The 57,671-nt window shown below is 45.9% G+C and carries 57 protein-coding genes and 1 riboswitch (1 of these 58 running past the window's edge); of the genes, 33 read left to right on the top strand and 24 right to left on the bottom strand.

Annotated features, from left to right (window positions below; genetic code table 11):
• Nucleotides 1-410 carry the 5' portion of an AAA family ATPase gene (locus tag AB6E30_RS15940; RefSeq protein WP_372104359.1) on the bottom strand. 121 nt of this gene lie to the left of the window's left edge, so the window shows 410 of its 531 coding nt (coding positions 1-410); it begins with the start codon at nt 408-410; its stop codon lies beyond the left edge, outside the window.
• A 31-nt stretch (nt 411-441) separates the two neighbouring features.
• On the bottom strand, nt 442-1,083 hold the full coding sequence (locus tag AB6E30_RS15935) for a DUF2959 domain-containing protein (RefSeq protein ID WP_372104356.1): 642 nt from the start codon (nt 1,081-1,083) through the stop codon (nt 442-444).
• A gap of 205 nt (nt 1,084-1,288) precedes the next feature.
• Between AB6E30_RS15935 and AB6E30_RS15930 the strand changes: the two genes are divergently transcribed.
• Genes AB6E30_RS15930 through AB6E30_RS15920 form a run of 3 tightly spaced genes read left to right on the top strand, consistent with a single transcriptional unit; the run spans nt 1,289 to nt 3,588 of the window.
• Entirely contained in the window at nt 1,289-2,230 is a 942-nt protein-coding gene (locus AB6E30_RS15930; protein ID WP_019826491.1) for a virulence factor BrkB family protein, read from the top strand.
• Nucleotides 2,202-2,636 carry a D-aminoacyl-tRNA deacylase gene (gene dtd, locus AB6E30_RS15925; RefSeq protein WP_372104353.1) on the top strand — a complete coding sequence of 145 codons (435 nt, stop codon included), beginning with the start codon at nt 2,202-2,204 and terminating at the stop codon, nt 2,634-2,636. Before AB6E30_RS15930 ends, dtd begins: the two co-directional genes overlap by 29 nt.
• A 16-nt stretch (nt 2,637-2,652) precedes the next feature.
• On the top strand, nt 2,653-3,588 hold the full coding sequence (locus AB6E30_RS15920) for a bifunctional GNAT family N-acetyltransferase/hotdog fold thioesterase (RefSeq protein WP_017065806.1): 936 nt from the start codon (nt 2,653-2,655) through the stop codon (nt 3,586-3,588).
• 40 nt (nt 3,589-3,628) lie between these two features.
• On the opposite strand, the gene AB6E30_RS15915 is transcribed toward AB6E30_RS15920, so the two are convergent.
• The 4 genes from AB6E30_RS15915 to hslR all read right to left on the bottom strand — a co-directional run bounded on the left by AB6E30_RS15915 (nt 3,629) and on the right by hslR (nt 9,015).
• Nucleotides 3,629-5,599 carry an AsmA family protein gene (locus tag AB6E30_RS15915; RefSeq protein ID WP_372104350.1) on the bottom strand — a complete coding sequence of 657 codons (1,971 nt, stop codon included), beginning with the start codon at nt 5,597-5,599 and terminating at the stop codon, nt 3,629-3,631.
• Nucleotides 5,600-5,753: 154 nt separating this feature from the next.
• The gene (gene pckA, locus AB6E30_RS15910) at nt 5,754-7,379 is read right to left on the bottom strand and encodes a phosphoenolpyruvate carboxykinase (ATP) (RefSeq protein WP_136977385.1); all 1,626 of its coding nucleotides are present in this window, start codon (nt 7,377-7,379) and stop codon (nt 5,754-5,756) included.
• A gap of 337 nt (nt 7,380-7,716) precedes the next feature.
• Entirely contained in the window at nt 7,717-8,610 is an 894-nt protein-coding gene (hslO, locus tag AB6E30_RS15905; protein ID WP_017063067.1) for an Hsp33 family molecular chaperone HslO, read from the bottom strand.
• An 18-nt stretch (nt 8,611-8,628) separates the two neighbouring features.
• Nucleotides 8,629-9,015 (bottom strand): ribosome-associated heat shock protein Hsp15, encoded by a 387-nt coding sequence (hslR, locus tag AB6E30_RS15900; RefSeq protein WP_017062490.1) that lies wholly within the window; start codon nt 9,013-9,015, stop codon nt 8,629-8,631.
• A gap of 331 nt (nt 9,016-9,346) precedes the next feature.
• On the opposite strand from hslR, the gene gspC reads away from it, so the two are divergent.
• The 12 genes from gspC (at nt 9,347) to AB6E30_RS15840 (ending at nt 20,879) form a co-directional block, all read left to right on the top strand.
• Nucleotides 9,347-10,228, top strand: coding sequence for a type II secretion system protein GspC (gene gspC, locus AB6E30_RS15895; RefSeq protein ID WP_372104347.1), 882 nt, complete (start codon nt 9,347-9,349; stop codon nt 10,226-10,228).
• Between the two features lie 41 nt (nt 10,229-10,269).
• Nucleotides 10,270-12,294 carry a type II secretion system secretin GspD gene (gspD, locus tag AB6E30_RS15890; protein ID WP_372104344.1) on the top strand — a complete coding sequence of 675 codons (2,025 nt, stop codon included), beginning with the start codon at nt 10,270-10,272 and terminating at the stop codon, nt 12,292-12,294.
• A complete protein-coding gene (gspE, locus tag AB6E30_RS15885; protein WP_102394588.1) occupies nt 12,294-13,796 on the top strand; it encodes a type II secretion system ATPase GspE in 1,503 nt (500 codons plus the stop codon). Before gspD ends, gspE begins: the two co-directional genes overlap by 1 nt.
• Before the next feature lies 1 nt (nt 13,797).
• Nucleotides 13,798-15,018: a type II secretion system inner membrane protein GspF gene (gene gspF / locus AB6E30_RS15880; RefSeq protein WP_102320993.1), complete on the top strand. Its 1,221-nt coding sequence runs from the start codon at nt 13,798-13,800 to the stop codon at nt 15,016-15,018.
• A gap of 88 nt (nt 15,019-15,106) precedes the next feature.
• Nucleotides 15,107-15,550, top strand: a complete 444-nt coding sequence (gene gspG, locus AB6E30_RS15875) for a type II secretion system major pseudopilin GspG (RefSeq protein ID WP_017062485.1) — start codon at nt 15,107-15,109, stop codon at nt 15,548-15,550.
• A 78-nt stretch (nt 15,551-15,628) separates the two neighbouring features.
• Nucleotides 15,629-16,222: a type II secretion system minor pseudopilin GspH gene (gene gspH / locus AB6E30_RS15870; RefSeq protein WP_017062484.1), complete on the top strand. Its 594-nt coding sequence runs from the start codon at nt 15,629-15,631 to the stop codon at nt 16,220-16,222.
• Entirely contained in the window at nt 16,209-16,604 is a 396-nt protein-coding gene (gene gspI, locus AB6E30_RS15865; RefSeq protein ID WP_372104341.1) for a type II secretion system minor pseudopilin GspI, read from the top strand. Before gspH ends, gspI begins: the two co-directional genes overlap by 14 nt.
• Nucleotides 16,591-17,358 (top strand): type II secretion system minor pseudopilin GspJ, encoded by a 768-nt coding sequence (gspJ, locus tag AB6E30_RS15860; RefSeq protein ID WP_372074880.1) that lies wholly within the window; start codon nt 16,591-16,593, stop codon nt 17,356-17,358. The genes gspI and gspJ overlap by 14 nt, the downstream gene beginning before the upstream one ends.
• Nucleotides 17,342-18,391, top strand: coding sequence for a type II secretion system minor pseudopilin GspK (gene gspK, locus AB6E30_RS15855; RefSeq protein ID WP_372074879.1), 1,050 nt, complete (start codon nt 17,342-17,344; stop codon nt 18,389-18,391). Before gspJ ends, gspK begins: the two co-directional genes overlap by 17 nt.
• Nucleotides 18,360-19,589 (top strand): type II secretion system protein GspL, encoded by a 1,230-nt coding sequence (gspL, locus tag AB6E30_RS15850; protein WP_372104337.1) that lies wholly within the window; start codon nt 18,360-18,362, stop codon nt 19,587-19,589. Before gspK ends, gspL begins: the two co-directional genes overlap by 32 nt.
• Before the next feature lie 20 nt (nt 19,590-19,609).
• A complete protein-coding gene (locus AB6E30_RS15845; RefSeq protein WP_017070117.1) occupies nt 19,610-20,098 on the top strand; it encodes a type II secretion system protein M in 489 nt (162 codons plus the stop codon).
• A 1-nt stretch (nt 20,099) separates the two neighbouring features.
• On the top strand, nt 20,100-20,879 hold the full coding sequence (locus tag AB6E30_RS15840) for a type II secretion system protein N (protein WP_017070118.1): 780 nt from the start codon (nt 20,100-20,102) through the stop codon (nt 20,877-20,879).
• A 119-nt stretch (nt 20,880-20,998) separates the two neighbouring features.
• Here the strand turns inward: AB6E30_RS15840 and cysQ are convergent, their stop codons facing one another.
• The 4 genes from cysQ to AB6E30_RS15820 all read right to left on the bottom strand — a co-directional run bounded on the left by cysQ (nt 20,999) and on the right by AB6E30_RS15820 (nt 24,120).
• Complete coding sequence (gene cysQ / locus AB6E30_RS15835) at nt 20,999-21,826, bottom strand: 3'(2'),5'-bisphosphate nucleotidase CysQ (RefSeq protein WP_017062477.1); 828 nt, start codon at nt 21,824-21,826, stop codon at nt 20,999-21,001.
• A 36-nt stretch (nt 21,827-21,862) separates the two neighbouring features.
• Nucleotides 21,863-22,414: an ADP compounds hydrolase NudE gene (gene nudE / locus AB6E30_RS15830; protein ID WP_372104334.1), complete on the bottom strand. Its 552-nt coding sequence runs from the start codon at nt 22,412-22,414 to the stop codon at nt 21,863-21,865.
• 298 nt (nt 22,415-22,712) lie between these two features.
• A complete protein-coding gene (nfuA, locus tag AB6E30_RS15825) occupies nt 22,713-23,297 on the bottom strand; it encodes a Fe-S biogenesis protein NfuA (RefSeq protein WP_102332663.1) in 585 nt (194 codons plus the stop codon).
• 109 nt (nt 23,298-23,406) lie between these two features.
• Nucleotides 23,407-24,120, bottom strand: coding sequence for a ComF family protein (locus AB6E30_RS15820; protein ID WP_170962812.1), 714 nt, complete (start codon nt 24,118-24,120; stop codon nt 23,407-23,409).
• Between the two features lie 93 nt (nt 24,121-24,213).
• Between AB6E30_RS15820 and bioH the strand changes: the two genes are divergently transcribed.
• Nucleotides 24,214-24,990 carry a pimeloyl-ACP methyl ester esterase BioH gene (bioH, locus tag AB6E30_RS15815; RefSeq protein WP_017063077.1) on the top strand — a complete coding sequence of 259 codons (777 nt, stop codon included), beginning with the start codon at nt 24,214-24,216 and terminating at the stop codon, nt 24,988-24,990.
• Between the two features lie 353 nt (nt 24,991-25,343).
• Nucleotides 25,344-25,817, top strand: a complete 474-nt coding sequence (locus tag AB6E30_RS15810; protein ID WP_017066129.1) for a hypothetical protein — start codon at nt 25,344-25,346, stop codon at nt 25,815-25,817.
• Nucleotides 25,818-26,069: 252 nt separating this feature from the next.
• Here the strand turns inward: AB6E30_RS15810 and AB6E30_RS15805 are convergent, their stop codons facing one another.
• On the bottom strand, nt 26,070-28,400 hold the full coding sequence (locus AB6E30_RS15805; RefSeq protein ID WP_372104331.1) for a Tex family protein: 2,331 nt from the start codon (nt 28,398-28,400) through the stop codon (nt 26,070-26,072).
• Nucleotides 28,401-29,063: 663 nt separating this feature from the next.
• Nucleotides 29,064-29,546, bottom strand: a complete 483-nt coding sequence (gene greB / locus AB6E30_RS15800) for a transcription elongation factor GreB (protein ID WP_017062470.1) — start codon at nt 29,544-29,546, stop codon at nt 29,064-29,066.
• A 178-nt stretch (nt 29,547-29,724) separates the two neighbouring features.
• Between greB and ompR the strand changes: the two genes are divergently transcribed.
• Nucleotides 29,725-30,444: a two-component system response regulator OmpR gene (ompR, locus tag AB6E30_RS15795; protein ID WP_004735642.1), complete on the top strand. Its 720-nt coding sequence runs from the start codon at nt 29,725-29,727 to the stop codon at nt 30,442-30,444.
• Nucleotides 30,445-30,589: 145 nt separating this feature from the next.
• Nucleotides 30,590-31,885, top strand: coding sequence for a two-component system sensor histidine kinase EnvZ (gene envZ, locus AB6E30_RS15790; protein WP_372104328.1), 1,296 nt, complete (start codon nt 30,590-30,592; stop codon nt 31,883-31,885).
• 215 nt (nt 31,886-32,100) lie between these two features.
• Here the strand turns inward: envZ and recG are convergent, their stop codons facing one another.
• The 4 genes from recG to gmk form a co-directional block, all read right to left on the bottom strand.
• Nucleotides 32,101-34,179, bottom strand: a complete 2,079-nt coding sequence (recG, locus tag AB6E30_RS15785; protein ID WP_372104325.1) for an ATP-dependent DNA helicase RecG — start codon at nt 34,177-34,179, stop codon at nt 32,101-32,103.
• A gap of 177 nt (nt 34,180-34,356) precedes the next feature.
• Nucleotides 34,357-36,483, bottom strand: coding sequence for a bifunctional GTP diphosphokinase/guanosine-3',5'-bis pyrophosphate 3'-pyrophosphohydrolase (gene spoT, locus AB6E30_RS15780; protein ID WP_372104323.1), 2,127 nt, complete (start codon nt 36,481-36,483; stop codon nt 34,357-34,359).
• A gap of 39 nt (nt 36,484-36,522) precedes the next feature.
• Complete coding sequence (rpoZ, locus tag AB6E30_RS15775) at nt 36,523-36,795, bottom strand: DNA-directed RNA polymerase subunit omega (protein ID WP_009848003.1); 273 nt, start codon at nt 36,793-36,795, stop codon at nt 36,523-36,525.
• A 119-nt stretch (nt 36,796-36,914) separates the two neighbouring features.
• Nucleotides 36,915-37,538, bottom strand: coding sequence for a guanylate kinase (gene gmk / locus AB6E30_RS15770; RefSeq protein ID WP_017062466.1), 624 nt, complete (start codon nt 37,536-37,538; stop codon nt 36,915-36,917).
• A gap of 348 nt (nt 37,539-37,886) precedes the next feature.
• Nucleotides 37,887-37,986, top strand: a riboswitch (purine riboswitch).
• Nucleotides 37,987-38,044: 58 nt separating this feature from the next.
• Here gmk and AB6E30_RS15765 point away from each other — a divergent pair.
• From AB6E30_RS15765 to AB6E30_RS15755, 3 genes are all read left to right on the top strand, one after another.
• The gene (locus tag AB6E30_RS15765; protein ID WP_017062465.1) at nt 38,045-39,415 is read left to right on the top strand and encodes an NCS2 family permease; all 1,371 of its coding nucleotides are present in this window, start codon (nt 38,045-38,047) and stop codon (nt 39,413-39,415) included.
• A 221-nt stretch (nt 39,416-39,636) separates the two neighbouring features.
• On the top strand, nt 39,637-40,062 hold the full coding sequence (locus AB6E30_RS15760; RefSeq protein WP_017062464.1) for a phosphate-starvation-inducible protein PsiE: 426 nt from the start codon (nt 39,637-39,639) through the stop codon (nt 40,060-40,062).
• A gap of 310 nt (nt 40,063-40,372) precedes the next feature.
• A complete protein-coding gene (locus AB6E30_RS15755) occupies nt 40,373-40,585 on the top strand; it encodes a cold-shock protein (RefSeq protein ID WP_017071067.1) in 213 nt (70 codons plus the stop codon).
• A gap of 332 nt (nt 40,586-40,917) precedes the next feature.
• On the opposite strand, the gene AB6E30_RS15750 is transcribed toward AB6E30_RS15755, so the two are convergent.
• A complete protein-coding gene (locus tag AB6E30_RS15750; protein WP_017059268.1) occupies nt 40,918-41,784 on the bottom strand; it encodes a YicC/YloC family endoribonuclease in 867 nt (288 codons plus the stop codon).
• Nucleotides 41,785-42,032: 248 nt separating this feature from the next.
• Between AB6E30_RS15750 and rph the strand changes: the two genes are divergently transcribed.
• Nucleotides 42,033-42,749, top strand: a complete 717-nt coding sequence (gene rph, locus AB6E30_RS15745) for a ribonuclease PH (RefSeq protein WP_009847983.1) — start codon at nt 42,033-42,035, stop codon at nt 42,747-42,749.
• Nucleotides 42,750-42,855: 106 nt separating this feature from the next.
• A complete protein-coding gene (gene pyrE / locus AB6E30_RS15740; protein ID WP_017059267.1) occupies nt 42,856-43,497 on the top strand; it encodes an orotate phosphoribosyltransferase in 642 nt (213 codons plus the stop codon).
• Nucleotides 43,498-43,574: 77 nt separating this feature from the next.
• On the opposite strand, the gene lpxL is transcribed toward pyrE, so the two are convergent.
• From lpxL to coaBC, 3 genes are all read right to left on the bottom strand, one after another.
• Nucleotides 43,575-44,555, bottom strand: coding sequence for an LpxL/LpxP family Kdo(2)-lipid IV(A) lauroyl/palmitoleoyl acyltransferase (gene lpxL / locus AB6E30_RS15735; RefSeq protein WP_017063085.1), 981 nt, complete (start codon nt 44,553-44,555; stop codon nt 43,575-43,577).
• Nucleotides 44,556-44,594: 39 nt separating this feature from the next.
• Nucleotides 44,595-45,185 (bottom strand): nucleoid occlusion factor SlmA, encoded by a 591-nt coding sequence (slmA, locus tag AB6E30_RS15730; protein ID WP_004741428.1) that lies wholly within the window; start codon nt 45,183-45,185, stop codon nt 44,595-44,597.
• Nucleotides 45,186-45,324: 139 nt separating this feature from the next.
• Entirely contained in the window at nt 45,325-46,566 is a 1,242-nt protein-coding gene (gene coaBC / locus AB6E30_RS15725; protein ID WP_136979983.1) for a bifunctional phosphopantothenoylcysteine decarboxylase/phosphopantothenate--cysteine ligase CoaBC, read from the bottom strand.
• 223 nt (nt 46,567-46,789) lie between these two features.
• Here coaBC and radC point away from each other — a divergent pair, with 223 nt between their 5' ends.
• From radC to AB6E30_RS15695, 6 genes are all read left to right on the top strand, one after another.
• Nucleotides 46,790-47,464 carry a DNA repair protein RadC gene (gene radC, locus AB6E30_RS15720; protein WP_017071069.1) on the top strand — a complete coding sequence of 225 codons (675 nt, stop codon included), beginning with the start codon at nt 46,790-46,792 and terminating at the stop codon, nt 47,462-47,464.
• A 291-nt stretch (nt 47,465-47,755) separates the two neighbouring features.
• A complete protein-coding gene (rpmB, locus tag AB6E30_RS15715; protein ID WP_004728407.1) occupies nt 47,756-47,992 on the top strand; it encodes a 50S ribosomal protein L28 in 237 nt (78 codons plus the stop codon).
• A gap of 13 nt (nt 47,993-48,005) precedes the next feature.
• Nucleotides 48,006-48,173: a 50S ribosomal protein L33 gene (rpmG, locus tag AB6E30_RS15710; RefSeq protein ID WP_002535344.1), complete on the top strand. Its 168-nt coding sequence runs from the start codon at nt 48,006-48,008 to the stop codon at nt 48,171-48,173.
• Between the two features lie 203 nt (nt 48,174-48,376).
• On the top strand, nt 48,377-48,937 hold the full coding sequence (locus AB6E30_RS15705) for a hypothetical protein (protein ID WP_372104320.1): 561 nt from the start codon (nt 48,377-48,379) through the stop codon (nt 48,935-48,937).
• A gap of 2 nt (nt 48,938-48,939) precedes the next feature.
• Entirely contained in the window at nt 48,940-49,749 is an 810-nt protein-coding gene (gene mutM, locus AB6E30_RS15700; protein WP_372104317.1) for a bifunctional DNA-formamidopyrimidine glycosylase/DNA-(apurinic or apyrimidinic site) lyase, read from the top strand.
• A 91-nt stretch (nt 49,750-49,840) separates the two neighbouring features.
• Nucleotides 49,841-50,845, top strand: coding sequence for an NAD-dependent epimerase (locus tag AB6E30_RS15695; RefSeq protein WP_372104314.1), 1,005 nt, complete (start codon nt 49,841-49,843; stop codon nt 50,843-50,845).
• Nucleotides 50,846-50,976: 131 nt separating this feature from the next.
• Here the strand turns inward: AB6E30_RS15695 and AB6E30_RS15690 are convergent, their stop codons facing one another.
• From AB6E30_RS15690 to AB6E30_RS15680, 3 genes are all read right to left on the bottom strand, one after another.
• Nucleotides 50,977-51,729: a glycosyltransferase family 25 protein gene (locus tag AB6E30_RS15690; protein WP_016792613.1), complete on the bottom strand. Its 753-nt coding sequence runs from the start codon at nt 51,727-51,729 to the stop codon at nt 50,977-50,979.
• A 250-nt stretch (nt 51,730-51,979) separates the two neighbouring features.
• Entirely contained in the window at nt 51,980-52,462 is a 483-nt protein-coding gene (gene coaD / locus AB6E30_RS15685) for a pantetheine-phosphate adenylyltransferase (RefSeq protein ID WP_017063092.1), read from the bottom strand.
• Between the two features lies 1 nt (nt 52,463).
• The gene (locus tag AB6E30_RS15680; RefSeq protein WP_017063093.1) at nt 52,464-53,546 is read right to left on the bottom strand and encodes a glycosyltransferase family 9 protein; all 1,083 of its coding nucleotides are present in this window, start codon (nt 53,544-53,546) and stop codon (nt 52,464-52,466) included.
• Nucleotides 53,547-53,642: 96 nt separating this feature from the next.
• Between AB6E30_RS15680 and AB6E30_RS15675 the strand changes: the two genes are divergently transcribed.
• On the top strand, nt 53,643-54,356 hold the full coding sequence (locus AB6E30_RS15675; RefSeq protein WP_372104312.1) for a 3-deoxy-D-manno-octulosonic acid kinase: 714 nt from the start codon (nt 53,643-53,645) through the stop codon (nt 54,354-54,356).
• Between the two features lie 40 nt (nt 54,357-54,396).
• Here the strand turns inward: AB6E30_RS15675 and waaA are convergent, their stop codons facing one another.
• Nucleotides 54,397-55,659 (bottom strand): lipid IV(A) 3-deoxy-D-manno-octulosonic acid transferase, encoded by a 1,263-nt coding sequence (gene waaA / locus AB6E30_RS15670; protein ID WP_372104309.1) that lies wholly within the window; start codon nt 55,657-55,659, stop codon nt 54,397-54,399.
• A 132-nt stretch (nt 55,660-55,791) separates the two neighbouring features.
• On the opposite strand from waaA, the gene AB6E30_RS15665 reads away from it, so the two are divergent.
• Entirely contained in the window at nt 55,792-56,823 is a 1,032-nt protein-coding gene (locus AB6E30_RS15665) for a CDP-glycerol--glycerophosphate glycerophosphotransferase (protein ID WP_017069245.1), read from the top strand.
• A 9-nt stretch (nt 56,824-56,832) separates the two neighbouring features.
• Complete coding sequence (locus tag AB6E30_RS15660) at nt 56,833-57,600, top strand: glycosyltransferase family 2 protein (protein ID WP_017063097.1); 768 nt, start codon at nt 56,833-56,835, stop codon at nt 57,598-57,600.
• The last annotated feature ends 71 nt before the right edge of the window (nt 57,601-57,671 follow it).

Genomic DNA, 57,671 nt, shown 5'->3' with positions numbered 1-57,671 from the left:
TCTAGCGCTTCCTCAAACGGATAAGGTCTCACATCATCTTGTACATAAATTGAAGCCTCAGGGCGACAGAACAAGGCTTGTGAGTGGTAGCCTTTGCTTGCTTCTCGGTAGGCCGCATCTATCTCTAGGTTAGCCTGAGCCAAATAGCCACAAATGTCTGGAATAGCGCGATCGAGAAAGGCAACTTGATGCTGACGGGCTTGGTCTTTTTGTTCGCTCATGACGGTTAAACATAGGCGAGCAAAGCCCGGAAGGTCTAACCAAGGCAAGATACCGTTCTCAAGTTGGCTCTGCTGTTCGATTAACTGGCGAGAGGACTCAGCGAAGGTGGGGTAACCCGCATCACCCAAAGCATTGATCAATGTGGTTTTTCCGGCGCCAGGGCCGCCAGTAATAATGATTGGGTTCATACGGGCTTATCTTTATTTGTGCCTACGGGCGTTATTTCTGGTTTAGTTGAGCAAGGAACTTATCCGATTCGGCGATCGCAGCATTCATCTGTTCTATTGCGTAGGCGATGTCTTTTTCTAAGCTCATAAACTCACCTTGCAGCGAGCCGACAGCGCTCGCATTGAGGTTGTGCTTCAAGTAAAGCGTGTTGTCGCGAAGGGTATTGAGCACTGGGTCCATTTTCTTCTCGGCGCGCTTCATTGCTGACAGCATCGTTTGGTAAGACAATTTAGTTTCACGAAGCTTTTGCTCGCTCGAGCGGCGCAGTGAATCACTGGTGTAGAGATCTAACTCACTCTGCCACTCTTCAAACAGCGCATCCGACACATCTTCAATCGCAGCAATGCGGTCACTGACATTTTGCGCGGCTTTCTCGCTGTCTTGGTATTTATCGTTGATTTGGTTGTACATGTCTTCAAGGTCGCCGCCACTGAGATTAGTCAGGCTACTCAAGGCTTCAAGTGCGCTGGTAAACTCTTCCTGAGCATCCTGCTGCGACTCTTTAGCATCTTCCACTCTATCGACCATAATGTCACGCTTGTGGTAACCCACTTGCTCCATGGCGGAGTAATAAGCTGACTGGCATCCAGTAAGAGTAAAAATAGAGAGGACTATAACTATTAAATAAGGCATCCTAGTTTCCTATAGTTAAATAATATCAATCGTAGTAAATAACCGCTCAACCTAGCTTGTTAAAATGCTCGATAACGGCGTTAGAATTTTTGATTGTAGAATAACTACTTATCAAAAAACTCTGCCTTGTTCTCAAGCCTTTTTCCTACGCTATTTTTGAACACTTATTCACTGTTATTGATATATCGGAATAATAATTAGGACTATGAACGAGTTACAAGGGAGTTACAAGTTGAAGATAAAAAAGGTCGCCACACTCAGTATTCAGTTTTCTCGCTATCTTTTGGCGCGAATGACGCATGATAGAGTCAACGTGAATGCGGGCTACTTGGCGTACATTACTTTGCTCTCGATCGTACCGATGTTGACGGTTCTGCTCTCTATCTTGTCGTCATTCTCCATCTTTGCTGATGTTGGTATCGTGATTCAAAACTTCGTTATTACCAACTTTGTTCCCGCGTCTGGGGATGCCGTACACGGTGCCTTGTTAGAGTTCGTTGCCAATACCGGAAAAATGACGGCGGTCGGTAGTGTGTTCTTATTCATTGCAGCGCTGATGCTGATCTCGAATATTGATAAGAACTTAAACTACATCTGGCGTGTCGATGAGAAGCGACGAGCGGTGCTGTCTTTCTCTATGTACTGGATGGTGCTCACGCTTGGACCTATTTTAGTTGGGGCGAGCATTGCAGCCACTTCTTATGTGACATCATTGAGCTTGTTGCAAAACGAAGTGGTGTCTGGCGCCTTTAACACCGTGATTCGCAAACTTCCTTTGATTCTCTCTTTCTTTGCGTTTTTCGGTCTGTACCTGTTGGTTCCCAACAAAAAGATACACTTTTCTCATGCGGCTGCAGGTTCTCTAGTGGCGGCTCTGTTGTTCGAACTCAGTAAGAAAGGCTTCGCGGCCTACATTACTCAATTCCCTTCTTACCAGTTGATTTATGGCGCATTGGCGGCAATACCAATTCTTTTTGTCTGGGTTTATTTGTGCTGGTTGATTGTGCTGGTGGGTGCTGAGGTGACCGCTGCATTGGGTGAGCAGGAACAGTGGAGTGACTCGAAAGAAATGGTACACTCGTCGGATAAAGACAAAATCACAGAGCAAGGAAACAACAGTGATAGCACTGATCCAGAGAGTAAGTGAAGCTGCCGTCCGTGTTGATGGCGAAGTAGTTGGTGAGATTGAGCAAGGCTTATTGGTTCTGTTAGGCGTAGAAAAAGGTGATGATGAAGCCAAAGCTAAACGTTTGATGGAACGAGTGACCACTTATCGTGTCTTTGGAGATGAAGACGATAAAATGAACCTCAACGTGAAGCAGGTAGAAGGTAAGGTATTAGTGGTGTCTCAATTCACTCTGCCGGCCGATACCAAGAAAGGGACTCGAGCAGGGTTCTCTCGTGGTGCTCACCCAGAAGATGCTGAGCGTCTTTACAACTATTTCTCTGACCAGTGTGAATTAGTGTTGCCAACGGAACGTGGCCGATTCGCAGCCGACATGAAAGTGTCTTTGGTTAATGATGGCCCAGTGACATTCTGGCTGCAGGTTTAGGCTTAAAGGAATAAGCATGTTTAAACTCATAACACCAACCACCGAAAATCAGCTAAACAAGTATTACCATTTTCGTTGGCAGATGCTCCGTGAACCTTGGCGAATGCCGGTAGGTTCTGAGCGCGATGAATATGACCCAATGAGTCACCATCGCATGATTGTTGATGGTCGTGGTCGCCCGATGGCGATTGGTCGTCTGTATATCACCCCAGATCTGGAAGGTCAGATCCGCTATATGGCGGTGAAGAAATCTCGCCAAAGTAAAGGCATGGGTTCGTTGATTCTAGTCGCACTTGAGTCATTGGCTCGCCAAGAGGGTGCTAAGCGCTTGGTGTGTAATGCACGTGAAGATGCGATCTCATTCTATGAGAAGAATGAATTTGAACGTCGCGGTGAGATTAACGATCAACGTGGCCCTGTGCGTCACCAACAGATGGTTAAGCATCTTGACCCAATGGCAGACGTTCTACGCAAGCCTGAGTGGTGTAATGAGCTTCAGCAGCGCTGGGAACATCAGATCCCGATCAGTGACAAGATGGGCATCAAGATCAACCAATACACGGGTTACCAATTTGAGTGTAGTGCTCAGCTGAATCCTAACTTGAACCCGCATAACACCATGTTTGCAGGATCTGCCTTTACCTTAGCGACCTTAACTGGTTGGGGTATGACTTGGCTATTGATGAAAGAGCGTGGGTTGACCGGTGATATCGTGCTGGCAGACAGTAATATTCGTTATCGTCACCCGGTTGAGCAAAACCCTGTTGCCTCTACTTCATTGGATGGGATCAGTGGCGACTTGGACCGCCTCGCGTCAGGAAGAAAGGCACGTATCATCATTCACGTGACCATTCATAGCGGCGATGTGGAAGCGGTAGAGTTTACGGGAACCTATATGCTGATCCCTGACTACAAAAAGCGATTATCAACAGACTCCAACGTAAACGTATAGCTGACACTGGCTAACAGATACAGATTAAAGATACAAGGCGCTACTCCTGTGGAGTGGCGCTTTTTTGTTGGCAGTCGTTAATCTCCGAATACTCAGCTTGGGTGAGCTTTCCTGAGATTTGATGGCATGGGTCCGATAGGGTAATCGAGAGGGTGTGTTGCTCAGCTTTAAGCAAGTCGAGTTCTCCAGAAGCCTCGCCATTGAGCGTTTGAACCCTTTGTTCGCCTTGCTCTGCTGATGATGCACCAATAATATGCATCGGTTCGAGAGTGAAGCGCCCACGGTCAAAATGCGCATTAAGCTCTGGAATTTCAAACACGTTATCAGTCGATGTTTCAGAAAGCTTGTCATTAAAGGTCATCACACCCTGGCGAACGCTGCCAGTGAGTTGCCCTGTGGTTGAGTAACCGAGCATCAGTGAGTCGCCATATAAACCTGCGGCTTGAAGTTCAAACTCGCCATAGCCGGTTGCATCGAGTGGTAATTCAAGTCGCTGCAGCATAGGCGCAATGGGTAACCCATCGGCAGAAATATCTAAGCTCCATGGCTTGCTGATTTGGTTAAAATCGAGCGTTGCATTGGCTTCAATGTAGCCATTCCTGAGTGGTGCAAACAGACGAGTCAGCGTCCATTTTCCTTGTTCGCTATTCATCTCAACCACAGGCTGTGCGCTGAGAATATTTTGGTAGCTGGCATCATTGGCGCTCGCCATCAGCTTCCCTTGCCACAAGCCCAGTTTTCTATCTTGCAGCAGTTGAACTTGATGCCCCTCGACATGTAATCCAGAGACCTGCCAGTAAGGCGTTTGTGCTAGTTGGATAAGTTGGCTGCGTTCTATATTAAGTCGGTTAATCTCGACGTTCTGGAGCTGTGTGAGCCAAGGCAATAGGCGAGCGGCCGGTAGAGGGCTATCTTGGTTTTCGGTAATCCACTTGATGCCTTGCAGGTCGAGCTGCGCCAATTGAATGCTGCTAGGGGCGACTTCGCCATTGAGCTGAACAGTGCCCTGCAGGAATTGAGTATAGAAATCCTCAATCAGAATCCGGTTTGCTTCTAGGTTGAGCTTGAGGCTTGGCTCGATGAACATGTCATCATCAATGGTCACTCCTTCTGCCTGTAGAGAAAAAATGGCTTTCTGTTGTTTCCAGATTTCAAAAGGCAGTTGGATATTTTCTAATGAGGCATCAAAGGCAGCGAGGTGGCCATCTTGCCACTCTACGTCGCTACGCAGAATATCTAAGCTATTGATGTGATTAATCTTAATGCCTGCAACATCCCACTCTTTGCTTAGTAGGTTTTGGGTCTGTTCCTGATTGAGTCGTAAGCCATCGACGGTCACGTTCACCAACGACCAATCTTGTTGATACTGCTCTGCTTGACCGGAAATCTTGGCGCCACGCCAGTCAAATGAAGCACCATAAAGCGTGCTATCGCTAGGTTTTAAGTCTAGGTCAATCAACAGATTATCGAATGCTTCACCTTGCCAATACAGTTGTGAGGCAGAGAGTTGGGTTTTTCCATAAGGGAGAAGTGAGTTGTCGTTGTTCCATTTTGGGGCGGAGATCTGCAGGTCGATGCCTCGCGCATTAAACTCTGGCGTCGAAAAGTCGAGATTGTTGATGGCCAGCTGGTGGAGCTTGATGTTTGGTTGGGTAAATAAAGAAGTCAGTGTTTTTAGATCGTCTGCCTCTAATTGTAGGCCGCTGATCAAAACAGATTCAAAGACCAGTTTGGCCTCTGTCATCGAGCTGGGGCTGAACCAAAGATCGATCTTGTCGATATACAGAGGTGTTTGCTTTTCTGGTTGGCTTTGGGTAATGCCCATTAAGGTGATGTGATAAGGCGCCTGATACTCAACATCTTCAATGAATACAGGTTGTTCAATCGTATGTTTGATAAAAAAGTTGGCAACATCCGCACGGTATTGGGTCTGCAGGCTTAATAGCAGCGCTGCGATAGTTGCAACGGCGATAGCCAACACAATGCCGAACACCATGAATACCTTTTTCATTCCCTGAAAGCCTTAAATTTCAATAGTCTTAAAACAGAGTGGAACAAAAAGGGTCAAGCATCAACAAAAAAGCCCCTCAAAAGAGGGGCTTGCTACAAAAATATCATTTTAAATTGGGCGTTTGCTTTTGGCTAAGCCCGAGCAGATGGTTGGATTAGTCCAGTTGAGGACCAGCTGCAACCAGTGACTTACCTTCAGCGTTGTCTGTGTACTTATCAAAGTTGTTGATGAAGCGCTCGGCTAGATCTTTCGCTTTGCTTTCCCATTGTAGAGGGTCAGTGTACGTATCGCGTGGGTCAAGGATCGCTGGGTCAACATCGTGCAGCGCTAGTGGCACTTCTAGGTTAAACATAGGGATAACCTTAGTTTCAGCGTTGTCGATTGAGCCATCTAGGATAGCGTCGATGATGCCTCGCGTATCTTGGATAGAGATACGTTTACCAGTACCGTTCCAACCTGTGTTCACTAGGTAAGCTTCAGCGCCAGCTGCTTCCATACGCTTCACAAGCACTTCAGCGTACTGAGTTGGGTGGAGAGTTAAGAATGCCGCACCAAATGCAGCAGAGAACGTTGGCGTTGGCTCAGTAATACCACGCTCAGTGCCCGCTAGTTTTGCAGTGAAGCCAGAAAGGAAGTGGTACTTCGTTTGCTCTGGAGTCAGTTTAGAAACGGGTGGCAGTACACCGAATGCATCAGCAGTCAGGAAGATAACCTTTTGAGCGTGACCGGCTTTTGATACTGGTTTAACGATGTTATCGATGTGGTGAATTGGGTAAGAAACACGAGTGTTCTCAGTTTTTGAACCGTCATCAAAATCGATAGAACCATCACCACGAACTGTTACGTTTTCTAGTAGTGCATCACGACGGATTGCATTGTAGATTTCAGGTTCTGCTTCTTTAGATAGACGAATCGTCTTCGCGTAACAACCACCTTCGAAGTTGAAGATACCATCGTCATCCCAACCGTGCTCATCATCACCGATTAGCTCACGCTTAGGATCGGTTGAAAGCGTAGTTTTACCTGTACCAGATAGACCGAAGAAGATGGCTACATCGCCTTTCTCGCCGACGTTTGCACTACAGTGCATTGAAGCAATGCCTTGCAGAGGAAGCAGGTAGTTCATCATTGCGAACATGCCTTTCTTCATCTCACCGCCGTACCAAGTACCACCGATGATTTGAACGCGCTCTGTTAGGTTGAAAGCAACGAAGTTTTCAGAGTTTAGACCCTGCTTTTCCCAGTTAGGGTTAGTTGTTTTAGCACCGTTCATTACCACGAAATCAGGTTCGAACGTTGCTAGCTCTTCGTCAGTTGGACGAATGAACATGTTCTTAACGAAGTGCGCTTGCCACGCTACTTCAGTGATAATACGCACGCTTAAGCGCGTATCAGGGTTAGCACCACAATAACCGTCGATGACAAACAGACGCTTGCCAGATAGCTGAGTTGTTACAAGCTCTTTCAGCTCGTCCCATACTTCAGTGGTAATCGGTTTGTTGTCATTTTTGCCTTGATCTGACCACCACATGGTATCGCGTGTTGTGTCATCTTTAACAATGTACTTATCTTTTGGTGAGCGGCCAGTAAAGATACCAGTATCAACCGCAACGGAGCCTAGTTCCGTTACTACGCCTTTTTCGTAGCCTTCTAGACCCGGCAGTGTTTCTTCAACGAATAACTGCTCGTAGCTAGGATTACGAAGAACTTCGGTAACGCCAGTCAGTCCGTGCTTAGTTAGATCAATTTGTGCAGCCTTAGTATGTTCCATAACGGTCATAGGTGCTCCTTGTAGGATATTTTGTAGGGATTTTGTAATAATTTTTTATTGTTATCTGCTCACCATGCTAGCAACGAGGCTCGGGGGAAACAGGGATACAGCTCAAAAAATATCCATATTAACCTTGGGGTTTTAAGCGCCTCGTCACATATTGGCCCAACTAGTCTATCCTGTACGCAAACCTTTGCGCTAGGGGCGAGAACATTATTAATTGATTAAAATTAAGCGGTGATTTTATTACGAGATGTTACGGAGTTTGCGCTATTTTGATCACAAAAAAGGCCAGCTGAGTGCTGACCTTTTTGGGGTAAATTACGTGTTTTTGGTACGCCGTAAATTAATGAACCGTATTGCTGCCTTTATCTGCTGCTTCTGCGTACAGTGCATCAACATCATTCTTGTCGAACGAGTAGTTTGTGCCACAGTAATCGCAGTGTAGACCAACGCTTCCTTCGGTGCTTAGGATGTCGTAGATCTCTTCTTGAGCAACAGTAATGATTGCTGCTGCACTTCGATCGCGTGAACAGCCACAGAAGAACTCAACCGGTTGTGGTGTGAATAGCTGTACTTTCTCTTGGTTGTACAAACGGTAAAGCAGTTCGTTCGCTTCTAGAGTGAATAGCTCTTCGTTTTTCACGGTGTCTGTTAGTTGCTCTAGGTGCTCGAAGTCGTCTGGAGTACCGGTGCCGTCAGGCATTACTTGTAGCAACATACCTGCAGCGTGTGCTTTGCCTTCATGCTCGCCAGTGCGCAGCCATAGACGAGTCTTAAGCTGTTCAGAGTTAGCGAAGTAGCCTTCAAGCACTTGTGCAAGCGTGTCACCTTCAAGACCAACGATACCTTGGTAACGCTCACCTTTCTTAGGATCGATAGTGATCACTAGATGACCTTTACCCATTAGGGCGTGTAGACCTGCGTCGTCTGCGATATCGCCTTCAAAGCGAGCAACACCACGGATCTTCTGATCGTGATCGCCATTGATAACTGCTAGAGATACTGGGCCGTCACCTTGCAGCTGCATCGTGATAGAACCTTCAAACTTTAGGGTCGCCGTTAGTAGCGTCGTTGAAACCAGTAGCTCACCCAACAGCTTTTGTACTGGAGCTGGGTATTCCTTGCTAGAAATAATCTGTTGGTACGCTTCGTCCATCTGTACCAATTCACCACGTACTGATAGGTCTTCAAATAGGTAGCGATTTAAAACATTACTTGTAGACATTGGGTCTGCCATTTGGCTATTCCTTCTAGCTTATTGAGTCTTGAACTTGATGATGTCACGACGTTGCTTTTTATCTGGACGACGTTCTGGTGCTGGGCTATGAGCATTTAGCTTGCGCTGTTGTGCAAACTCTTCTCTTTTTGCCAAGCTTTCGGTGGTTTCTTCATAGAGGGTTTGAGCGATCGGGGCTCCACCACGATGGGCTGAGATTTTCTCGATCGTTACCGTCTTTTCTTCATTACCTTGGCGCAGTGTAATCACAGCCCCAAGTTCGACAATTTTACTTGGCTTGCTGCGCTGACCATTATAGTGGACTTTGCCACCATCGACCATGTTGCGAGCAATAGACCGGGTTTTGTAAAAACGAGCTGCCCACAACCATTTATCGAGTCTGACAGCTTCATTAGCAGTTTTCATATAGGGCTGTGCCTTATTAAGTGAGAAATGAATGCGGTTTAACTGTAACGAACAGTGCGCAACATGTTTTTGATGATGCTTATCACATTAAGTAGAAGCTTAAAGTGGAGGCGGTTGGCATTTTTTTCAAGTCATAATACAAAATAGCCATGTTATGCCGATTTATCGATTTGCTATGATATAGTTCAGGATCTTATTGCTTAAATAAGCTTGGTATCGAACGAATGAATAAAAAAGCTGAAAGTTTAATGATTTGCAGCGTTTGTCGTCATGAAAAGGGACTAGGAAAGTGAACTTTTTAGAGCTCAAAAATCGCGTAGGGAATTCTCCTATGTTGAGCCGCTTATTAGAGAATGGATTTGTACTTCAGCAGAAACTAAGCTTAGCGACCTGTTGTGTATTGATTGCAGCTTCCGCATGGATCTTAGGGCAGCTTGCATGGTTTATCGAACCTGCTGAGCAAACTATCGCGCCTTGGACAGCAACGGCTTCATCGTCTTCAGCACCTCAATCGACCCTTGATATCTCTTCTTTGCAGCAGAGCAACATGTTTGGTGCTTACAACCCAAGCACGCCCGCTGTGGTTGAACAGCAAGTTATCCAAGATGCGCCTAAGACGCGATTAAACCTCGTTTTAGTGGGTGCAGTTGCGAGCTCGAATCCAAAACTGAGCTTAGCGGTGATCGCCAATCGCGGCACGCAAGCGACCTACGGAATTAATGAAGAGATTGAAGGCACTCGAGCCAAGTTAAAAGCGGTATTAATCGACCGCGTTATCATTGATAACTCAGGACGAGACGAAACCTTGATGCTTGAAGGTATTGAGTACAAGCGTTTGGCTGTATCAGCGCCTGCGCCACCTCGTAGCTCTTCTTCGGTTCGTGGTAATAATCCGGCTTCAGCAGAAGAGAAGCTTGATGAAATTAAAGCGAAGATAATGAAAGAACCGCAACAAATCTTCCAATATGTTCGACTGTCTCAGGTGAAGCGTGACGATAAAGTGATCGGTTATCGTGTGAGCCCTGGCAAAGATTCAGAACTTTTTAACTCTGTTGGGCTCCAAAACGGAGATATTGCCACTCAGTTAAATGGACAAGACCTGACAGACCCTGCTGCTATGGGCAACATATTCCGTTCTATCTCAGAGCTGACAGAGCTAAACCTCGTCGTCGAGAGAGATGGTCAACAACATGAAGTGTTTATTGAATTTTAAAACTTTGCGTCTAACGAAGGACGAAAGTGTAGGAGAAGTACGTGAAGCATTGGTTTAAGAAAAGTGCATGGTTATTGGCAGGAAGCTTGATCTGCACACCCGCAGCCATCGCGAGTGATTTTAGTGCCAGCTTTAAGGGCACTGACATTCAAGAGTTTATTAATATTGTTGGCCGCAACTTAGAGAAGACCATCATCGTTGAACCTTCGGTACGCGGGAAAATTGATGTGCGCAGTTATGACGTACTCAATGAAGAGCAATATTACAGCTTCTTCTTAAACGTATTAGAGGTGTATGGCTACGCGGTCGTTGAAATGGACTCGGGTGTTCTTAAGATCATCAAAGCCAAGGATTCGAAAACATCGGCAATTCCAGTCGTTGGAGACAGTGATACGATCAAAGGCGACAACGTGGTGACACGTGTTGTGACGGTTCGTAATGTCTCGGTGCGTGAACTTTCTCCTCTGCTTCGTCAACTAAACGACAATGCAGGCGCGGGTAACGTTGTGCACTACGACCCAGCCAACATCATCCTTATTACAGGCCGAGCGGCGGTAGTAAACCGTTTAGCTGAAATCATCAAGCGTGTTGACCAAGCGGGTGATAAAGAGATTGAAGTCGTTGAGCTAAAGAATGCTTCTGCGGCAGAAATGGTACGTATCGTTGATGCGTTAAGCAAAACCACTGATGCGAAAAACACACCTGCATTTCTACAACCTAAATTAGTTGCCGATGAACGTACCAATGCGATTCTTATCTCAGGTGACCCTAAGGTACGTAGCCGTTTAAGAAGGTTGATTGAACAGCTTGATGTGGAAATGGCAACCAAGGGCAACAACCAAGTAATTTACCTTAAATACGCCAAAGCAGAAGATTTAGTCGATGTGCTGAAAGGCGTGTCGGACAACCTGCAATCAGAAAAGCAATCTTCAACTAAAGGTAGCTCATCTCAACGTGACAAAGTGGTGATCTCAGCTCACAGTGATACCAACTCTTTGGTTATTACCGCCCAACCAGACATCATGAACGCGCTGCAAGATGTGATCGCGCAACTGGATATTCGTCGCGCTCAAGTCTTGATTGAAGCCCTAATTGTCGAGATGGCAGAAGGTGACGGTATTAACCTTGGTGTGCAATGGGGTTCTTTAGAGCACGGCGGAGCAATTCAATTTTCAAATGGTGGGCCAAAAATTGGTGAAGTAATGGTTGGTCTTGAAGAGGCTAAAGATACTACTTCAACTACAGCTGTTTATGATTCAGATGGTAATTTTTTACGCAACGAAACGACCACAGAAGAAGGTGACTACAGTACATTAGCTTCTGCCTTGGGCGGCTTGAATGGTGCAGCATTACCTCTGGTTATGGGGGACTGGACCGCTCTTATTAGTGCTGTTTCGACTGATTCAAATTCAAATATTCTATCGTCTCCAAGTATTACGGTAATGGACAATGGCGAAGCGTCGTTCATTGTGGGTGAAGAGGTTCCGGTTTTAACTGGTTCCACTGCAGGCTCAAGTAACGATAACCCATTCCAGACGGTTGAACGTAAAGAAGTGGGTATCAAGCTGAAAGTCGTCCCACAGATCAATGAAGGTAACTCTGTACAGCTGAACATTGAACAAGAAGTCTCGAATGTATTGGGTGCGAATGGTGCGGTTGATGTTCGCTTTGCCAAGCGTCAACTGAACACGTCAGTGATCATTGAAGATGGTCAGATGCTAGTGCTTGGCGGTCTGATTGATGAACGCGCATTAGAGAGTGAATCTAAGGTGCCGTTCTTGGGTGATATCCCAGTACTTGGATATCTATTTAAATCAACCAGTACTCAGGTTGAGAAAAAGAACCTAATGGTATTCATCAAGCCGACCATTATTCGTGATGGTATGACGGCTGATGGTATTACTCAGCGTAAATACAACTTTATTCGTGCTGAGCAGTTGTATAAGTCAGAGCAGGGCCTGAAGCTGATGGATGACGATAATATTCCAGTACTGCCTAAATTTGGCGAAAGCATGAATTACCCGGCTGAACTTCAAGCCTTCATTGATCAGATGGAAACAGAATAATGGCTGAATTGGTAGGGGCGGCACGTACTTATCAGCGCTTGCCGTTTAGCTTTGCGAATCGCTATAAGATGGTGTTGGAGTATCAACATCCAGAGCGCGCACCGATACTTTATTATGTTGAGCCACTGAAATCGGCGGCGATCATTGAAGTGAGTCGTGTTGTGAAAAATGGTTTCACGCCACAAGCGATTACTCTCGATGAGTTTGATAAAAAACTGACCGATGCTTATCAGCGTGACTCGTCAGAAGCTCGTCAGCTCATGGAAGACATTGGTGCTGATAGTGATGACTTCTTCTCACTAGCGGAAGAACTGCCTCAAGACGAAGACTTACTTGAATCAGAAGATGATGCACCAATCATCAAGTTAATCAATGCGATGCTGGGTGAGGCGATCAAAGAGGGTGCTTCGGATATTCATATCGAAACCTTTGAGAAATCACTGTCGATCCGTTTCCGTATTGATGGTGTGTTACGTGATGTGTTGGCGCCGAGCCGTAAACTGGCTCCGCTGCTCGTGTCACGTGTAAAGGTTATGGCTAAATTGGATATTGCGGAAAAACGCGTGCCACAAGATGGTCGTATTTCTTTGCGTATTGGTGGCCGAGCGGTTGATGTTCGTGTTTCAACCATGCCTTCTTCGCACGGTGAGCGTGTGGTAATGCGTCTGTTGGACAAAAACGCCACTCGTCTAGACTTGCACAGTTTAGGTATGACAGCAGAAAACCATGAAAACTTCCGTAAGCTGATTCAGCGCCCACACGGCATTATCTTGGTGACCGGCCCGACAGGTTCAGGTAAATCGACGACCCTGTACGCTGGCCTGCAAGAGCTTAACAGCAACGAACGCAACATCCTTACCGTTGAAGACCCAATTGAATTTGATATTGATGGCATTGGTCAAACACAAGTGAACCCTAAGGTTGATATGACCTTTGCGCGTGGTTTACGTGCCATTCTTCGTCAAGATCCTGATGTGGTCATGATTGGTGAGATCCGTGATTTGGAAACCGCAGAGATCGCTGTTCAAGCCTCTTTGACCGGTCACTTAGTGATGTCGACCCTTCACACCAATACGGCAATCGGTGCAATTACGCGTCTGCGTGATATGGGCATCGAACCCTTCTTGATCTCTTCTTCGCTGCTGGGTGTTTTGGCTCAGCGCTTGGTTCGCACCCTGTGTAACGACTGTAAAGAACCTTACGAAGCGGATAAAGAACAGAAAAAACTGTTTGGGTTGAAGAAGAAAGACAGCCTAACGCTTTACCATGCCAAAGGGTGTGAAAGCTGCAGTCACAAAGGCTATCGAGGCCGTACTGGTATTCATGAGCTATTGATGATTGACGATTCGGTACAAGAGCTGATTCACAGTGAAGCTGGCGAACAGGCAATTGAGAAAGCAATTCGTGGCACAACACCAAGTATTCGAGATGATGGCTTGAGCAAAGTTCTGAAAGGGGTAACGTCCTTAGAAGAAGTGATGCGTGTGACCAAGGAAGTCTAGTATGGCGGCATTTGAATACAAAGCGCTGGATGCCAAGGGTAAGAGCAAAAAGGGCTCGATTGAAGCGGATAACGCTCGTCAGGCTCGCCAGCGCTTAAAAGAACAAGGCTTGATGCCGGTTGAGATGACCGAAGCTAAAGCTAAAACGACGAAAGGTGCACAGCCTTCGACCAGCTTTAAGCGTGGTATCAGCACGCCAGACCTTGCTTTGATTACTCGCCAAATTTCCACCTTGGTGCAATCAGGCATGCCGCTAGAAGAGTGCTTGAAAGCCGTGGCGGAGCAATCTGAAAAGCCACGTATTCGAACCATGTTACTGGCGGTTCGTTCGAAGGTAACGGAAGGTTATTCGCTAGCCGATAGCTTGGCTGATTACCCACATATCTTTGATGAACTGTTTAGAGCCATGGTCGCGGCTGGTGAGAAATCGGGTCACTTAGATGCGGTATTGGAGCGACTGGCTGATTACGCAGAAAACCGTCAGAAGATGCGCTCTAAGTTGCTGCAAGCGATGATCTACCCTGTGGTGCTGGTGGTGTTTGCGGTGACGATTGTTTCGTTCCTGCTGGCAACCGTGGTACCTAAGATCGTTGAACCGATTATCCAAATGGGCCAAGAACTTCCTCAATCGACACAATTTTTATTGGCATCGAGTGAATTTATCCAGAATTGGGGCATCCAATTACTGTTGTTGATCATCGGTGTGATTGTGTTGATTAAGACAGCTCTGAAAAAGCCGGGTGTTCGCATGAGTTGGGATCGCAAGCTATTAAGCATTCCACTGATCGGCAAGATCGCGAAAGGAATTAATACCTCTCGTTTTGCACGAACACTCTCTATCTGTACCTCGAGTGCGATTCCTATCCTTGAGGGGATGAAGGTTGCGGTTGATGTAATGTCGAATCACCATGTGAAGCAACAAGTACTGCAGGCGTCAGACAGTGTTAGAGAAGGGGCAAGCCTGCGTAAAGCGCTCGATCAAACCAAACTCTTCCCTCCAATGATGCTGCATATGATCGCCAGTGGTGAGCAGAGTGGTCAGTTAGAGCAAATGCTAACAAGAGCGGCAGATAACCAGGATCAAAGCTTTGAATCGACCGTGAATATCGCGTTAGGTATCTTTACGCCAGCACTTATCGCTTTGATGGCAGGCTTAGTGCTGTTCATTGTGATGGCGACTCTGATGCCGATGCTTGAAATGAATAATTTGATGAGTGGTTAATCAACTGCTCATAAGACGTTAGTTTTTGGATTAACGAGAAGAAGGACATTATTACCTTCAACTCGCTGTCTGTAATTTGGAGAAAATAATGAAAAACAGAATGAAGAAACAATCAGGCTTTACCCTATTAGAAGTGATGGTTGTTGTGGTTATCCTTGGCGTATTGGCGAGCTTTGTTGTACCTAACCTATTGGGTAACAAAGAGAAGGCTGACCAACAAAAAGCCATCACTGATATTGTGGCGCTAGAGAACGCGCTAGATATGTACAAACTGGATAACAGCGTTTACCCAACAACGGATCAAGGTCTTGATGCATTGGTTTCTAAGCCAAGCAGCCCAGAGCCTCGTAACTACCGCGACGGTGGCTACATCAAGCGTCTGCCAAACGACCCATGGGGTAACGAGTACCAATACCTAAGCCCTGGTGATAACGGCACTATTGATATTTTCACTCTTGGTGCTGATGGCCAAGAAGGTGGTGAAGGTATTGCGGCGGATATCGGCAACTGGAACATGCAGGATTTCCAATAAGCTTCAGCTTATTGTTTGATTCGTTATTGATGCTTGATACGTTATTGATGGTAGGACGTAAACAGATGGAGTCTAAAGGTGAAAACTAAGCAAACACAGCCAGGTTTCACCTTGATTGAGATTCTCTTGGTGTTGGTACTACTGTCAGTAACGGCGGTTGCGGTGATCGCGACCATTCCTACCAATAGCAAAGATGTTGCTAAAAAATACGCTCAAAGCTTTTATCAGCGAGTTCAATTACTCAATGAAGAGGCTATTTTGAGCGGCTTAGATTTTGGCGTTCGAGTTGATGAAAAGAAATCGACCTATGTACTGATGGCGCTTAAGTCTGAAGGCTGGCAAGAAGTCGATTTTGAAAAAATCCCCTCTTTAACTGAACTACCGGAAGAACTCGCATTGTCACTGACCTTAGGTGGTGGCGCATGGGAAGACGATGATCGGTTGTTCAACCCAGGAAGCTTGTTTGATGAAGATATGTTTGCTGATCTTGAAGAGGAAAAGAAGCCGAAACCACCACAGATCTACATCTTGTCGAGTGCTGAAATGACGCCATTTGTATTGTCGTTTTATCCAAATACCGGAGACACCATACAAGATGGTTGGCGTATTCGAGTATTGGACAATGGTGTGATTCGACTGCTAGAACCGGGAGAAGAAGATGAAGAGGAATAACCGTTCTCCTTCTCGTTCTCGTGGTATGACCCTTGGTTCTCGAGGAATGACGCTGCTTGAGGTATTGGTTGCGCTCGCTATCTTTGCGACTGCGGCGATCAGTGTGATTCGTGCTGTTACTCAGCACATCAATACCCTCAGTTATCTCGAAGAAAAAACCTTCGCGGCTATGGTCGTTGATAATCAAATGGCTTTGGTGATGCTGCATCCTGAGAAGCTAAAAAAAGCGCAGGGCACACAAGAGTTGGCCGAGAGAGAGTGGTTTTGGAAGGTCACGCCAATCGATACTAGCGATGATTTATTAAAGGCGTTTGATGTGAGTGTGGCAACCAGTAAACAAGCTTCTCCAGTGGTCACGGTGCGCAGCTATGTGGTCAAGTAAAAGCGTGTCGTTAGCTCAGAGCAAGTCGCTAAGTAAGAGCATGTCCGCCAATAAGCGTGTGCCTCGTAAACAAGGACTATCTTCGAAAGGGAGAGGCTTTACCTTAATTGAGGTTTTGGTCTCGATCGCTATCTTTGCCACGTTAAGCATGGCGGCTTATCAGGTAGTAAATCAGGTTCAGCGCAGCAACGAGCTTTCAATCGAGCGCAGTGCTCGTTTAAATCAACTGCAACGTAGCTTAGTCATTTTAGATAATGATTTTCGCCAGATGGCGGTACGACAATTTCGTACCAACGGTGAAGAAGCATCATCTAAGCTGATCTTAATTAAAGAGTATTTACTGGATTCCGACAGCGTTGGCATCATGTTTACTCGCCTTGGCTGGCATAACCCACAGCAGCAGTTTCCTCGCGGAGAAGTCACCAAAGTGGGTTACCGCATTAAAGAAGAAACGCTTGAGCGTGTGTGGTGGCGCTACCCCGATACTCCTGCAGGACAAGAAGGTGTGATTACGCCTTTGCTTGATGATGTTGAAAGCTTGGAATTCGAGTTTTATGACGGAAGCCGCTGGGGGAAAGAGTGGCAAACCGACAAATCGCTACCGAAAGCGGTAAGGTTAAAGCTAACCTTGAAAGATTATGGTGAGATAGAGCGTATTTATCTCACCCCAGGTGGCACGCTCGATCAGGCCGATGATTCTTCAAACAGTGACTCTTCAAGTAGTAATGAGGGGAATAATGACTCATCGAACTAATAAGTTTGCACTGACAAGGTCTGCCATGGGGCGCAAGCAGCGAGGTGTTGCGCTGATCATTATCCTGATGCTACTGGCGATAATGGCAACCATCGCAGGCAGTATGTCGGAACGCCTGTTTACTCAATTTAAGCGCGTGGGAAATCAACTGAATTACCAACAGGCTTACTGGTACAGCATTGGTGTCGAAGCGCTGGTGCAAGACGGCATTAGGCAAAGCTACAAAGACAGTGATACCGTCAACTTGAGTCAACCATGGGCGTTAGAAGAACAGGTATACCCGTTGGATTATGGTCAAGTTAAAGGCCGTATTGTTGATGCTCAGGCATGTTTTAATCTCAATGCGTTGGCTGGTGTGGCGACGACTTCAAGTAACCAAACACCTTATTTAATTACGGTTTGGCAAACCTTGTTGGAAAACCAAGATGTTGAGCCTTATCAGGCCGAGGTTATTGCACATTCAAGCTGGGAATTTGTTGATAGTGATACCCGAACCTCCTCTTCAGCTGGTGTAGAAGACAGTACTTATGAGGCGATGAAGCCATCTTATTTGGCAGCGAATGGCTTAATGGCCGATGAGTCCGAGCTACGCTCGGTTTATCAAGTCACTGGTGAGGTGATGAATAAGGTTCGCCCCTTTGTTTGTGCTCTGCCGAGCGACGATTTCCGTTTGAATGTGAATACTCTTACGGAAAAGCAGGCGCCGTTATTGGAAGCGATGTTTGCCCCCGGCTTAAGTGAATCGGATGCCAAACAGCTGATAGACAAACGCCCATTCGATGGTTGGGATACGGTGGATGCGTTTATGGCTGAGCCTGCTATTGTGGGTGTGAGTGCCGAAGTCAGCAAAAAAGCGAAAGCATATTTAACTGTAGATAGCGCCTATTTTGAGCTAGATGCAGAGGTATTAGTTGAGCAGTCACGTGTACGTATACGGACGCTTTTCTATAGTAGTAATCGAGAAACAGTGACGGTAGTACGCCGTCGTTTTGGAGGAATCAGTGAGCGAGTTTCTGACCGTTCGACTGAGTAGCGAACCACAAAGCCCTGTGCAGTGGTTAGTTTGGTCGACAAGCCAACAAGAAGTGATAGCAAGTGGCGAACTGTCTAGCTGGGAGCAGCTGGATGAGTTAACGCCTTACGCTGAAAAGCGTAGCTGTATCGCTTTATTGCCGGGAAATGAATGCTTAATTAAGCGTGTTGAGATCCCGAAAGGTGCTGCTCGCCAGTTCGATTCTATGCTGCCGTTTTTATTAGAAGACGAAGTCGCACAAGATATCGAAGACTTACACCTGACTATTTTAGAGAAAGACGCAACGCACGCGACAGTGTGTGGTGTCGATCGTGAATGGTTAAAGCAAGCGTTAGACCTGTTCCGCGAAGCCAATATTATCTTCCGTAAGGTGTTGCCAGATACACTGGCCGTGCCTTTTGAAGAGCAAGGCATCAGTGCATTACAGATCGACCAGCATTGGCTATTACGTCAAGGTAACTATCAAGCTGTATCGATCAGCGAAGCATGGTTACCGATGTTTTTGCAAAGTGATTGGGTTGTTGCTGATGACGAAGAGCAAGCGACGACTATCTTCAGCTACACCGCGATGCCGAGCGATGACGTTCAACTGCAAAGTGGCATTGAGTGGCAAGCTAAACCTGCTGAACTGGTGATGTCTTTACTGAGCCAACAAGCCATTACAAGTGGCGTAAACTTACTGACGGGCACCTTTAAAACCAAATCTTCATTCAGTAAGTACTGGCGTGTATGGCAAAAAGTAGCGATCGCAGCTTGTTTGCTGGTGGCGGTGATCGTCACTCAGCAAGCCTTAAAGGTTCAGCAGTACGAAGCACAAGCCGAAGCGTACCGAACGGAGAGTGAACGTATTTTTAGAAGCGTACTTCCGGGCAAGCAACGTATTCCGACGGTCAGCTACCTTAAGCGCCAGATGAACGACGAAGCTAAGAAGTATGGTGGCTCGGGTGATGGTGATTCCTTACTTGGATGGCTAGCGTTACTGCCAGAAACTTTAGGACAAGTGAAAGCCATCGAAGTGAATAGTATTCGCTACGACGGCAACCGCTCAGAGGTGAGATTGGAAGCGAAAAGTACTGACTTCCAATATTTCGAGACTGCGCGAGTGAAACTTGAAGAGAAGTTTACCGTTGAGCAAGGGCCATTGAATCGTAATGGTGATGCCGTATTTGGTAGCTTTACCCTTAAACCCCGTCAATAAACTGCGTAAGGAGATCAGTGATGAGAAATATGATTGAGCCACTCCAAGCGTGGTGGACTTCAATAAGTCAAAGAGAGCAACGATTAGTGATTGGTTGCTCAATTTTATTGGTGGTCGGTGTCGTTTATTGGGGGCTAATCCAGCCACTCAGTCAGCGAGCTGAACTTGCGCAGAGCCGTATTCAAAGTGAGAAGCAGCTTCTAGCTTGGGTAACCAATAAAGCCAATGAAGTGGTTGAGTTGCGAGGCAGTGGTGGCATCAGTGCGAGCCAGCCTCTGAATCAATCTGTACCAGCTTCTATGCGTCGCTTTAATATCGAGCTAATACGCGTGCAACCACGTGGCGAAATGTTGCAAGTGTGGGTGAAACCTGTGCCTTTTAATCAGTTCTTAGATTGGCTGACATACTTGAAAGAGAAGCAGGGTGTCGAAGTAGAGTTTATGGACATTGATCGCTCCGATAACCCAGGGGTTATTGAGGTCAACCGACTACAGTTTAAACGAGGTTAATGTGAAACGCGGTTTATCTTTGAAGTTAGGTTTACTTTTTGGCGGCATCTTTATTGTCTTTTTCTCGGTTAGTCTGTTGCTGCATCTACCGGCCTCTTTTGTACTCAAACATGCACCGGCTGTGCGTGGCTTGAATATTGAAGGTGTTGAAGGAACGGTTTGGCAGGGCAGCGCCAATAATATCGCCTGGCAGCGTGTTAATTACGGTTCAGTACAGTGGGACTTTCAGTTCTCTAAACTCTTCCAAGCCAAAGCTGAATTAGCGGTTCGTTTTGGTCGTAATAGCGACATGAACTTGTCAGGAAAAGGGCGTGTTGGGTACAGCATGAGTGGTGCGTATGCGGAAAACTTAGTCGCATCAATGCCCGCTGCTAACGTGATGAAATATGCTCCAGCCATTCCAGTCCCGGTTTCAATTGGTGGAAAGGTTGAGCTGACGATCAAGCATGCGGTTCATGCTCAACCTTGGTGTCAGTCTGGTGAAGGTACTGTGGCTTGGTCTGGTGCTGCAGTCGATTCACCTGTTGGTTCGTTAGACCTTGGTCCTGTGATTGCGGACATAACCTGTGAAGACAGTACAATTGCAGCCAAAGGCGTTCAGAAGAGCACTCAAGTAGACAGTGAGTTCTCAGCGAGTCTAACATCTAACCAGCGCTACACATCTGCAGCGTGGTTTAAACCGGGTGTTGAATTCCCGCCAACGATGCAAAATCAGCTTAAATGGTTGGGTAATCCTGATAGCCAAGGTAAGTACCAGTTTACTTATCAAGGTCGTTTTTAGCTAAACGGCTAAGGGTCACTAAATTACGAGATATAAAAAACGGGCACCTCACTGAGGTGCCCGTTTTGTTTGTTCTGAGAATCTAGAGGATATCTGACAGTTAAAGGGAGCAAACTCGCCTAGTCTTTGCCTTGCAAAATTTCTACCCACGGTAAATCTGCATCACCGAGTACAATGAAGTTCGGGTTTTCTAGCGTTTCTCTTTCATTGTACGAAAGCGGTTCTAGTTGAGTACTTAAGATACGTCCGCCAGCTTCTTCAACAATGCACTGCGTTGCGGCGGTATCCCACTCTCCGGTTGGTCCAAGGCGCAGATAACAATCCACAGCGCCTTCTGCGACTAAACAGGCCTTAAGCGCTGCTGAGCCTAGAGGAACCAAATCATAATTCCATGCTGAGCTCATACGGCTAGTGATGCGATTGATGTCCTGGCGACGGCTGATCGCCATGGCGATTGACTGGTTTGGCAGCTCGTGACGATGCGTTTTGATTTTCACGCTGTCATTAAGGTCTGGGATCTTCCAAGCGCCTTTGCCACTGTAAGCGTAATAGCTCACACCTGAAACGGGTGCGTATACCACGCCCATCACTGGCTTGTTATGCTCGATTAGGGCGATAATTGTCGCGAAATCACCACTTCGTGCGATGAACTCCTGGGTGCCGTCCAGTGGGTCAACTAACCAGTAGCGATCCCATTGAGAGCGTTGCTCTAGGCTGATGTCGGCGTCTTCTTCGGATAATACGGGAATATCAGGCGTCAATTCACTGAGTTTTTTTAATATCAGCTTATGTGCTGCAAGATCGGCACTGGTTACAGGAGTGTCATCACTCTTAATGAACTCTTCGTAATCCTTTTTCTCGTAGATCTCTAAGATGAGTTGACCAGCAGAGCGAGCAATCTCAATGACAGAGGGTAGGAGGTGAGACAAATCTTTTGTTATTGGCATAAATGTTCTCTTACTCTTAGAGCGAGCCTGAATGTTCTAGTTATTGTTTAATACACGAAGGCTTAAAAGCAGGGCTGTAATACTCCGAGCCTCACAGAAATCGAGATGTGTTAACAGTTCTTCGGCTTGAGCAAGTGGCCAGCGCACAATATCGAGAGGCTCTGGCTCATCACCTTCTAGCTTTTCTGGGTAGAGGTCTTCTGCAATAAACAGCGTCATTTTGCTAGAGAAGTAAGAGGGTGCAAGGATCACTTCCTTCAGCGGAGTAAGCTTGTTGGCACCGAAGCCTATCTCTTCTTTGAGTTCGCGAACGGCGGCTTCGTTTGGCTGCTCACCTGGATCAATCAGCCCTTTTGGAAAGCCAAGTTCGTAGCGTTCAGTTCCCGCTGCATATTCACGTACTAATAGAATATCGCCTTGCTCAGTAATAGGAACCATCATCACTGCGTTGCGCCCGCTGGGCTTCATGCGTTCGTAAGTGCGCTGTTCGCCGTTTGAAAAGCGTAAGTCGAGAGACTCGATAGAGAATAGTCTTGATTGAGCGACAGTTTGTTTAGCCAAAATCTCTGGCTTGGTCCTTTTTGTCATTGCGCTCGCTCCTTAGCTCATTGGAATTCTTTCTTATAAAGTCATTCTAATATAGGGGAAATGACGTTGAGTTCCTAGATCCGAGTTTTCATATCCTAGAATTATTAGAGCAGGAACCGATTGCGATCACTTGAATACCTTACTCAAGATGGTAACCAACCGAGAATTCGGGTTATTTCGTTCGGGAATACAAGAGCATAGTGAGATCGTGTTCGAGCGTATCTGTTTAGCCCTAAAACAAAAAAGGTTGATGCTTGCGCATCAACCTTTCAAATAACAACTAACACTAAATCAGTGATTAGTAGTAAGAGTGCTCACCACGATCGTGCTCAGTTGCATCACGAACAGCAGTCAGTTCACCTTCAAACTGTTGAAGAAGTTCTTTCTCGATGCCTTCTTTTAGCGTTACATCAACCATAGAACAACCGTTACAACCACCACCGAAGGCTACAATAGCTGCGCCGTCTTCAGTGATTTCTACCAAGCTAACGTGACCGCCGTGACCAGCAAGTTGTGGGTTAACTTGTGTTTGAATTGCGTATTCAACACGTTCTACAAGTGGTGCATCGTCTGCGACTTTACGCATCTTAGCGTTTGGTGCTTTAAGCGTTAGCTGAGAGCCCATTTTGTCAGTAACGAAGTCAATTTCAGCTTCATCTAGGAACGGTAGGCTTAGCTCATCTACGTATGCACAGAAAGCTTCGAATTTAAGCTCTGTGTCAGACGCTTCGATAGCATCTGTTGGGCAGTAAGAAACACCACACTCTGCGTTTTGTGTACCCGGGTTTACCACGAACACACGAATGTTTGTACCTTCAGGCTGCTGTGACAGCAGATTGGCAAAGTGAGTTTGAGCTGTTTCTGTAATAGTAATATTTGACACGACGAATACCTGAGTAGATTTGTAGGTTATTAGCGCCATTCTACTCCTGTCAGATTTGTAATTCAGCCCTTTTTTGTTGGATTGCTGTACAAGTAGTGATTCACAGCTTTTATCCAGAGGGCTCAGGAGTGCGGCAGATGCAGTAAATATCAATCCTTTTAACGTCCACTTCAAGTAGTAATTGGCATAATTGATACACAGTACTGCCGGTGGTTACAACATCATCAATTATCGCGACGTGAGAGGGGATAGTTCCTTGAACGTCTTGTTTTCGCAGCGCAAAAGCGCTCTTTAGATTGTGTAATCGTGCGGATTTAGTCAGCCCCTGCTGGGAAGCCGTTGAGCGAATTCGACGAAAGAGCACATCACTTTCAACGCCAAGCTCTTGAGCCGTGTAGTCGGCTAGCAGCTTACTTTGATTAAAGCCGCGATGAGTATATCGACGCCAATGCAGCGGCACGCTGGTGATCAGCGGAGCAGGATATTCGATACGTGATGCCAATAGCTTAGATAGATCACGTGCAAACCAAAACTTATCAGCGTACTTCATTTGCTGAATGTAACCTGCTGTAGGGAAGGTGTAATCGCCGACACAGTAGAGGCGATGCCAAGGTGGAGGTTGAGATAAGCACTGTCCGCACTGCTCTACTGTGAGCAGTGTTTTTAAACCACATCGTTGGCAGCGTGGTACTGGCTGAAAGAGTTTGAGACAAGAATTGCACCATCGAGGATGTGTATCACTGGGCAGTTTATCAAGTTTGCACAGGTGGCATTGAGGTGTGACCAGACGTGGTGTGTGTTTTTGTAGCCAATCGGATAACATAGCTCGTGATGCTTTTGGGTTATGGTGTTCCTTTTGCTCACCATACTGAAAAGCGCGGATTATCGCTGATGGAAAAAGTAGGGAATATTGAGAATGAGTGACGCGTTATATTGGCATGTTTCTGGGCAAGGGCCTGATTTAGTACTGGTTCACGGCTGGGGAATGAACGGTGCGGTATGGCAACAAACCGTTAATGCATTACAAGCTGATTTTCGAGTGCATGTTGTCGATTTACCAGGGTATGGACACAGCGCGCACTGCCACGCTCAAGATCTTGAAGAGATTGCTCAGCAGCTTTTGGCCGAAGCACCAAAGCAAGCGATTTGGGTGGGTTGGTCACTTGGAGGCTTGGTCGCAACGCACATGGCTCTCCATCACTCAGATTACGTGAGCAAGCTGGTGACTGTCGCCAGTTCTCCCAAATTCGCCGCTGCAAAAGAGCCCGTGTTATGGCGAGGCATTCAGCCCAACGTATTAAGCGCATTCACCGAGCAACTGGTTGAAGATTTCCAAACCACCATCGAACGCTTTATGGCATTGCAAGCCATGGGTAGCCCTTCAGCAAGGCAAGATGTAAAACAACTCAAGCAAGCGGTGCTGTCTCGCCCGTTGCCGAACCCTGACTCATTATTGGCAGGATTAAAGATGCTGTCGGATGTCGATCTGCGTGAACAACTGCCTGAGATTTCAGTACCAATGCTACGCTTGTATGGTCGATTAGATGGATTGGTGCCAATCAAGGTTGCGAAAGACTTAGGCACAGCCTTGCCTCATACCGAGCAATACATATTTACCCAGTCTTCGCATGCACCGTTTATGACCGAAGCGGATGCCTTTTGCAGTGAGCTTGTCAGCTTCGCACAAAAATAATTGCTAAATATATATCCGGCTTGGTCGATATATAAGCTAATACCAATCACAGTAAGTAAGTGTTCAAAAATAGCGTAGGTAAAAGGCTTGAGAACAAGGCAGCTTTTTTTTGACAAGTAGTTTCGATAAGTAGTTATTCTACAATCAAAAAATCTAACGCCGTTATCGAGCATTTTAACAAGCTAGGATGATCAGTTATTTACTACGATTGGTATAACACCAACGTGTTGCATGATACTCAGACCTAACTCTCTCCAGAGCTGATTGCGCTAAGTTGGGCTATGCCTGTTGTGCGTTCTCGGTACAACAGTGTTATGGCAATATTGATGGGCGATTCTTGAGGAGAGTTCGCGATGATTGTGTCACCTGCAACTGCAGTGAGTGTGCCACTAATCGCCCCGTCCGTTAATGTGCAAACAGAGCAAGTTGCGCGTGATAATAGAGTCCGAGAACCTATTGCTCCCGCAGTAGCATTGGCGAGAACCAATGCAGAGCGTAAGGTAAAATCAGACGATAAACGAAGGCAGCAGTCGGCTTGGGATCCTTCAGACCATCCAGGTTATGAAATGGAGAACGAGTCAGAGGCCAATTCGGTTAGCCAAGAAGAGCCACAAGACCCTTTTGATCGGCTGTTCAGCTTATTGGCACTGAAAACATACAGTGCTGATCAAGGCAAAGGTTATACCATGCGTTTCCGCCTGCCAAAGCATGTTTTAGATGCGGCGATTCAGGAAGGACAGATGGAGAAACGACGTAAGGTCATAAAGTATCATTATGGTCATGCTGTTGCGCCTCATGCTCCGTCAGAGATGTTGGTCGTATTATAATTATACTCTTCATACTTGAAGCTGCAGCGTTGTTAACTGCGTAAGTTCACCCTAATCACATAGAACCCCTATGCTCATAGGGCTGAACTTACTTGTTGCCTAGCTGCAACTCCAATTATTTTGAGTATAAACACGAAGAATACAACCAAGCTTCGATGTCTTTTTTGAACACATAATAAAAAAACCTGCATACCCTAAGGGATGCAGGTTTTCTGTTTTTAAGCTAATCCGTTTTTTAGGTGAGCTAACGGATTACTTTTTCGCTTTAGCAAAAGCGGCAGCGAATGCTCCACCCATTGCAGCGTTTTGTTGCGGCTCTTCACGACGGCGTTGGCCACCTTGCGAGTTTTGATTCGAGCGGTTTTGTGTACGAGGTGCACTTGAACGTTGAGCACGGTTGTCTTGTCCAGGCTCGTCCTTCATACGCATGCTCAGTGCAATACGTTTACGCTGAACATCCACTTCCATCACCTTCACTTTCACGATGTCGCCCGCTTTAACCACTTCACGTGGGTCAGAGACAAAGCGATCGGTGAGTGCTGAAATATGAACTAAGCCATCTTGGTGAACACCAATATCAACGAAGGCACCAAAGTTAGCCACGTTCGATACCACACCTTCTAGAATCATGCCTGGTTCTAGGTCTGAAACGCTGTTTACGCCATCGGCGAAGGTTGCAGTCTTGAACTCAGGGCGAGGGTCGCGTCCCGGCTTATCGAGCTCTTTAATGATGTCGCTTACCGTTGGTACACCGAAGTTCTCATTGGTGTAATCGATGGCGTGTAAACCGCGTAAGAAGTCTGTGTTACCCACCAGAGATTTGATGTCTTTGTGGTTTTTCTCAGCAATGGTTTTCACTACTGGGTAAGCTTCTGGGTGAACCGATGATGCATCTAACGGGTTCTTACCATCCATAATACGTAGGAAACCAGCACACTGTTCAAAGGCTTTTGGCCCTAAGCGTGCGACTTTTTTCAGTGTAGTACGTGCTTCAAAACGACCATTTTCATCACGGAAATCCACGATGTTCTGAGCGATGGTGCTAGAAAGGCCGGCTACGCGAGTAAGTAGCGCGGCAGACGCTGTATTCACATCAACGCCTACGGCGTTTACACAGTCTTCGACAATCGCATCTAGGCGCTTAGCGAGCATAGTTTGGCTCACATCGTGTTGGTATTGGCCCACACCGATCGATTTAGGGTCAATCTTCACTAGCTCTGCCAGTGGATCTTGCAGACGACGAGCAATAGACACCGCACCACGAATTGATACATCCATGTTCGGGAACTCTTTTGCAGCTAGTTCAGACGCGGAATACACCGATGCGCCCGCTTCGCTAACAATGATCTTTTGCGCTTTTAGGTTGCCGCGTTTAATTACGTCAGCCACAAAGCTGTCGGTTTCGCGTGAAGCCGTACCGTTACCAATCGCAATCAAATCAACATTGAATTGACGAACCATCTGCTCAACCACGTGTGCCGATTTGTCGTATTGCTTTTGAGGTGGGTGAGGGTAAATAGTTTCTGTTGCCAAAACCTTACCGGTTGAATCCACGACAGCGATTTTCGAACCGGTACGTAAACCTGGGTCCAAGCCTAAGGTTGCTCGAGGACCAGCTGGCGCTGCCATGAGTAGGTCTTTTAGGTTGGTTGCGAATACTTCAATCGCTTCGATCTCTGCACGCTCTTTCATTGCGCCCATCAATTCAGTTTCCATGTGCATAGAAACCTTGATGCGCCATGCCCAGCTAATCACTTGCTTACGCCAAGCATCCGCAGGAGCACTGCTCAGAGTAATGCCGTAGTGATCAGAGATAATGTTCTCACAGTAAGAACCACGAGCGCCTTCTTCTTGCTCAGGATCGGCATTCATCGCCAGTGTTAGGAAGCCTTCATTGCGGCCACGCAGCATGGCAAGTGCACGGTGAGACGGCACTTTGCTGAGTGTTTCGTTGTGCTCGAAGTAGTCTTTGAACTTCTCGCCTTCTTGCTCTTTACCTGTCACTACACGAGCGACTAGCTCTGAGTTGCGTGTTAGGTGTTGGCGAATCTTTTCTAGTAGGTTTGCGTCTTCCGCAATGCGTTCCATGATGATCGCACGAGCACCATCGAGAGCAGCTTTGGTATCGGCAATGCCTTTATCGTTGCTGATGAAGTTCGCCGCTTCCGTTTCTGGATCGTGCTGTGGTTCATTCCAAAGTGTATCGGCAAGTGGCTCTAAACCTGCTTCGATTGCGATTTGGCCTTTGGTACGACGCTTTGGTTTGTATGGCAGGTATAGATCTTCTAGGCGAGTCTTGCTGTCGGCTTGAGTGATGTCACGCTCTAATTCTGGCGTGAGCTTGCCTTGGTCTTGAATCGACTTAAGAATTGTTTGGCGACGATCGTCTAGCTCGCGAAGGTATGAAAGGCGGCTATCAAGGTTACGTAGTTGGGTATCGTCTAAGCCACCCGTAACTTCTTTACGGTAGCGGGCAATAAAGGGAACGGTGTTACCGTCGTCAATTAGGTTTACTGCGGCAGTGACTTGCTCAGAACGGACATTCAGTTCTTCAGCAATCAGTCGACAGATAGCTTGGCTCATCCGATGAATCTCTTATTTAATATCATGACAAGTATATGGGGGTGAGCGTACGCTTTTTCTAGCTTTGGCTGTGTAATTATCCTGTCAGAAGTCGAATTTCCGTTTCTGATACCCGCTTTGTGCGAGATCTCTTACAAGTGATGTGAGACTAAGTCGCTTTAGACCGATGAGATCGTCTTGATGTTACACTAAGTAGCTGATTTTATTTGATTGTGTGTTTGTGGACGTATTTCTCACCTGAAATGTTTTTTAAGACTATCTAGGAAACCCGGCCATTTGCCGTAATATTTAACTTGTCGACAGGGAGTTGGCAGGAACAGGAAAAAGCCTAATGGACTAGGTATCTTCAGGATGAAGATTTGATTACTTAGGATGAGTGGTCAGCAAGGAAGTGATAATCTCTGGATGAGATTCGCCAGTCAGGATGACAGGCTAGAATGGACACCGCTAGGATGGCGATGAACAAAAAGGAAATTGGTTAAAGGATTTAGCCACTATCAAGGAAAGATGCAGGGAGCACCTTATCTCGAAGAGATAAACAGTAGCCGGATTGCTGCGATAGAGACTTAACCCCGCTAGGCGAAAGCCTTGCGGGGTTTTCTTTTATCTGGAGTTTGGGTTTGCTGAACACTCAGTTTATCGCTAAGTGTTTATTAAGTTTGGTTATTCGTTGTCTGCGTAGCGAATCGAGTTAATGAACCACTCTTTGTCGCCTTCCGGTGTTTTTACCGTAAACTCGTCATCTACTTCTTTCTTGAGCAGAGCTCTAGCCATTGGTGAGTCGATAGAGATATAGCCTTTAGCATCGCCGTAGATCTCTTCTGGGCCGACAATTCGAAACTTCTTAATTTCCCCATCATCATTCTCAATTTCGACCCAAGCACCGAAAAATACCTTACCTTCTTGTTGTGGCGAGTAATCAACGATCGTGACATCAGGCAGGAACTTGCGTAAGAAACGCACTCGGCGATCAATCTGACGAAGCAAACGCTTGTTGAACGTGTAGTCTGCGTTTTCTGAACGATCTCCAAGGCTTGCTGCCCAAGTGACTATCTTAGTGATTTCAGGACGCTTCTCGTGCCATAAGTGGTCATGTTCTGCTTTGAGCTTGTTATAACCTTCTCGGGTGATCAGTTTGGTTTTCATAAATCTGACTTAATGAAATGATGTTCTAAGATAGAATATATAGAAAGGCAACATACGTTAACAATTATTTAGGCGACTTTTTCTCCAATAATGTTACATTTTTAATGTCTTATACCAATATACAATTTACCAAGAATGCTTAACCTTAGGTTTGAGCTTTAATAGGTGGAACCATTACATGCAAGAAAACTACAAAATTTTAGTGGTCGATGATGATGCTCGTCTACGTGCATTACTAGAACGCTATCTGTCAGAGCAAGGCTTTCAAGTGCGTAGCGTGGCAAACAGTGAGCAGATGGACCGCCTGTTAACCCGTGAAAATTTTCACTTGATGGTATTGGATTTAATGTTGCCGGGCGAAGATGGTCTATCGATCTGTCGTCGTCTACGAAACGCAAACAACTCGCTGCCTATCCTTATGTTGACGGCAAAGGGTGATGAAGTGGATCGCATTGTGGGCTTGGAAGTAGGTGCTGATGATTACCTGCCAAAACCATTTAACCCGCGTGAACTGCTTGCTCGTATCAAAGCGGTAATGCGCCGCCAAGTGATTGAAGCTCCGGGAGCGCCAAGTACGGAAGAATCTGTGGTTGCCTTTGGTGAGTTCCGCTTGAACCTAGGTACACGTGAAATGTTCCGTGGTGAAGAGCCAATGCCTCTGACCTCAGGTGAATTTGCGGTACTTAAGTCATTGGTGACGAATGCTCGTGAGCCAATGTCTCGCGATAAGCTGATGAACATGGCTCGTGGCCGTGAATATTCAGCGATGGAGCGTTCTATCGATGTTCAGATTTCACGTCTGCGTCGTCTAGTTGAAGAAGATCCAAGTAAACCTCGTTACATCCAAACGGTGTGGGGCTTGGGTTATGTATTCGTTCCAGATGGCAAAGCTGTGTAATCTAGCTTTGCTCGTTCTGTGATTCAGAATTCTTTATTTACGGGTCATCTCATTAATATGCGATGGCCCGTTTTCTATTCAGCACAATGGTTTAGAGTTATAGTCATATAACACTTTCTTTATCTTTCTACATCTCGGGTACCCCATGCGTATACGTAGCTCCTTTACTCAGTCGATAGTGCTTTTCTTAACGCTATTGGTCGCTAGCCAAATTTTTTCTTATTACGCGGTGTTTAACTATGCGTTGATGCCAAGTTTGCAGCAGTTTAATAAGATTTTGGCTCACGAGTTAAACCTGGTATTGGACCAAGGCAGTGATATCGAGATCGATGCGCCATTGCGTCAGCGTGTGCTTGAACAGCTCGGGGTAACCGTTCACGCCAAGGGCAGCGAAGCGGCGGGTGAGTATTACCATGCGGTCGCAATCGACCTGATGAGTGAGGAGATGACCAAGGAGCTGGGTTCTGAAACTGAAGTGCGGCTGATCTTGGGTAAAGAGAGCTATGTGCTTTGGATGGACATTGCGCAGTTACCCAACTCTTTAATTCGTATTCCGTTATCAGAGCTGCAAGAAGAGGATTTTGCACCACTGTTTCGTAACAGTCTGATCATGGCGCTGTTGATTGTCGCAGGTGGTTGGCTGTTTATCCGATTGCAAAACCGTCCGTTGATAGCGCTAGAGAAAGCGGCGCAAGGTGTCGGGCGAGGTGATATTCCACCGCCATTGCCAGTTCAAGGCGCACAAGAGATTCGCTCGGTAACTCGAGCCTTTAACCAGATGTCGAAAGGCATCCAAGAGCTAGAAGAAGACCGCGCCTTGTTGATGGCGGGTATCAGCCATGATTTACGTACTCCGTTAACGCGTATTCGCTTAGCGACGGAGATGATGTCGCCAGAAGATGGATATTTAGCTGAAGGGATCATCAGTGATACCGAAGAGTGTAACGAGATCATCAGTCAGTTTATGGATTACCTAAAGCCGGTCGATCGTGAGTCGTTCCAAGCGGTATTCGTCGATGATATTGCGCGTGAAGTGTCGAGCTCAGAAGGTGGCTACGAGGTTCAGATTGAAACCGATATTCCAGAATCGATGAAGCCAGCGCTAGGTAATCCGATCGCGATGAAGCGTGCTGTGAGCAACTTGGTGGTGAATGCGCTGCGTTACGGTAATGGTTGGGTCAAGGTATCAACTGGTATGACGGCGGATAACAAGCTTGCTTGGGTGACGGTAGAAGATAACGGGCCGGGTATTCCACAAGACCAGATCGAAAAGCTGTTTGAACCTTTCACGCGTGGTGACACGGCTCGTGGTAGCGAAGGAACGGGCTTGGGCTTAGCAATTGTGAAACGTATCGTTAGCCAGCATCAAGGTGCTGTTGTGGTCAATAACCGCAGTGAAGGTGGCTTAAAAGCGCAGATCAGTTTCCCGGTTAAGCCCTAGTTATCATCGGTCCGTTTGATGACGATAAGTTCGGTTCGGGGAACGGTTAAGAGATCCCCGACTCGGTCATTCTTCCCTCTCCGAGGATGACGAATTGCTAACCATGGACTTCTCGCTCTTGCTTGATGAAAGTAACGCACACTAAAAAGGCTTCCTTGAGGAAGCCTTTTTTACGTTTGAATACGGTCTCAGTGTTAACTATGCCTTAGTGTTAACTACGCCTTAGAGTAAACATCGCGTTCACCCAACCAACGGTTGATGATCGCCTTAGCATTGTCTGGGTAGCTATCGTGAATATGACGCGCAATACGCTGCACTTCAGGTATCAAACGTTGGTCACGAATTAGATCGGCGATCTTGAAATCAGCCAAGCCAGTTTGTTTGGTACCGAGCAATTCACCGGGGCCACGGATTTCTAAGTCGCGCTGTGCAATCACAAAGCCATCGTTACTTTCACGTAGCACACCTAGGCGTTTCTGAGCGGTTTTAGACAGCGGAGAGTGATACAACAATACACAATGACTTGCGACCGAACCTCGGCCGACACGGCCACGCAGTTGGTGCAGTTGCGCTAGGCCAAGACGTTCTGGGTTCTCGATGATCATTAAGCTCGAATTCGGAACATCCACGCCCACTTCAATCACGGTTGTCGCAACCAATAGATGCAGCTTGTTCTCTTTGAACTCTCTCATCACCGCCTGTTTCTCGGCGGGTTTCATTCGGCCGTGCACCAAGCCAATTTTTACATCTGGTAGTTTGCGTTGCAGCTCTTCTGCAGTGTCGGCCGCGGCTTGCGCTTCTAATACTTCGGATTCATCAATTAGCGTACATACCCAGTAGGCTTGTTTGCCTTCATTGAGACACGCATTACGCACCCGTTCGACAATATCATCGCGCTTGGTATCAGGAATTGCCACGGTTTGAATTGGGGTTCGTCCCGGTGGCAGTTCATCAATAATCGAAGTTTCGAGGTCGGCATAGGCCGTCATTGCTAACGTTCGTGGGATTGGGGTAGCGGTCATGACCAACTGATGTGGGTAGTAGCCTTGCTTTGCGCCTTTCTCACGTAGCTCTAATCGCTGGTGGACACCAAATCGGTGTTGCTCATCAATGATCACTAAACCAAGGTTTTTGAACTCGACATGCTCTTGGAACAGGGCATGAGTACCGACCACCATTTGCGCTTCGCCACTGGCAATACGTGTTAGTTCAGTTTCACGAGCCTTGCCTTTGAGTTTACCTGCTAGCCACCCAACTTGAATGCCCATCGCCTCAAACCAGTTAGCAAAGTTGATCGCGTGTTGTTCCGCAAGCAATTCGGTGGGTGCCATTAGCGCAACTTGTTGACCGTGTTCGAGTGCGCGAACAGCCGCAAGCGCAGCGACCAAAGTTTTACCTGAGCCTACATCGCCCTGAACTAAACGCATCATTGGGTGCGGCTTTTCAAGGTCAGCTTCGATCTCTTTGGTGACCCGTGCTTGTGCATTGGTTGGCGAGAACGGTAACTGAGCGAGTAGCTTATCTTTAAGAGTATTTACTGGAGGAAAAGGCATCGCTTTGTCTTGTTGCCCCTTACTACGAACAGACAGCATCGATAAGTTCTGAGCCAGTAGCTCTTCCATAATCAGGCGTAGCTGCGCAGGGTGTTTACCTTCATCAAACAACTCTAGGTCAATGCCTGGAGGTGGCCTGTGAATGGTATGCAGTGCTTGCGCGAGGGTAATTTGGTGATCGTATAAACCTGATGGTAGCAGCTCATTCACCGCGGCTTTGTCGATCAGTTCTAATGCTTGGTCGGTGAGGTTACGCAGCGTGACTTGTCTTAGCCCCTCGGTGGTTGGATACACTGGAGTCAGATTGGCTTCAACATCTGGCTGTTGCCTAGGCGCAAAGAATTTGTAGTCGGGATGGACAATCTCCAGCCCCATGTTACCGCGCTTGATCTCACCGTAGGCATGCACTTGTTTGCCTTCAGCAAAGTTGTTCTTCATACCTGCGGTGAAGTTGAAAAAGCGTAGGGTAATGGTGCCGTTACCATCGCTGATCTTTACCGCCAACATCTTACGTTTACCGAAAATGGTATCGACATGCATGACCTTGCCTTGCACTGCAGCCCATAAGCCCGCGTGCAGTTTTAGGATGGGGTAGATACGTGTTCTATCTTCATAGCGCAAAGGGAGGTGAAAAAGCAGATCTTGTACGTTGTTAAGCCCAACCTTTTCCAGTTTCTCTGCGACTTTAGCGCCGACTCCAGATAAAGAGTTGAGAGGGATAGCAGATAAAAGCTGTGACATAACAAGGCTCATAAACGTAAGAGAGATGATCTATTCAAGCATTTTACTGGATTTTTGTACAGGCAGGAATGGGAGGGAGCGCGGTAAATACTAGGATTACGGTTATAAAAATCCCCTTAAGCGATAAAGCATTAAGGGGATTTAAATTCTTGGCAAAACTATTATCAAGTTTAAACGTTAGTTCTTACGACGTCTTACTTTCAGCGCGTGTGGCATCACACGTAGCTTTTTCATAATACTTGCAAGATGAACACGATCTTTGGTGGTCAGCAAGATAGTCACTGTGTACAGGCGTCCATCACGTTCTTCAGTTGAAATACCGTGAATGTTCGAGCCTGTTTTCGAGATAACGTTAGTTAACTCAGCCAGTGCACCTTGGTGATTCTGCAGATCAACCTGAAGTTCAGCAGTGAACTCTTGGTCGTAATCGTCAGACCATTCAACCGCCATGTATTTGTCTGGTTCTTTCTGGTAACCACGAACGTTTGGACACGTTTCACGGTGAACCACAAGGCCACGACCTGGCGATACATGGGCAATGATGTGATCATCTGGAATTGGGTGACAACAGTTAGCGAACGTCAGTAGTAGACCTTCAGCACCACGGATAGCCAATTTCTTCCTTGGTGTGTCGCTGTTGTTTTCCACTTCAGTCAGTTCGTCAGCATCACCCAGTAGACGACGAGCAATAACGATACTCATCAGCTCACCAAGACCAATCGATGCCAGTAAGTCTTCAACATTGTCTAGGCGAAGATCAGACAATACATGTTCAACGTTCTCTTGGCCGATATCACCAATCGAGTGTTCGCCAAGTGCGTGGTTCAGTAGACGACGACCTAAGGTAATCGACTCTTCGCGGCGCATAGTCTTCAGAACCTGACGGATCTTAGTACGCGCACGTGATGTCACCACGTAGTTGAGCCATGCTGCATTCGGACGTGCGCCCGGAGCACTGATGATCTCAATAGTTTGACCGTTCTTCAGCGATTTGCTGAGTGGGTAAGGGTTCATGTCTACACGAGCACCTACACACATGTTGCCGACATCGGTATGCACCGCGTAAGCAAAATCGACCGCTGTTGCGCCTGCCGGAAGCTCGACAATGCGACCCTTCGGCGTGAACACGAAGATCTCATCTGGGAACAGATCAGACTTAACGTTTTCAATGAATTCGAATGAGTTACCCGCGCTTTGTTGCAGCTCAAGTAAGCTCTGCATCCAACGTTGTGCTTTAACCTGTGCGGTTGTGCCATTACTGCTGCGTGAGCCGTTGCCTTTGTAAGACCAGTGCGCTGCGACACCTTTGTCTGCCATTTGATCCATATCTTCAGTACGGATCTGAACCTCAACTGGCACCCCGTGAGGGCCGATCATTGACGTGTGCAGAGATTGGTAGCCGTTGGCTTTTGGTACCGCAATGTAATCTTTCATGCGGCCAGGGCGAGGCTTGTACAGGCTGTGAGCCTGACCAAGTACGCGATAACAAGTATCTGGGGTATCAACCACGACGCGGAAAGCGTAGATGTCCATAATGGTGTGGAAGCGCTGCTCTTTAGTTTTCATCTTGTTGTAGATGGAGAACAGGTTTTTTTCACGACCAAGTACGCGAGCAGGCAAACCGACCTCTTCAAGGCGGCCTTCAATTTCGCTATGGATACGTTGGATCATTTCCTTACGGTTACCACGCGCAGCTTTCACTACGTTTTTAAGTACGCGATAACGGTTAGGATAGAGGGCTTCAAAGCCCAGCTCTTCTAGTTCGGTCTTGATGTTATGAATACCAAGACGGTGAGCTAGTGGAGAATAAATCTCTAGGGTTTCACGAGCAATACGACGCTTTTTGTCAGGACGAAGTGCCCCAAGCGTGCGCATGTTGTGAGTACGGTCAGCTAATTTGATCAAGATAACGCGGATGTCTTGCACCATGGCGAGAACCATCTTGCGGAAGTTCTCTGCTTGCGCTTCTTTGCGATCACGAAATTTAAGCTTATCCAGCTTAGATACACCATCAACCAATTCAGCAACGGTATTGCCAAATTTTTCCTCTAGATCTTCTTTAGTGACATCACAGTCTTCGATGACATCATGAAGCAGAGCAGCTTGCAGGGTTTCGATATCCAGACGCATTTCTGCCAGGATTCTTGAAACAGCTACAGGGTGGATAATGTATGGTTCACCGCTTGAGCGGGTTTGCCCTTCATGGGCGTCTCTCGCTACCACATAAGATTGACGCAGAGCCTCAATTTGAGGCTCTGTTAGGTATTCTTGGGCAACGTCTTTGAGGCTATCGAATAGATACAAATTAAAGGCCCGGAAGGTTAATTAGTTCGAATGACGTTCTTAACGAGTGTGAGCGATGCTGCTTACTGCTGCAAGTTCAGCCGCTTCTTGCTCTTGTTGCTCTTGACGTTCACGAGCATCTAGTACGTCTTTAGTGATAAGACCTTCTTCGATTTCGCGAAGAGCGATAACCGTTGGCTTATCGTTTTCTTCAGGCACTAGTGAATCTTTACCGCCAGTTTGCATTTGACGTGCGCGGCGAGCCGCAATAAGAACTAGGTCGAAACGGTTGCCAACTTTTTCAACAGCGTCTTGAACAGTTACGCGTGCCATGAGGACTCCAAATAGTAATTAACTAATAAATTTTTGATGACGAGAAAGTATACAAGTTTAACTAGATACTTTCTAGATCACCGTATACTTATCTCAATAGAAAATCTAGGGGATCTAGATTATTCCGCTAATAAAGCAGTAAGCATGCCGCTGTATTTCGCTGCTTGCTTATCTTCTTTTAAGCGCTCCGCACGAATGATAGCTCTGAAGTCCATTAGGGCTGCATCAAAGTCGTCATTCACGATCACATAATCATATTCTGCATAGTGAGAAATCTCTGATTTTGCTTCGCTCATGCGTTTCGCAATAACTTCGTCGCTGTCTTGACCGCGAACATTCAAACGACGCTCTAGCTCACCATTTGATGGTGGAAGAATGAATACACTCTTCGCTTGAGGCATTTGTTCACGGATCTGACGAGCACCTTGCCAGTCGATATCTAGGAACACATCGATACCGCGGTTTAGGTTTTCTTCAATCCAAACGCGTGAAGTACCGTAGTAGTTGCCGAACACTTCAGCGTACTCTAGGAATTCACCTTTAGTAATAAGGTCTTCAAAATGATGCTTCTCTACGAAGTGGTAGTGAACACCATTTTCTTCACCAGGGCGCATACCGCGAGTGGTGTGTGAAACAGATACCTTCATTGCGTAGGTTGGATTGGTTTCTAGCATTGCTGAGATCAAGCTCGACTTACCTGCGCCACTAGGTGCAGATACGATGTAAAGAGTACCTTTGCCCATCTGTATATTTCCACTGTTGGTTGGATTGAGTGAAGGCAATAAACCTACACTTTAAAAGATAGCACTGACTCTAATTTTTGTTCCGATGGCGCATCTACTAATTGTGCCGTTGGTTACGTCTATAAAGAGATAACGAGTAAAACTAATAGAAGCAACTGGTGAAAATTAGGTCAGAAAAATGGAGGCGAAGAGTAGCATATTTAGATGATTGAGAACAACTGGCTTGATCGTTATTTATCAGCAAATGATCTTCTCAAAGATCTTTGTATAAATGTAATGACTCGTCATCGGTACTTTTTTATGTGATCTGGACAAAATTTGTTGAAGTTTTAATCTCAATCCTTACAATCCGCGCAAACGATTAAATGCTGTATATATCTAGTGATATGGACTAGATGTTTCTACTACCGAGCCTACCTTGGTGACTACAGTTTTTAGTGTAGAGACCTCTCTATTCTCACAGCATTTGAATCACCAAATTCTTAATTTATTGCAAAGGTTTTGTTGTGAGTACCGATTCCACCCTGAAAGCCCAGAACACCTCTGGCTCGCTTGATTCGATGTTTAAAATCACTGAAAGAAAAACCACGATTGGCACTGAGCTGTATGCGGGTTTCATTACTTTCTTGGCGATGAGTTACATTCTGGCGGTTAACCCAGCAATTTTGGGTGATATTCCAGGCATGGACAAAGGTGCCGTGTTTACTGCAACGGCTCTGTCTGCGGCAATCGCAACCCTAATTATGGGCATTTGGGGCAACTACCCTGTAATGCTAGCGCCGGGCATGAGTATGAACGGCTTTTTCAAAGGTCTGCTGTTAAGTGGATCTGTTGCCGTGCTTTGGAATGAAGCGCTGTTCGGTATCTTCCTATCTGGTATTTTGTACCTTGCGTTCTCATTGACCAATATTCGTAAATCGATGATTGAATCGATTCCTGAAGATTTGAAGTTGGCGATTACCGTGTCTCTCGGACTGTTCATTGCTTTCTTAGGTCTTAAGAATGCGGGCATCATCGTTTCTAACCCATTCGTATTGGTAGGCTTAGGCGACATTTCTGATCCAAAAGTGATCATCGCTTACGTGAGCATCTTCATCGCACTGGGTTGTATGGTTCGTGACATCAAGCTAGCAACGTTCATCTCATTCGTTTCTGCTATCGTGTTGACGATTCTTGCTGACGTCTTCATGGGCACTTCAAACGCACCAATCCCAGAGCAGTTCATTGCTATGCCACCAAGCATGGCTGGCAGCTTCGGCGCTATCTTCGATTTCTCTGCTTTCACGCCAGAGAAAATGTTCGACCTACTGTTCATCGTACTTATCTTCTTGATTGTCGATTTCTTTGATGGCTTGAGCACCATTGTCGGCGTTGGCCGTGATGCGGGCATCATCGATAAAGACGGTAAGGTGCCAAACGCGAAATCGGCTCTAGTAGCAGATGCGGGCGGTACTGTGATTGGCTCTATTCTTGGTACCACATCAATTACCGCATTCTCTGAGTCTGGCATCGCTTCTTCTCAAGGTGCGAAAACGGGCTTGGCAGCAGTCATGGTGGCTGGTCTGTTCCTAATCTCGCTATTCCTATACCCAATCTTCTCTATCTTCTCGGCTGCAATGGTTGCACCGGCGATGGTAGTCGTCGGCATCTACATGGTAGGTCGTCTTGGTCAGATCAACTGGGAAAAGAAAGAGTCACGCATTGCAGCCTTCTTTACCATCATGTTCACAGTGCTAAGCTTCTCTCCAGCGAACGGTATGGCGATGGGCTTCATCAGCTACGCATTCACAATGGTTGTGGCAGGTAAGCGCAAAGAAGTACACCCGCTTATCTACGGACTGTGTGTGGTGTTCTTAACTTACCTGATTCTGCTTTAAGGCTAATTAGTCACTAAGAAGTCGCTAAGTAAAAGACAAACAGATGGCTCTGCAGTGAATGCGGGGCCATTTTTGTATTTGTTGCTTTTTACCGTCGCTTCTTAATGTTGGTTACCGATGTGTTGATGGCGTTAGCCTAAAGTCGGTGCTTTGACAGTACGCGACTTATATTGATGCATGCTATTGTAGAGACTGGATTAATTATTTTTTGAAGAGTGACTATGCCTTCTCATTTACCCAAATCTTTTAGTAAGCCGTTTTTAAAAGTGTTCCACATTATGGAAGCGGTATTGCTGGTGGCGATCACGCTCGCGACCTTGTTTGCGATGGTCGAAGAGTTCATGCATGTCTTCGCTGAACGCCGTGTACAACTGACCGACATTCTGCTGATGTTCATCTATTTAGAAGTGTTGGCCATGGTTCAGCAGTTTGTGATGAACGGTAAGATCCCAGTGCGATACCCAATCTATATCGCGATGATGGCGATTGCTCGTTACATCACTTTGGGCATGAAAGAACTCGATGCGGTATTGATCGTTTGGTTATCTTTAGCGGCATTTATCTTGGCAGCAGCAACTCTGTTGATTCGAGTCGGTCACCATTACTGGCCATATGTCGATCTCAGAACTAAGCAGCCGGACGAGTAAATTTTTTGAGATCAAAGTCTTACAAATCAAGCCCGGCGACCTAGCTGGGCTTGAATTCAAGCCAACCGAACAAAAAAACATCAAATTGTCCAAATAACGCTTTACAAGCAGGCTCAGATCACCAAGAATGGCGTCGCTCTGTTCTCAGGGTTATTAAATGAAACATCCAGTTGTAAAGTAGAACCCTTAGTATTGCTTCATTGTTATTCTCAGTGTTTCCCTTAGCTTCATAGATACATTAAATAATTCAAGCTTTCAGCGCATCGCACTTTTGGCGATTAATTTTTTATTTTTATATAAGGGACACATCATGTCTAACAAAGTAAACGGCGTAGTAAAATGGTTTAACGAAGAGAAAGGCTTCGGTTTCCTAACTCAAGACAACGGCGGCGCTGACGTATTCGTACACTTCCGTGCAATTGCTTCTGAAGGTTTCAAGACTCTTAAAGAAGGCCAACAAGTGTCTTTCGAAGTAGAGCAAGGCCAAAAAGGTCTTCAAGCTGCAAACGTTGTAGCTCTATAAGATTTTAAGTCGGCGCAGGTTGCAACAGCAACTTGCGTCACTTTCTCTCTCAAATTTGTTTCCCCCCTCAGTTTTACCGCAACACTCTTCTCCATTAGCAATACCCTCTCTAAGTATTCAAAAATCCTGTTTTACGTCCGTTATCTCGTTCTAACTATCGTTGTATCTGTTCTTTGCTCTAACTCAACCTTCTACGTAACAACCAGTCACTTGCTCATCCTGATTACTATTACTGTATCCATAAAAAAAAGCCCCTAAAATTAGGAGCTCATTTTGATCTAATCAACACTGATTAAGCTGATTATTCTTTATCGTGTACAGCTTACAGACTGTTATTCAATGTTTTGGATCTGCTCACGCATCTGTTCGATAAGAACCTTAAGCTCTACGCCCGATGCTGTGATGTCTGTGCTGATAGACTTAGACGCTAGCGTGTTTGACTCACGGTTGAACTCTTGCATCATGAAGTCTAGCTTACGGCCACAAGCGCCGCCTTTCTTCAGTACTGCATTCGCTTCTTTCACATGAGAATCTAGACGGTCTAGCTCTTCTGCTACGTCTGACTTCTGCGCTAGCAGGATAAGCTCTTGCTCAACACGAGAACCTTCCAGTTCGATTTTCGCATCTTCAAATTTGGTAAGAAGACGCTCACGTTGCCACTCTAGGATCTCAGGCATGCGTGCACGAACTTTCACTACTTCTTCAGTGATTGCATCTAAGCGCTGTACGATTAGCGCCTTCATGTTCTCACCTTCACGAGCACGAGCATCAATGAACTCTGCGATAGCATCGTTGAATGCTTCAAGTAGGTCTTTGTTGATGGCATCCATGTCTTGCTCTGGCGTTTCCATCACACCAGGCCAGTTCATGACTTGGAATGGGTTCAAACGGCTGTCTTCACCTGTCATCGTCATTACTTGGTTCGCCGCATTGATTACTTGCTGAGCCAAACCTTCGTTAATGCTTAGTTCGCCCTTTGCAGCAGGGTTTGCTTCAAAGCGTAGGTTACATTCAACCTTACCGCGCGCTAGACGCTTACGGAAACGCTCACGCAAGATTGGCTCTAAACCACGGAACTGTTCAGGCATACGGAAGTAAGTTTCTAGGTAGCGTTGGTTTACACTACGGATTTCCCATACTGCGCTGCCCCAATCGCCTTTTACTTCTTTGCGTGCGTACGCGGTCATACTATAAATCATCGAATTTTCCTGTCTTTTATCATTCTGAAAATAACGCGCACGCATAGTATCACGATATGGTGTGCTCTCGAAGCCTGTCGCTTTTCACTGTAAATAGCCTTTCGTGATAAATAGCTTTGAACGGTAAATAGATTTGCACGATAAACTGCTATATAATCTTGCCCCAATCAAAACTGTCTCACCCCTTTCTTAGGTGATGCACTCTTTCGATAGTAAATCACTTCAGACTGTTAATAAGGTAGATACCAATGCGTCCAAATGACCGCGCTGTAGATCAAATTCGTCCAATTAAAATTACTCGTAACTACACAGCTTATGCTGAAGGTTCTGTATTAGTTGAGTTCGGCAACACTAAAGTTCTATGTAATGCGACGGTAGAAGAAAACGTACCGCGTTGGTTAAAAGGTCAAGGAAAGGGTTGGGTAACGGCTGAATACGGCATGCTGCCACGTGCAACGCACACTCGTAACCGTCGTGAAGCGGCGAGCGGCAAGCAAGGTGGTCGTACGATGGAAATCCAACGTCTGATCGCTCGTAGCCTACGTGCTGTTGTTGACCTGAAAGTAATGGGTGAAATTATGATCACTGTCGATTGTGATGTTATCCAAGCAGACGGCGGTACTCGTACTGCTTCTATCTCAGGTGCAAGCGTTGCAATGGCTGATGCTATCAACAGCCTACTAGCAAGCGGCAAACTGAAAAAGAACCCAATGAAAGGCCACGTAGCGGCAGTTTCAGTGGGCATCGTTGGTGCACAAGCACTGTGTGACCTTGAGTACGTTGAAGACTCAGCAGCCGATACCGACATGAACGTTGTAATGACGGAAGACGGTAAGATGATTGAGATTCAAGGTACCGCAGAAGGCGAACCGTTCAGCCACGAAGAGCTGATGCAGCTTTTAGCCCTGGCTAATAAGGGCATTGCCGATATCGTCGAAGCGCAGAAAGCTGCGTTGGCCGACTAGTCATTTTTAATAGCTCCCATTTGGGGGCTATTTTTTTGTCTGTAAAACTCGAAAGAGTAGTGCAGAGCGTAAGTTAAGTTTTATTGAATAAACGTAGAGGAAAAACATGAAAGCATATCAACGTGAATTTATTGAATTTGCACTAGAGAAAGAAGTACTTAAGTTTGGTGAGTTTACTTTAAAGTCTGGCCGCAAGAGCCCTTACTTCTTCAATGCTGGATTGTTTAATACAGGTCGTGACCTAGCGCGCTTAGGTCGCTTCTACGCAGCAGCATTGGCTGATTCTGGCATTGAGTTTGATGTACTATTTGGTCCTGCATACAAAGGTATCCCAATTGCAACGACGACAGCGGTTGCACTAGCGGATCACCACGATGTAGACACGCCCTACTGCTTCAACCGCAAAGAAGCGAAAAACCACGGTGAAGGTGGCAACCTTGTCGGTAGCGCGCTTGAAGGTCGCATCATGTTAGTGGACGACGTGATCACTGCAGGTACTGCGATTCGTGAGTCGATGGAAATCATCCAAGCAAATGGCGCTGATTTAGCGGGCGTGCTTGTTGCTATCGACCGTCAAGAGAAGGGCAAAGGCGAACTGTCTGCGATTCAAGAAGTTGAGCGTGACTTCGGTTGTGCGATTATCTCAATCGTTAGCCTGACTGACTTGGTGACTTTCCTTGAAGAGAAAGGCACAGACGCAGCACACCTAGAGTCAGTAAAAGCATACCGCGCTCAATACGGCATCTAATACTACTCGTAATTAGACTATAGAATGCACAAGGGACTGATGATTCATCAGCCCCTTTCCTTTTGGTTCAGTATTCATTATTTATAACGAATGCCGCGCTCCACTTCTGGGTCTTCCATGGTCTTAAAGCGCTTGTGCAGCCACATCCACTGTTCTGGTGCTCTTAAGATAATCTTCTCAAGGTAGCGGTTCATGTAGGCGGCAGCCGCTTTCTCATCTTTCTGTGGATAGTCATCTTCAATTGATTCATCGGCCATGATCTCATATTTGCCATCGGCATTTCTAAAACCAGACCCCGGAACAAGTGCGCATCGGCTAGTGTAAGCTAGGATACTGGTGCCTGTTGTGGTACACGCATCTTCTACTGCGAAGAAAGGCACAAACACAGACTTGTTACGACCGTAATCATGATCCGGTAGGTAGAAAAGGATCTCACCTTGACGCAGGATTCGAATCATACGCTTCACGTCTTTACGGTGAATCAGGCGGTTGCCGTTTTGAGTACGACCACGGTATTGAATGAATTCATAAGCCGGATTGTTGTGCGGGCGATAAACACCTAAACCAGAAATACCTAATACAGCCATTGCTCGCGCAGTGATCTCTAGATTTAAGGCATGCACACAGCATAGAAGAACACCTTTACCGTTGGCTTTATGTGTACGCAGTGTTTGGGTGTCTTTATCTACTAGGATTCGCTTGAAGCGCCACGTAGGCCAAAACCAGGTAATGCCGGTTTCGATGAGTGCCATACCTGTGTTCTTAAAGTTCTCACTGACCATTGCCGCGACTTCATCTGCTGGCTTGTCTGGGAAGGCGAGCTCCAAGTTACGTGTTGCTACCGCGACGCGCTTTTTACCATAGCGAGCACCCAAAGAGCCTAACGATCGGCCTAACAGCAGTAAGAGGCGATAAGGGAGAACGTTAACAATAAGCGCCAATAACCCAAAACCAAACCATACACCCCAATATTTAGGGTGAAGTAGAGCTAGAGTAAAAGGCGGCTTAGTAATCACGTGTTGTGCTGTGCCGTTTGCTGAAGAAGTTTTCGTCGTCATAACCATCACTTAAGATTTGATTGCCACTTAATTTGATTGCTACTTAATCTGAGCGCTTAGCAGTGCCCAATAAGCATCGAAGTTTTCTGTCGGTTGATATTTGAAGTCTGAGCGAACAAATCGATTCAAGCTGCCTTCAACTTGACCTAGCAGCTGAGCGGCTAAGATTTTCTCATCAACCGGGAATGATTTCCCTTCACGAAGCTTTCTTTCACGCAGGATCTGGCGAAGTTGCGTCTCAATGCGTTCGAAAAGTTGGTTGATGCGATCACGCAGGCGTTCATTTTCAAACATTAGAGCATGACCAGATAAAATTCGAGTCAGGCCTGGGTTACGTTCTGAGAAAACTAAGATAAGTTGTAGCACTAGGCGTATGCGCTCTAGCGTGTCTTTCTCTTCATCCAGAATGCGGTTGATTCGAGACATCAACGCTTCTTCAATGAACTCGATCAGGCCTTCAAACATGCGGGCTTTGCTTGGGAAGTGGCGGTATAACGCAGCTTCAGAAACACCCACTTGCTTGGCCAACTTTACCGTTGTGATACGAGAAGCACCTTCGGTCGATTCCAACATTTGTGCGAGAGCTTGTAGGATTTCTTCACGACGGTTTGATTTTCGAGTACCAGCCATCTATTTACTTCCTTTCCTAAAGATGAGGATTGAGTGAAGAAGGATTATAAACACCATTCAATTCTGTTTCCTAGTTTTGTAAGCCCTAGGTCAACAGAATCGAGAGGTGTCAGCAGATTATCAGAGCAAATTTGTGCGTTTATACATTAATAAGCTGTTGGATCTGATCGAGGATCTGGAAACCAAGTGTGTCTTTGCTCTCCAGTGGTAGAGATTTATCGCCGCCTTTCCAATAAAGGTGCAGCTCATTGCTACTGCTATTGAAGCCTTGGCCTTCAACTGAGACGTCGTTGGCGCAGATCATATCGAGGTTCTTTCTTTCCAGTTTACCGCGTGCGTACTTCTCAACATCTTGAGTTTCTGCTGCGAAGCCGACAGTAAATGGGCGACCTTCGGTCATTGAAGCGACAGAAGCGACAATATCTGGGTTTTTAACCATTTGAATGGTCATGTCGTCTTTACCGTCGACCTTTTTAAGCTTTTGGTCTGCGATGGTCTCAGGGCGATAATCGGCAACCGCGGCGCAGCTGATGAAAATATCATGTTGAGAAGCGTTTGCTGCAACCGCATCAAACATCTGTTGAGCGCTGTCGACATCGATACGATTAACCTTATTTGGTGTCGCGAGTGATACAGGGCCGCTGACTAGAGTTACTGTTGCGCCTTGTTTCGCTGCCGCTTCAGCCAGAGCATAGCCCATCTTGCCCGAGCTGTGGTTGGTAATGTAACGCACAGGGTCAATGGCTTCACGAGTTGGACCCGCCGTGATTAACACAGAGCGACCAGCAAGAGGTTTAGGTTGGAAGAAGTCTTCACAGCGGTGCACGAGCTGCATAGGCTCTAGCATGCGACCCATTCCCACATCACCACACGCTTGTTCGCCAGCCGCCGGTCCCCAAATCTCACAACCACGACGTTTTAGTGTTGCGATGTTCTCTTGAGTGGCAGGGTGGCTGTACATCTGTTGGTTCATTGCCGGAGATACCGCAACTGGCGCATCGGTTGCTAGAACCAAAGTGGTCAGTAGGTCGTTACCCATGCCAGCTGTCATGCGCGCAATCAGATCAGCGGTTGCTGGCGCTAGTAATACCAAATCAGCCCATTTTGCGAGCTCAATGTGCCCCATGGAAGCCTCAGCAGCAGGATCAAGCAAACTATCAGACACTGGCCTTCCAGAGACGGCTTGCATGGTGAGAGGAGTAATGAACTCCTTGGCTGCATTCGTCATCACGACTTGTACTTGTGCTCCACGTTCAATTAAGCGTCGAGTCAGTTCGGCACATTTATACGCAGCGATACCACCACTAATGCCAAGTAGGATTTTTTTCCCAGCCAGGCCTTGTAGGTCAGCGTTATCCAGTTGATTAACCAATGTTTGCATGATTCTGTTCCTTAATTTCTCTGCGACTTACGATATCAGAACAAAGGATAAGTGCCTAGAAGCAGAACTCGAACAGAGTTGACGCTCATCAAGTTGGTGTTATCAAACTTATCAATTACACGATTTTGTTAGTGTCTCGTTTCCTTTGATCTCTATCGAAGGATCTCTGATTACGATCTCATTAAGGTGATGGGTTGTGTTCATGACCAATGATTGTCTTTATATGCCAATAGATAAAATACCTGCCGAATCGATGCCGAGAGAAAAGTTGTTAAATAGAGGGCCTGATTCTTTGAGTGATGCTGAACTGCTCGCGATATTTCTGCGAACAGGGACACAAGGAATGAACGTGTTGGAACTTGCTGACAAGTTGATCAAAGACTTTGGCTCGCTCCGTCATCTTTTTTCAGCAACGCAGGAAGAATTTTGTGCCCATAAAGGGATGGGGCAGGCCAAGTATGTTCAATTACAGGCTGTGTTAGAGATGACACAGCGCTATCTAGCAGAGACGTTATCTCGCGGAGATGCACTCACTAGCCCCAGTCATACTAAGCTTTATCTTTCGAGCATGTTGCGTGATCGCCAGCGAGAAGCCTTCTATATATTGTTCCTCGATAACCAAAATAGGGTAATCAAAGACGAAGTTATGTTTGAAGGAACCATCGATGCCGCATCGGTTTACCCACGGGAAGTGGTTAAACGGGCACTTCATCACAATGCGGCGGCATTAATCTTGGCTCATAACCATCCTTCGGGTGTCGCGGAGCCCAGCCAAGCGGATAGGAGGATTACACGCCGATTGACCGACGCATTAGCGCTGGTGGACATCCGAGTTCTCGACCATTTTGTCGTTGGAGATGGCGAAGTTGTCTCTTTTGCAGAGCGTGGATGGATTTGAATCACATTTTAGGTTGTTAGTTGCGTTAAATCTGCTATTATTCCGCCCACATTTTTAGACCTAAAATCAGCTCTGATTACTCAAGCAAGCTGCGCTGCACAAAAAAAGATCACGAAATCCGTAAAAAGGATCTGTTCGGGTCTTGAGCAATGCGTGTCAAGTTAGTATAATGCGCGACCTTTGATAGCCTTGTATGGATTTTCCATAACGGTTTTTACCTTCTATTTTAATTGATAGAGAGGTTCGGCCACCAAGGTTGATATCGAGCTGAAACGATTGGAGAAGACATTCATGTCCCGAGTATGCCAAGTAACTGGTAAGCGTCCAGTAACGGGTAACAACCGTTCACACGCACGCAATGCTACTAAGCGCCGTTTTCTGCCGAACCTACAAACTCATCGTTTCTGGGTAGAGAGCGAAAAACGTTTTGTTAAACTACGTCTAACTGCTAAAGGCATGCGTATCATTGATAAGAAAGGCATCGATGCTGTTCTTGTTGATATCCGTGCACGTGGCGAAAACGTTTAAGAGGAATTAAGCAATGGCTAAAGGCATTCGTGAGAAAATTCGTCTAGTATCTTCTGCAGGTACTGGTCACTTCTACACAACTGATAAGAACAAGCGTAACATGCCAGGCAAATTTGAGATCAAAAAGTTTGATCCAGTAGTTCGCCAACACGTTATGTACAAAGAAGCTAAAATCAAGTAATTGATGCTTTTTTTGCTCTTCTTCAGTAGAAGAAAGAATTGAAAAACCCAGTTTAATCGCTGGGTTTTTTTATATCTAAAATTTGAGCAACTCAATTGCTCTTGCTGACATAGCACCTGATAGATAGAAAACCGCGCAACATAGAAAGTATTGCCACTTTCACGATATACTGAATGTTCAATAGGTTAGATGAGCAGAATCAGATGAGATATCGTGGACGCCGGTGGAACAACATACTCATGTTCAGTGTGATCGCTTTTATTGGCGTGTTAAACCTTCCAACATTGATCAAAGCGTACCTTATCGAGCCTGAACCGCAGGTTGATAGCCCTTATCCTTATCTCCTGAACCCAACAGCAAAGCTTCAAGCGTTACACTTTGCTAAGTGGTCTGTCATTCAACAAGATAATCAATGGGTTTACCAGTTCGAGGATACTGACTTTCCTCAAGCCACCAATGCACAAGAGCTGTCACAACGTTGGAAAGAGCTTGTGGGCACGGAAGTCGACTCACAGACCTACACAGACCTTACGCCTCGGTTAAATACACCACACACCATCGAAGTATGGTATCAAGACCAAGAAGAGCCCCAGCGTATTACCTATTATCAATTGCCTGAGTTCTGGTTGTTAAAAAACTGGAATGATCAGTGGTTGGCGGTGTCTATTGAAGAGAGCTACCTGTTTCCAAGCTTTGGCTCAGACCAGTCATTTAAGTCAGACAAGCTATCTATATCAGACAAACCACCTAAATCGGACGACTAACTATGCCTGAATTACCCGAAGTTGAAGTAAGCCGTATGGGGATCTCGCCTCATTTAGTCGGTGAGAAGATTAAATCCCTGACTTTTCGCACGCCTAAGCTGCGCTGGGATATCCCTCAAGAACTTAAGAAATTAGAAGGGCAGTTGATTCGATCAATCTCGCGTCGTGCAAAGTACCTATTGATTGAAACGGATACTGGCACTGCCATTGTTCACCTTGGTATGTCTGGCTCACTACGCGTATTAGACGCTGACTTTCCAGCAGCCAAGCACGATCACGTGGATCTTAAGCTCACCAATGGCAAAGTATTGCGCTACAACGACCCTCGCCGCTTTGGCGCTTGGTTGTGGTCGGCGCCTGATGAAGTCCACTCTGTGTTGCTTGGTTCTGGTCCTGAGCCGTTAACGGACGACTTTAACGCTGATTACATCGCTGAGAAAGCAGAAAAGCGTAAAGTCGCAGTCAAGCAGTTCATCATGGACAACAAAGTAGTGGTCGGTGTCGGGAATATCTACGCTAACGAAGCCTTGTTCTCTGCAAAAATCCACCCGTTACGATCGGCAAACAAAGTGACCAAAGCCGAATGGATCTTGTTAACCGATGAGATTAAACAAGTACTCGCAACGGCTATCAAGCAAGGTGGTACTACGCTGAAAGATTTTTCTCAGGCTGATGGTAAACCAGGCTACTTCGCACAAGAGCTGCAAGTGTATGGTAAAGCAGGTGAAAAGTGTCCAAGCTGTGAAGCTCTGATTCAAGAGCTAAAAATCGGACAGCGCAATACGTTTTATTGCGAAGAGTGCCAAGTATAGAAAATCTGAACTCGTGTTCACTTTTTATTGCTAGTCGATAGGCTAGCGAGTGGCTACAATTGTACTAATTATATGAATTGAGAATAGTAGAATGAAATATTTAGTAACTGGCGTTGCTGGTTTTATTGGCTCTGCAGTGTCAGAGCGACTATGTGCGGCAGGGCATGAGGTTGTTGGTATCGATAACCTAAATGACTACTACGAAGTCTCTCTGAAACATGATCGCCTTAAGCGTATCGAGCATGAAAAGCTTACCTTTACCGAGCTGGATCTTGCTGATAGAGAGGGCATGGCGAAGCTGTTTGCTGAGCAAAAATTTGACCGTGTGATTCATTTAGCGGCGCAAGCTGGCGTTCGTTACTCAATTGATAACCCAATGGCGTATGCCGATAGCAACCTTGTCGGTCACTTAGCTATTCTTGAAGGCTGTCGCCATAATAAGGTTGAACACCTCGTTTATGCTTCATCGAGTTCCGTTTATGGCTTGAATCAAAAAATGCCATTCCATACAGCAGACAGTGTTGATCACCCGATTTCACTGTACGCCGCGACTAAGAAGTCGAATGAGTTGATGGCGCATACCTATTCTCATTTATACGACGTACCAACGACAGGTCTTCGCTTCTTTACGGTTTACGGCCCTTGGAGTCGCCCTGATATGGCGATGTTCAAGTTTGCGAATCTAATCGTAGCGGGCAAAGAAATCGACATTTATAACAACGGCGACATGATGCGTGACTTCACTTATATCGATGATATTGTTGAAGGTATTATTCGTGTTCAAGATCGTATACCAGCCAAGCAACCAGATTGGACCGTTGAGCAAGGGTCACCAGCAACCAGTTCTGCTCCGTATCGCGTGTTTAACATCGGTCACGGCAGCCCGGTTAAATTAATGGACTACATCGAAGCATTAGAAGGTGCTCTAGGTGTTGAAGCGAAAAAGAACTTCATGCCAATGCAGCCTGGTGATGTGTACGCGACTTACGCTGATACGGAAGATTTGTTTGAAGCGGTTGGTTATAAACCTCAAGTGAAGATCCAAGAAGGCGCGAAAGCTTTCGCGGATTGGTATAAAGCTTACTATTCACTATAAGAGTTAGTTTCTCTTATAAAAATAGCGCTCAATGAGCGCTATTTTTATAGGTAATCGCATGATTGCTTTTTAGGTATAAGTATAAGCATAAAGAGAGGGGGCAATTTAATGTGAGTGTACTTTTCCTAGACCTAGAATTTTGGTCTGAACTCTTTATCTAGTACTGCAAGGTGATAAAGGTTTGTTGATAGATTAAGTGCCATACTCTTTATTTTGTTCACAATCTTCATAAAGGCGACAGAATAGTCTTTTCTACCTTTATGTTTACGACTACCGATAATTGACGGCCGTTTACTACGCTGTAATCCAGCAGAAGAAACACCAAACATGGGGTGCTTATGAATCCAAGTATTCCTTAAGAATACATCAACTGGATAATTAAAAGTTGAACTTTGTTCGATGAAAGCTTGTGCCGCTTTGGGAGATATAGCATAGCAGGCGGTTCCTTGAGGAACTTTCAAATACTTTACAAGATGCTGTGTATCGTACTTATCAACTGAATAATGTAGTCTATTCTTACTGTCTTGTAAGCGAATAAAACCACACTGCTCAATATGCTGCTCGGCGATAGTCAAAGTATTGCGAAATATATCGATATCAATATCGGCATGATCTTCGAAGACTAAAATGGGTTCATTTAACTCTATGCATTTTTGCCAAATAAGATAATGGCTTGCATAACACCCCACTTCCCCAATTGCATGCGGTCTACCCATATTGTGTAAAAAAGCTCTATCGTGAATTCTTGTTAGTAGAGGATGTTCATCGGTTCGTGCATCCACTCCGATAAAAAACTCAAAATCAACCTGAGCATCCTTAAGGGCGTTAGCTGTTGATTTTTGCCTACAATGGTTTGCTTTTAAGGTAATACAGTATGATTTCATAAAGCTATATTGATGTGTTTATTTATAGTGAACCATAGTAACACTCGCCTGGATTTTTGTAATAACGGTTCACTTATTTAGCGATTATGGTTGTGACGGGCTTCAAGAATGTTGAGGCAGTATGGCTGATTGACTATTAGTGGTTCTGTAGTGTCGGAAAGATCGTGCTCGGGGCGGATTAAATTATAGGTATTAATAAAAATAGCGCTCACTGAGCGCTATTTTTATTTTTCGGAGTAGATAAAGAGAACTACTTGGCTGTTTTTATTGTGATTTCGTCTGCTACTTTTTGTGGCACAAACTGACTAATATCCCCGCCGTGTATAGCGACTTCACGAACAATGGTTGAAGAGAGGAAAGCATATTCTTCTGAAGGGGTAAGGAACACGCTTTCAAGCCCTGGTAGTAACTTGCGGTACATGCTAGTGAGTCCAAACTCGTACTCAAAATCCATGGTTGTTCTTAGGCCTCGCACCAACACATTCGCTTGCTGCTGTTTAGCAAAATCGACCAGTAACCCCGAAAATCCTTCAACAGACACGTTAGGTAAGTGAGACACCGCATCACGTAACAACTCTACACGTTCATCTAATTCAAACATGGTTTTTTTACTTGGGCTCGCTGCTACTCCAACAGTGATATGGTCAAACATGCTAGCGGCACGAACAATGATATCAAGGTGGCCATTGGTCACCGGATCAAACGTTCCTGGATAAATAACGTGTGTGCTCATTTTAGCTGTCCTTGCTTAATGTAGTGTTCGAATTCGGTGCTTTACTAGAGTTTAAGGCCTTATCGAGTTGCTGCTTTACCATATCGAGTGTGATGTCTTTCATCAGGTCATCGCCTTTAGCACGGGTTCCCCATGGAAGGTCTGCGACTGGTTTACCTTGTTGTGCTTCTACGTGCTGTTGATAAACACTCACTACGATATCGAGATCGTTGTAAGGTCCTGTTCTACGAGGGTCGCTGTGTGCGTACAAGCCGATTACAGGCGTTGACTGCGTAGTTGCCAAGTGGGCTGGGCCAGTATCAGGTGCCAATACCACCGTTGCATGTTTCAGTACGGCAGTCAGTTGCTTCAAGTTCGTTTTTCCAATCAAGTTGGTTACTGGCGACTGGCATAATTTTTCGATGTCGCTACCAAGGTTAACTTCTCTTGGTGCCGGAGAACCACATAACACCACTTGCATGCCTTGTTCGACAGCATAATCAGCAATAGCTGCATATCGCTCAGTTAACCAATTGCGTGAATCTTTGCTTGCAGCTGGGGAGATAACCAAGGTCGGCTTGTCTGCCATGGTGCTAATTGCGAGTTGTTCATCTTCAGGTGTTAAAGGGATATCCCATTGAGGCTTATCGAAGGGGGCACCAATGTAGCGAGCAAATTCGGCAAAGTTATCCAACACATGAAACTTATCTGAAATAGGTAGATGGTGGTTGGTAAAGAGTGACTGCATTTCACGAGTACGGTTTTTGCCAAATCCCACTTTGCACTTCGCCTTTATTCCCCAAGATAGCACGCTGGCTCTGAGTGCGGCTTGCATATGCAGAAGTGCATCAAATTTACGATCAGATAGCTGACGCCATAATTCACGCATTCCTTTGAAGCCTTGTTTCTTATCGAAAACAATCACCTCAATACCGGGTAGATCGCCGATCAGCATGGCTTCTATTTTGCCCGTTATCCAAGTGATTTTCGTTTCAGGCCACTGCTTCTGGATGGCTTGAACCACAGAAATAGCATGACAAACATCGCCAATCGCGGAGAGGCGAAGTATGCAAAGAGATTGAGGTGCAGTTGAGAACAGTGACATAAAGTGCCCGAAAAAAGTGAATAACATCAGAATTATGCAGATACTCGCATTAGTTGTAAAATAGCAATGACGAAAAGCGACCCAAAGGCCTCATAGATGGAAACGATTAGCACCAAGAACCAAACAATTTGGTACGACCCTGAACTTTTGGCTCAGGTACCAGAGGGCGATATCGCTCAGATTTTTGAGGCTGAATATTGGCAGCAACAAGACGCCATTTCAGGCAGTGCTCAAGGGCGCGGTACCACATGGTTCATTCAGCTTGATGGAATACAGGCCGCATTGCGCCATTATCGCCGTGGCGGATTGTTTGGGAAGCTAGTCGAAGACCAATATCGTTTCTCTGATTGGGAGAGTACTCGCTGCGCTATGGAGCTTAATGTCCTAAAGATATTGGCAAACGCAGGTGTGAATGTACCGAAGCCTATTGCTGCTAGAGCCATTAAAAGCGGACTATTTTATCGAGCGGACTTAATGTCTGAACGGATTCCCAATGCCAAAGATCTGGTTGATGTCTTGGTTTCTGATCCAATAGATGCGGATGTTTATCGTCGAATTGGCCAAGAGGTACGCAAGATGCATGATGCTGGGGTTAATCATACCGATCTCAACATTCATAATATCTTACTTGATGACTCGCAAATGGTGTGGATCATTGATTTTGATAAGTGTGGGCATCAAGTGGGTGATGAGTGGAAAGAAGGCAACTTGAGTCGCTTAAAGCGCTCGTTCTTAAAAGAAGTGAACAAGCGCCAGATTCAATGGCAAGAGTCGGATTGGGAGCCGATATTAAAGGGTTATCAAGGTTAGATGTTAAAAGGCTACCAAGGCTAATTAGGTCAAATAGTTGTTAGCTAAGAATGTATTCCAAGGTTTTATCCAACGCCCCTCGGTTCTGCTCAACTACTTGATAAGCCGCTAAGCCTTTAGTTTTGCGCAGCTCTGATTGTTTGAACAGTCGTTGGAGTTGGCCTGCGATATCTTGGCTATCTTGACATATAACCACGGCATTGGCTTCCAGTAGCTTGTCTGTGATCTCGCTGAAGTTAAAATAGCTAGGGCCATTGAGTAAAGGTAACTGTAGTGCTGCCGGCTCTAGAAGATTGTGGCCACCTACCTTATCGCCCACAAGGCTTCCTCCCATAAAACACACATCAGCACCACCGAGTAAGGTCAACATTTCTCCCATCGTATCAGCAATATACACTTCAACATTAGAGGTGATTGGTTGCTGACTCGTTCGAGTGATAGTCTTGAAGCCGTGCTCTTGAGCTAGCTCAGACACTTGGTTAAATCGCTCTGGGTGACGAGGCACAATCATCAGCAAGGTATTCGGATTGTCTTTAAGGAGCTGTTTATGAGCGTCTAAGACAATTTCATCTTCGCCTTGATGAGTGCTGGCTGCTATCCACACACAGCGTTCAAAGCCAATTTGTTCACGTAACGCTTTGCCTTTTGATACTTGTTCAGCTGAAACTTCAATATCAAACTTGATCGATCCAGTCACATGCACAGATGCTTTATCTAACCCTAATCGTATAAAACGCTCAGCATCACTTGGGTATTGGCAAAGTACTTGAGAAAGGTTTTTCGCTAGAAGGTTAAAGACGGGTTGGAATTTGGCGTAGCGTTGGCATGAACGTTCAGATAGGCGAGCGTTGAGTACCGAAATGGGGATTCCAGCTTTCGCGACGCAGTGCAGTGTGTTTGGCCATAACTCGGTTTCCATGATTAGCATCTGTTTAGGCTGAACAGTCTTCAAAAAACCTCGAATACACCAAGAAAAATCAATCGGCATGTAGCGATGCTCGACTAAATCACCGAGTTTTTCTATCTGTTCTGCACCCGTGCTGGTTGTCGTGGTGACAATAATGGCTTGGTTTGGATCTCGTTGCTTCAGTTGCTTGATGATCGGTACGGCGGCAATCGATTCACCAACCGATACTGCGTGAATCCAGATAGGATTCTTACCTTGAGTTTGCGGTGTGATCCCGAAATGTTCTTTCCAACGCTGACCAAAACTTGGCTTTCCAGGTTTGCTCTTATAAAGCCCATACAGCAGTAGCGGAGAAGCTAATGACAATATGAGAGTATAGATAAGTCGTATAAGCATAAGAACAGTGACACCAGAAGGTAAAATCAATATTCAGAAGAGTATTTTCTTCAATCTCGAAAGTAAAGAGCGTTATAATTAAATGCTTAGTTGCGCTTTCAAACGGACATGGTGAATTTTATCTCATCGCTTATGCAAACCGATCAAACCTATCGTTTCTTGCTCTACGTCGAGCAAAATTATTCATTTGCTATTCTTCGCCCATTCTATGATTACGCGAAGCAACTCGGCCATGAGGTTAAGTGGTTGCTTGTTGGTGAAGACGCTTCTGAACATCTTTTACTGGATCAAGAGCAGAGCGTCTCTTTGACAGAAGCTATTGCCTTTAATCCTTCTGCCGTTCTAGTGCCCGGCGATCGTGTTCCAGCGTTTATTCCAGGGTTGAAGGTACAAGTATTTCATGGTTTGAACGAGAGCAAACGTGGGAACTTATACCCTGAACGTGGTCTATTTGATTTGTATTGCACCGAAGGCCATGAAAGAACAAGCTCGCTTGAGCCGCTAGCTAAGCAGCGCGGCTATTTTCAAGTTAAAGAGACCGGGTGGCTGAAGCTCGATAGCTTGTTTAATTATCAAACCAGTGACAAGCATTTTGAAAGACCTCAAATTCTATTCGCTTCCACTTTTTCGCCAAGTTTATCCTGTGCTGAATTGGTTTATGAAGAGCTTAAGCGCCTAAGCAAACTGAGCCAGTGGCAATGGTTAGTCACATTGCATCCTAAAATGAAGCAAGAGACACGAGAAAAATACCAGGCGTTGGAAGGGGACAACCTTCTGTTCTTCGACAATGATCGAGTGATTGAAATGCAGCATCGTGCTGATGTGATGGTATGTGACAACTCATCGATCTTTCAGGAGTTTTTGTTGCTCAATAAGCCGGTTGTTACGGTCAATAATCGAGAGCCTCAAGCGAGCTTCATCAATATTACCCAAGCAGAGCAGTTAGAATCAGCAATTCAACAAGCTATGCTGCCTGATGAAACAAGAGATAAAGCCATTGCTAATTATGGTCCGTCAATAACGCCATATTTGGACGGTCAATCCTCAGCGAGAGTTCTGAGTGCTATTACGGATGTGCTAGAAAGCGGTTGGCAGGATAAAAAACCAAAAAATTGGATTCGTAACTTTAAAATCCGTAAATCATTAAACTATTGGAAATTCTAGGGCTGAATAATGAGAAAACATACCCTGTCTGTCATTGTTATTACCAAGAATGAAGAAGACCGAATTGAAACTTGCCTAAAATCTGTCGTTGATATTGCCGATGAACTGATTGTTTTAGACAGTGGCTCAACAGATGCAACCGTTGAAATATGCCAAAAATATACAGATAACGTGACAATCACTGATTGGCCTGGCTTTGGTAAGCAAAAGCAGCGAGCGCTAGATAAAGCGACATGTGATTGGGTGCTATCAATTGATGCTGACGAAGCTCTCGATAAAGAGATGAGCGACGCTCTTGTTGAACTATTAAAACAAGATCAAATCAAACACACTGCGTACAAACTGCCTTGGGGAGTGACTCTTTACGGCACGACTCTAAAACATGGCCGCAGTGCTCGTGCAGTATTAAGACTGTTTAAGAGAGAAGGCTCTCGATATACGTTAGACGAGGTTCACGAGACCGTCGTTCCGGAGCAAGGCTCTACAGGGATATTGAAGGGATTTCTTCTTCATTACACCCATCGTGACTATGGCCACGGCCTAGATAAAGCAGCGCAGTACGCCTGGCTCGGCTCGCAAAAGTACCATCGTAAAGGCAAGAAATCACACGGCTTATTCCTTGCTCTACTTCGAGCGATGTGGACGTTTTTCCTTGTGTACATTATCCGTCGTGGCTTTATGGATGGTAGTGTCGGTTTCATTATGGCTATGACTTACGCTCAGGTGAATTTCAATAAATATGTCGGCTTGTGGCTTATCGAAAAAGAAAGGAGTTAACCAGTGGCTTTTAAATGGTTCATCGCGGCTTTCCGGGGAAAGCCGCTTTTATCTTCAAGAAGAAGTAGTCG

This window comes from Vibrio sp. 10N.247.311.12, assembly GCF_041467515.1.
GTDB lineage: Bacteria > Pseudomonadota > Gammaproteobacteria > Enterobacterales > Vibrionaceae > Vibrio > Vibrio crassostreae_C.
The sequence above is the reverse complement of the archived record's forward strand: the minus strand, read 5'-3'. Positions and strand labels throughout refer to the sequence as shown.

Coding starts and splice junctions, on each gene's coding strand:
- AB6E30_RS15935 (WP_372104356.1), bottom strand. CDS start 1,083: ATGCCTTATTTAATAGTTATAGTCCTCTCTATTTTTACTCTTACTGGA.
- AB6E30_RS15930 (WP_019826491.1), top strand. CDS start 1,289: ATGAACGAGTTACAAGGGAGTTACAAGTTGAAGATAAAAAAGGTCGCC.
- AB6E30_RS15920 (WP_017065806.1), top strand. CDS start 2,653: ATGTTTAAACTCATAACACCAACCACCGAAAATCAGCTAAACAAGTAT.
- AB6E30_RS15915 (WP_372104350.1), bottom strand. CDS start 5,599: ATGAAAAAGGTATTCATGGTGTTCGGCATTGTGTTGGCTATCGCCGTT.
- pckA (WP_136977385.1), bottom strand. CDS start 7,379: ATGACCGTTATGGAACATACTAAGGCTGCACAAATTGATCTAACTAAG.
- hslO (WP_017063067.1), bottom strand. CDS start 8,610: ATGGCAGACCCAATGTCTACAAGTAATGTTTTAAATCGCTACCTATTT.
- hslR (WP_017062490.1), bottom strand. CDS start 9,015: ATGAAAACTGCTAATGAAGCTGTCAGACTCGATAAATGGTTGTGGGCA.
- gspC (WP_372104347.1), top strand. CDS start 9,347: ATGTTGAGCCGCTTATTAGAGAATGGATTTGTACTTCAGCAGAAACTA.
- gspE (WP_102394588.1), top strand. CDS start 12,294: ATGGCTGAATTGGTAGGGGCGGCACGTACTTATCAGCGCTTGCCGTTT.
- gspF (WP_102320993.1), top strand. CDS start 13,798: ATGGCGGCATTTGAATACAAAGCGCTGGATGCCAAGGGTAAGAGCAAA.
- gspG (WP_017062485.1), top strand. CDS start 15,107: ATGAAAAACAGAATGAAGAAACAATCAGGCTTTACCCTATTAGAAGTG.
- gspI (WP_372104341.1), top strand. CDS start 16,209: ATGAAGAGGAATAACCGTTCTCCTTCTCGTTCTCGTGGTATGACCCTT.
- gspJ (WP_372074880.1), top strand. CDS start 16,591: ATGTGGTCAAGTAAAAGCGTGTCGTTAGCTCAGAGCAAGTCGCTAAGT.
- gspK (WP_372074879.1), top strand. CDS start 17,342: ATGACTCATCGAACTAATAAGTTTGCACTGACAAGGTCTGCCATGGGG.
- AB6E30_RS15845 (WP_017070117.1), top strand. CDS start 19,610: ATGAGAAATATGATTGAGCCACTCCAAGCGTGGTGGACTTCAATAAGT.
- cysQ (WP_017062477.1), bottom strand. CDS start 21,826: ATGCCAATAACAAAAGATTTGTCTCACCTCCTACCCTCTGTCATTGAG.
- nudE (WP_372104334.1), bottom strand. CDS start 22,414: ATGACAAAAAGGACCAAGCCAGAGATTTTGGCTAAACAAACTGTCGCT.
- AB6E30_RS15820 (WP_170962812.1), bottom strand. CDS start 24,120: ATGTTATCCGATTGGCTACAAAAACACACACCACGTCTGGTCACACCT.
- bioH (WP_017063077.1), top strand. CDS start 24,214: ATGAGTGACGCGTTATATTGGCATGTTTCTGGGCAAGGGCCTGATTTA.
- AB6E30_RS15810 (WP_017066129.1), top strand. CDS start 25,344: ATGATTGTGTCACCTGCAACTGCAGTGAGTGTGCCACTAATCGCCCCG.
- AB6E30_RS15805 (WP_372104331.1), bottom strand. CDS start 28,400: ATGAGCCAAGCTATCTGTCGACTGATTGCTGAAGAACTGAATGTCCGT.
- greB (WP_017062470.1), bottom strand. CDS start 29,546: ATGAAAACCAAACTGATCACCCGAGAAGGTTATAACAAGCTCAAAGCA.
- ompR (WP_004735642.1), top strand. CDS start 29,725: ATGCAAGAAAACTACAAAATTTTAGTGGTCGATGATGATGCTCGTCTA.
- envZ (WP_372104328.1), top strand. CDS start 30,590: ATGCGTATACGTAGCTCCTTTACTCAGTCGATAGTGCTTTTCTTAACG.
- recG (WP_372104325.1), bottom strand. CDS start 34,179: ATGTCACAGCTTTTATCTGCTATCCCTCTCAACTCTTTATCTGGAGTC.
- rpoZ (WP_009848003.1), bottom strand. CDS start 36,795: ATGGCACGCGTAACTGTTCAAGACGCTGTTGAAAAAGTTGGCAACCGT.
- gmk (WP_017062466.1), bottom strand. CDS start 37,538: ATGGGCAAAGGTACTCTTTACATCGTATCTGCACCTAGTGGCGCAGGT.
- AB6E30_RS15760 (WP_017062464.1), top strand. CDS start 39,637: ATGCCTTCTCATTTACCCAAATCTTTTAGTAAGCCGTTTTTAAAAGTG.
- AB6E30_RS15755 (WP_017071067.1), top strand. CDS start 40,373: ATGTCTAACAAAGTAAACGGCGTAGTAAAATGGTTTAACGAAGAGAAA.
- AB6E30_RS15750 (WP_017059268.1), bottom strand. CDS start 41,784: ATGATTTATAGTATGACCGCGTACGCACGCAAAGAAGTAAAAGGCGAT.
- rph (WP_009847983.1), top strand. CDS start 42,033: ATGCGTCCAAATGACCGCGCTGTAGATCAAATTCGTCCAATTAAAATT.
- pyrE (WP_017059267.1), top strand. CDS start 42,856: ATGAAAGCATATCAACGTGAATTTATTGAATTTGCACTAGAGAAAGAA.
- lpxL (WP_017063085.1), bottom strand. CDS start 44,555: ATGACGACGAAAACTTCTTCAGCAAACGGCACAGCACAACACGTGATT.
- slmA (WP_004741428.1), bottom strand. CDS start 45,185: ATGGCTGGTACTCGAAAATCAAACCGTCGTGAAGAAATCCTACAAGCT.
- coaBC (WP_136979983.1), bottom strand. CDS start 46,566: ATGCAAACATTGGTTAATCAACTGGATAACGCTGACCTACAAGGCCTG.
- radC (WP_017071069.1), top strand. CDS start 46,790: ATGCCAATAGATAAAATACCTGCCGAATCGATGCCGAGAGAAAAGTTG.
- rpmB (WP_004728407.1), top strand. CDS start 47,756: ATGTCCCGAGTATGCCAAGTAACTGGTAAGCGTCCAGTAACGGGTAAC.
- rpmG (WP_002535344.1), top strand. CDS start 48,006: ATGGCTAAAGGCATTCGTGAGAAAATTCGTCTAGTATCTTCTGCAGGT.
- AB6E30_RS15705 (WP_372104320.1), top strand. CDS start 48,377: ATGAGATATCGTGGACGCCGGTGGAACAACATACTCATGTTCAGTGTG.
- mutM (WP_372104317.1), top strand. CDS start 48,940: ATGCCTGAATTACCCGAAGTTGAAGTAAGCCGTATGGGGATCTCGCCT.
- AB6E30_RS15695 (WP_372104314.1), top strand. CDS start 49,841: ATGAAATATTTAGTAACTGGCGTTGCTGGTTTTATTGGCTCTGCAGTG.
- AB6E30_RS15690 (WP_016792613.1), bottom strand. CDS start 51,729: ATGAAATCATACTGTATTACCTTAAAAGCAAACCATTGTAGGCAAAAA.
- coaD (WP_017063092.1), bottom strand. CDS start 52,462: ATGAGCACACACGTTATTTATCCAGGAACGTTTGATCCGGTGACCAAT.
- AB6E30_RS15680 (WP_017063093.1), bottom strand. CDS start 53,546: ATGTCACTGTTCTCAACTGCACCTCAATCTCTTTGCATACTTCGCCTC.
- AB6E30_RS15675 (WP_372104312.1), top strand. CDS start 53,643: ATGGAAACGATTAGCACCAAGAACCAAACAATTTGGTACGACCCTGAA.
- waaA (WP_372104309.1), bottom strand. CDS start 55,659: ATGCTTATACGACTTATCTATACTCTCATATTGTCATTAGCTTCTCCG.
- AB6E30_RS15665 (WP_017069245.1), top strand. CDS start 55,792: ATGCAAACCGATCAAACCTATCGTTTCTTGCTCTACGTCGAGCAAAAT.
- AB6E30_RS15660 (WP_017063097.1), top strand. CDS start 56,833: ATGAGAAAACATACCCTGTCTGTCATTGTTATTACCAAGAATGAAGAA.